Annotated in this window: 45 protein-coding genes (1 of these 45 running past the window's edge); 14 read left to right on the plus strand and 31 right to left on the minus strand. The window is 50.7% G+C overall.

The features are described from left to right. Positions 1 to 62: 62 nt before the first annotated feature. The 3 genes from KK083_RS24425 to KK083_RS24435 are packed head-to-tail and all read right to left on the minus strand — an operon-like array spanning position 63 to position 6850. A complete protein-coding gene (locus KK083_RS24425) occupies positions 63 to 1292 on the minus strand; it encodes a TolB-like translocation protein (protein ID WP_254168384.1) in 1230 nt (409 codons plus the stop codon). After that, the gene (locus KK083_RS24430) at positions 1286 to 2281 is read right to left on the minus strand and encodes a PorP/SprF family type IX secretion system membrane protein (RefSeq protein WP_254168386.1); all 996 of its coding nucleotides are present in this window, start codon (positions 2279 to 2281) and stop codon (positions 1286 to 1288) included. Before KK083_RS24430 ends, KK083_RS24425 begins: the two co-directional genes overlap by 7 nt. A 3-nt stretch (positions 2282 to 2284) precedes the next feature. Next, positions 2285 to 6850 carry a tandem-95 repeat protein gene (locus KK083_RS24435; protein ID WP_254168388.1) on the minus strand — a complete coding sequence of 1522 codons (4566 nt, stop codon included), beginning with the start codon at positions 6848 to 6850 and terminating at the stop codon, positions 2285 to 2287. 190 nt (positions 6851 to 7040) lie between these two features. Here KK083_RS24435 and KK083_RS24440 point away from each other — a divergent pair, with 190 nt between their 5' ends. Continuing rightward, positions 7041 to 8240 (plus strand): glycosyltransferase family 2 protein, encoded by a 1200-nt coding sequence (locus KK083_RS24440; protein WP_254168390.1) that lies wholly within the window; start codon positions 7041 to 7043, stop codon positions 8238 to 8240. A gap of 72 nt (positions 8241 to 8312) precedes the next feature. Continuing rightward, positions 8313 to 9020: a YebC/PmpR family DNA-binding transcriptional regulator gene (locus KK083_RS24445; RefSeq protein ID WP_254168392.1), complete on the plus strand. Its 708-nt coding sequence runs from the start codon at positions 8313 to 8315 to the stop codon at positions 9018 to 9020. 164 nt (positions 9021 to 9184) lie between these two features. Here KK083_RS24445 and KK083_RS24450 read toward each other — a convergent pair whose 3' ends face one another. Next, a complete protein-coding gene (locus KK083_RS24450) occupies positions 9185 to 10681 on the minus strand; it encodes a sensor histidine kinase (protein WP_254168393.1) in 1497 nt (498 codons plus the stop codon). A 470-nt stretch (positions 10682 to 11151) separates the two neighbouring features. Next, positions 11152 to 11817: a DUF4136 domain-containing protein gene (locus tag KK083_RS24455; RefSeq protein WP_254168395.1), complete on the minus strand. Its 666-nt coding sequence runs from the start codon at positions 11815 to 11817 to the stop codon at positions 11152 to 11154. A gap of 268 nt (positions 11818 to 12085) precedes the next feature. Here KK083_RS24455 and KK083_RS24460 point away from each other — a divergent pair, with 268 nt between their 5' ends. Then, a complete protein-coding gene (locus KK083_RS24460) occupies positions 12086 to 12769 on the plus strand; it encodes an MCP four helix bundle domain-containing protein (RefSeq protein ID WP_254168397.1) in 684 nt (227 codons plus the stop codon). Positions 12770 to 12916: 147 nt separating this feature from the next. Here the strand turns inward: KK083_RS24460 and KK083_RS24465 are convergent, their stop codons facing one another. Continuing rightward, complete coding sequence (locus KK083_RS24465; protein ID WP_254168399.1) at positions 12917 to 13693, minus strand: DUF72 domain-containing protein; 777 nt, start codon at positions 13691 to 13693, stop codon at positions 12917 to 12919. A 201-nt stretch (positions 13694 to 13894) separates the two neighbouring features. Here KK083_RS24465 and KK083_RS24470 point away from each other — a divergent pair, with 201 nt between their 5' ends. Both KK083_RS24470 and KK083_RS24475 read left to right on the plus strand, forming a co-directional pair. Then, positions 13895 to 14524 (plus strand): rhomboid family intramembrane serine protease, encoded by a 630-nt coding sequence (locus KK083_RS24470; RefSeq protein ID WP_254168400.1) that lies wholly within the window; start codon positions 13895 to 13897, stop codon positions 14522 to 14524. Between the two features lie 352 nt (positions 14525 to 14876). After that, positions 14877 to 15221, plus strand: coding sequence for a hypothetical protein (locus KK083_RS24475; RefSeq protein WP_254168401.1), 345 nt, complete (start codon positions 14877 to 14879; stop codon positions 15219 to 15221). Between the two features lie 293 nt (positions 15222 to 15514). On the opposite strand, the gene KK083_RS24480 is transcribed toward KK083_RS24475, so the two are convergent. After that, complete coding sequence (locus KK083_RS24480) at positions 15515 to 17806, minus strand: transglycosylase domain-containing protein (RefSeq protein ID WP_254168402.1); 2292 nt, start codon at positions 17804 to 17806, stop codon at positions 15515 to 15517. A 231-nt stretch (positions 17807 to 18037) separates the two neighbouring features. Here KK083_RS24480 and KK083_RS24485 point away from each other — a divergent pair, with 231 nt between their 5' ends. Further along, positions 18038 to 18772 carry an EcsC family protein gene (locus KK083_RS24485; RefSeq protein WP_254168403.1) on the plus strand — a complete coding sequence of 245 codons (735 nt, stop codon included), beginning with the start codon at positions 18038 to 18040 and terminating at the stop codon, positions 18770 to 18772. Between the two features lie 10 nt (positions 18773 to 18782). Here the strand turns inward: KK083_RS24485 and KK083_RS24490 are convergent, their stop codons facing one another. Continuing rightward, positions 18783 to 19202 (minus strand): PRC-barrel domain-containing protein, encoded by a 420-nt coding sequence (locus KK083_RS24490; protein ID WP_254168404.1) that lies wholly within the window; start codon positions 19200 to 19202, stop codon positions 18783 to 18785. Positions 19203 to 19397: 195 nt separating this feature from the next. Between KK083_RS24490 and KK083_RS24495 the strand changes: the two genes are divergently transcribed. After that, positions 19398 to 21134 (plus strand): ABC transporter ATP-binding protein, encoded by a 1737-nt coding sequence (locus KK083_RS24495; RefSeq protein WP_254168405.1) that lies wholly within the window; start codon positions 19398 to 19400, stop codon positions 21132 to 21134. 78 nt (positions 21135 to 21212) lie between these two features. Here KK083_RS24495 and KK083_RS24500 read toward each other — a convergent pair whose 3' ends face one another. Then, positions 21213 to 21965: an SRPBCC family protein gene (locus tag KK083_RS24500; protein WP_254168407.1), complete on the minus strand. Its 753-nt coding sequence runs from the start codon at positions 21963 to 21965 to the stop codon at positions 21213 to 21215. Positions 21966 to 22180: 215 nt separating this feature from the next. Then, a complete protein-coding gene (locus KK083_RS24505; protein WP_254168409.1) occupies positions 22181 to 22348 on the minus strand; it encodes a hypothetical protein in 168 nt (55 codons plus the stop codon). Between the two features lie 175 nt (positions 22349 to 22523). On the opposite strand from KK083_RS24505, the gene KK083_RS24510 reads away from it, so the two are divergent. Beyond that, positions 22524 to 23627, plus strand: a complete 1104-nt coding sequence (locus tag KK083_RS24510; RefSeq protein ID WP_254168411.1) for an AI-2E family transporter — start codon at positions 22524 to 22526, stop codon at positions 23625 to 23627. A 304-nt stretch (positions 23628 to 23931) separates the two neighbouring features. Here the strand turns inward: KK083_RS24510 and KK083_RS24515 are convergent, their stop codons facing one another. From KK083_RS24515 to KK083_RS24525, 3 genes are read right to left on the minus strand one after another with little or no spacing between them, the layout of a single operon-like run. Then, positions 23932 to 24924, minus strand: coding sequence for an MlaD family protein (locus tag KK083_RS24515; protein WP_254168412.1), 993 nt, complete (start codon positions 24922 to 24924; stop codon positions 23932 to 23934). A 17-nt stretch (positions 24925 to 24941) separates the two neighbouring features. Continuing rightward, complete coding sequence (locus KK083_RS24520; protein WP_254168486.1) at positions 24942 to 25724, minus strand: ABC transporter ATP-binding protein; 783 nt, start codon at positions 25722 to 25724, stop codon at positions 24942 to 24944. A gap of 2 nt (positions 25725 to 25726) precedes the next feature. Beyond that, positions 25727 to 26482 carry an MlaE family ABC transporter permease gene (locus KK083_RS24525; RefSeq protein WP_254168414.1) on the minus strand — a complete coding sequence of 252 codons (756 nt, stop codon included), beginning with the start codon at positions 26480 to 26482 and terminating at the stop codon, positions 25727 to 25729. Between the two features lie 323 nt (positions 26483 to 26805). Here KK083_RS24525 and KK083_RS24530 point away from each other — a divergent pair, with 323 nt between their 5' ends. The 5 genes from KK083_RS24530 to KK083_RS24550 all read left to right on the plus strand — a co-directional run bounded on the left by KK083_RS24530 (position 26806) and on the right by KK083_RS24550 (position 36572). Continuing rightward, positions 26806 to 31827: a translocation/assembly module TamB domain-containing protein gene (locus KK083_RS24530; protein WP_254168416.1), complete on the plus strand. Its 5022-nt coding sequence runs from the start codon at positions 26806 to 26808 to the stop codon at positions 31825 to 31827. Further along, positions 31808 to 34234, plus strand: coding sequence for a translocation and assembly module lipoprotein TamL (tamL, locus tag KK083_RS24535; RefSeq protein WP_254168418.1), 2427 nt, complete (start codon positions 31808 to 31810; stop codon positions 34232 to 34234). Before KK083_RS24530 ends, tamL begins: the two co-directional genes overlap by 20 nt. 110 nt (positions 34235 to 34344) lie before the next feature. Beyond that, positions 34345 to 34563: a YtxH domain-containing protein gene (locus KK083_RS24540; protein ID WP_262899602.1), complete on the plus strand. Its 219-nt coding sequence runs from the start codon at positions 34345 to 34347 to the stop codon at positions 34561 to 34563. 12 nt (positions 34564 to 34575) lie between these two features. Further along, the gene (locus KK083_RS24545; RefSeq protein ID WP_254168422.1) at positions 34576 to 34920 is read left to right on the plus strand and encodes a phage holin family protein; all 345 of its coding nucleotides are present in this window, start codon (positions 34576 to 34578) and stop codon (positions 34918 to 34920) included. Between the two features lie 410 nt (positions 34921 to 35330). Next, positions 35331 to 36572 (plus strand): serine hydrolase domain-containing protein, encoded by a 1242-nt coding sequence (locus KK083_RS24550; protein ID WP_438834730.1) that lies wholly within the window; start codon positions 35331 to 35333, stop codon positions 36570 to 36572. 149 nt (positions 36573 to 36721) lie between these two features. Here KK083_RS24550 and KK083_RS24555 read toward each other — a convergent pair whose 3' ends face one another. The 15 genes from KK083_RS24555 to KK083_RS24625 all read right to left on the minus strand — a co-directional run bounded on the left by KK083_RS24555 (position 36722) and on the right by KK083_RS24625 (position 54439). Beyond that, on the minus strand, positions 36722 to 37951 hold the full coding sequence (locus KK083_RS24555) for a DEAD/DEAH box helicase (protein WP_317195247.1): 1230 nt from the start codon (positions 37949 to 37951) through the stop codon (positions 36722 to 36724). A 265-nt stretch (positions 37952 to 38216) separates the two neighbouring features. After that, positions 38217 to 39578, minus strand: coding sequence for a 3-keto-disaccharide hydrolase (locus tag KK083_RS24560; protein WP_254168426.1), 1362 nt, complete (start codon positions 39576 to 39578; stop codon positions 38217 to 38219). A gap of 117 nt (positions 39579 to 39695) precedes the next feature. Beyond that, positions 39696 to 40742 (minus strand): Gfo/Idh/MocA family oxidoreductase, encoded by a 1047-nt coding sequence (locus KK083_RS24565; RefSeq protein ID WP_254168428.1) that lies wholly within the window; start codon positions 40740 to 40742, stop codon positions 39696 to 39698. A 361-nt stretch (positions 40743 to 41103) separates the two neighbouring features. Continuing rightward, positions 41104 to 42324: a tetratricopeptide repeat protein gene (locus tag KK083_RS24570; protein WP_254168430.1), complete on the minus strand. Its 1221-nt coding sequence runs from the start codon at positions 42322 to 42324 to the stop codon at positions 41104 to 41106. Between the two features lie 11 nt (positions 42325 to 42335). Continuing rightward, positions 42336 to 44846 (minus strand): DNA gyrase subunit A, encoded by a 2511-nt coding sequence (gene gyrA / locus KK083_RS24575; protein ID WP_254168433.1) that lies wholly within the window; start codon positions 44844 to 44846, stop codon positions 42336 to 42338. 148 nt (positions 44847 to 44994) lie between these two features. Further along, entirely contained in the window at positions 44995 to 46005 is a 1011-nt protein-coding gene (locus KK083_RS24580) for a hypothetical protein (RefSeq protein ID WP_254168435.1), read from the minus strand. Positions 46006 to 46140: 135 nt separating this feature from the next. Next, positions 46141 to 47574 carry a COG3014 family protein gene (locus tag KK083_RS24585; protein WP_254168437.1) on the minus strand — a complete coding sequence of 478 codons (1434 nt, stop codon included), beginning with the start codon at positions 47572 to 47574 and terminating at the stop codon, positions 46141 to 46143. A 13-nt stretch (positions 47575 to 47587) separates the two neighbouring features. Beyond that, positions 47588 to 48172, minus strand: a complete 585-nt coding sequence (locus KK083_RS24590; RefSeq protein WP_254168439.1) for a penicillin-binding protein activator LpoB — start codon at positions 48170 to 48172, stop codon at positions 47588 to 47590. Positions 48173 to 48357: 185 nt separating this feature from the next. Next, positions 48358 to 48525, minus strand: coding sequence for a type II toxin-antitoxin system RelE/ParE family toxin (locus KK083_RS24595; RefSeq protein WP_254168440.1), 168 nt, complete (start codon positions 48523 to 48525; stop codon positions 48358 to 48360). Next, positions 48522 to 48743, minus strand: coding sequence for a hypothetical protein (locus tag KK083_RS24600; protein WP_254168442.1), 222 nt, complete (start codon positions 48741 to 48743; stop codon positions 48522 to 48524). Before KK083_RS24600 ends, KK083_RS24595 begins: the two co-directional genes overlap by 4 nt. Positions 48744 to 48803: 60 nt before the next feature. Next, entirely contained in the window at positions 48804 to 49469 is a 666-nt protein-coding gene (gene rpe, locus KK083_RS24605) for a ribulose-phosphate 3-epimerase (RefSeq protein WP_254168444.1), read from the minus strand. Between the two features lie 151 nt (positions 49470 to 49620). Continuing rightward, positions 49621 to 51312, minus strand: coding sequence for a glycoside hydrolase family 28 protein (locus KK083_RS24610; RefSeq protein WP_254168446.1), 1692 nt, complete (start codon positions 51310 to 51312; stop codon positions 49621 to 49623). A 141-nt stretch (positions 51313 to 51453) separates the two neighbouring features. Beyond that, on the minus strand, positions 51454 to 51996 hold the full coding sequence (locus KK083_RS24615) for a ferritin (RefSeq protein ID WP_254168448.1): 543 nt from the start codon (positions 51994 to 51996) through the stop codon (positions 51454 to 51456). 110 nt (positions 51997 to 52106) lie between these two features. After that, the gene (locus KK083_RS24620) at positions 52107 to 52439 is read right to left on the minus strand and encodes a hypothetical protein (RefSeq protein ID WP_254168449.1); all 333 of its coding nucleotides are present in this window, start codon (positions 52437 to 52439) and stop codon (positions 52107 to 52109) included. Between the two features lie 377 nt (positions 52440 to 52816). Beyond that, positions 52817 to 54439 (minus strand): apolipoprotein A1/A4/E family protein, encoded by a 1623-nt coding sequence (locus KK083_RS24625; RefSeq protein WP_254168451.1) that lies wholly within the window; start codon positions 54437 to 54439, stop codon positions 52817 to 52819. A 211-nt stretch (positions 54440 to 54650) separates the two neighbouring features. Here KK083_RS24625 and KK083_RS24630 point away from each other — a divergent pair, with 211 nt between their 5' ends. Next, a complete protein-coding gene (locus KK083_RS24630; RefSeq protein WP_254168452.1) occupies positions 54651 to 55070 on the plus strand; it encodes a hypothetical protein in 420 nt (139 codons plus the stop codon). Between the two features lie 131 nt (positions 55071 to 55201). Here the strand turns inward: KK083_RS24630 and KK083_RS24635 are convergent, their stop codons facing one another. The 3 genes from KK083_RS24635 to KK083_RS24645 all read right to left on the minus strand — a co-directional run. Further along, the gene (locus KK083_RS24635) at positions 55202 to 55621 is read right to left on the minus strand and encodes a hypothetical protein (RefSeq protein WP_254168454.1); all 420 of its coding nucleotides are present in this window, start codon (positions 55619 to 55621) and stop codon (positions 55202 to 55204) included. Positions 55622 to 55681: 60 nt separating this feature from the next. Beyond that, positions 55682 to 56893 carry a hypothetical protein gene (locus tag KK083_RS24640; protein WP_254168456.1) on the minus strand — a complete coding sequence of 404 codons (1212 nt, stop codon included), beginning with the start codon at positions 56891 to 56893 and terminating at the stop codon, positions 55682 to 55684. 381 nt (positions 56894 to 57274) lie between these two features. Beyond that, positions 57275 to 57671, minus strand: partial view of a S8 family peptidase gene (locus tag KK083_RS24645; protein ID WP_254168457.1) — the 3' end only. Its footprint extends 1229 nt past the window's final position; 397 of the gene's 1626 nt are visible here — the last part of the coding sequence; the start codon falls outside the window, past its right edge — the gene reads right to left on this strand; it ends in the stop codon at positions 57275 to 57277.

A 57671-nucleotide genomic window follows, 5' to 3' on the forward strand; every position in this document is an offset into this window, starting at 1 on the left:
CCTTACTCCTTACTCCTTACTCCTTACTCCTTACTCCTTACTCCTTACTCCTTACTCCTTTTTCACTGATACAACCTCACCTCTATCACTCCCCGCTGTGTTTTTTCAATGTCGAACACCTGCTCCTCGTTCACCCGCGAAGGATCTATGCCCGACCGCCTCAGGTATTCATTGATGACCTTCAGGCGTTCCCTGCTCACCACGCTGTCTTCCTCCTCCTTTACCACAAGGTGGAATCTTAAATCCTTCTGCAGCATGAGCTTGTTCACGATGTAAAAGATCAGCTCCTTCTGGGCCGCGGTAAGCAGCGACGACTTGTGGGGGAATACGAAATCGGCATTGACATTTTTGCCAACGATGCTGTTCCACTCGTCTGCTGTGACGTAACGCTGCCCCTGTGCGAGAATGCTTTTACCCTGATGTACTTTGGCCTGATAGAGGTCTGCATACTGGCTCTCACGGTTGCTGGAAAAATAAGCGATGCTGTCGCCATAGATTGAGAAATAAGCGTCAAACTTTTTAGAATTCACGCTGCTTCCGAGGTTCACCGGCACCGACCAGGTTTCCCATGAGTCGTAGAGGCGTTCGCTGTAAAAAATATCCGCGTCGCCCATTCCCTTGTGACCGTTGCTGGCAAAGTATAAACGTTTTTTGTCTGCCGAAAGAAAGGGCGAGATCTCATAACCTGAGGTATTGACAGTAGCACCCAGGTTGCGCGGTTTACTCCATGCACCAGCAATATCTTTAACACTGAAATAGAGGTCTTCACTGCCCCGGCTGTCGGGTGCTTTCATGGAGAGAAAGATCACATCCAGGTCTGGTGAAACATAAAATCCTATAAAATCAAAATTATCGATGCCGGGAATGTAGATCAGCTGCGGACGGCTCCAGCTATTCCCCGTCCGTTTTGAGAAGTAGATACCGTTCATTTTGTGGAAGGGTGACGCATCCACAAAATACAGTGTGTTCCCATCCCTGCTCATGCCTATCGTCACATTGTTATTCCGGTTGTTGACAGACCCGAGGGCATTCGTCGCTTTTTTCCACGACCCGTTAACCCGCTCACTCACCCACACATCCTGCCCCGCGTATTCGCCACCTTCGTTGTTCTCGTACAACGCACGGCTGAAGTAAAGTTTTTTGCCATCGGGCGATAGCAGCGGCATGCCTTCTTCGGCCGAAGTGTTCACCGTGCCGGGCAGCCTGGTCACATCGTGGAACTCCAGGAGCTGAGCGAACACCAGTGACGAGCAGCAAAGCAAAAAACAACAGAGTACCGATGTCTTTACCATATATATTGCGTGAATTTTTTCAGGTTGTTCAGCCGCGCAGCCATCACTAGCTCGTGGCTTCCATCGTCGAACTTTCTGAAATCACCTACTGACATTTCAAAAGAATAGGTTGCCGTAAACGTATCGTTGATGTTGAAGCCCAGCATGACCACACCGCTCTTGATGTCGCGATACGTAAGGCCCAGGAGCACTTTGTTCTGGATGGATGCCTTTACACCATAGTCCACAACGAGGTCGTTGTTCATCTGCAGCAGCGCCAGGATGCTGGGTTTGAGCGTGATGTCTGCATTCACGGGAAACGCTATGCCTGCCTGCACCGACCCGCGGTAGAACGGATCTTCCATGGCCAGGTCGGAAGACTGAAGCGCGATGTTGACCAGTGGCAGATAGGAAACACCGATATAAAAATTCTCCAGGTACAACAATGCACCCGCGCGAATGTTGAGATCAGTTTGTGCGCTGGAGCTTCTCAGCAGGTAATTGTAATATTCATCCGGATCGCGTACATCCACGGAAGCAACATCCATCTTCCGGTTCTCCACCAGGGCCGAGAGTCCGAACGCAAGCCGCGACTTGCTGCTCAGCGGATAATTGAGCGAATAGCTCATGCCCGCCCCTATCGATTTCAGAATGCCCACTTTCGATTGGAACACATTCACACCGAGTCCCTGGATCATACGTTTCGACCGCGGGAGCTGCTCCGTACGCGTGGCTGCCAGACTGCTTAGGCGTTGTGAATTATACATAAGGTCCAGCGGATGTTTGATGCGTTTCTGGTACGAGAGGTTGATGAACTTGGGAGCGTATTTCCCAAAGCCCGACCATTGATGGCGGTAGCTCAGCTTCAGGTCGTCGTAGTTCTCCACGCCGGTAAAGGCAGGGTTGAACAATGACATGAACTGGAATGCCTGCGAGTTGTTGGGCACGTACTGCGCATAGAGCGTGGTGGACATGATGGCAAGCGCTATGCCTGATAAAAGTTTCTTCATAGTTCAGCGTAAAATCGTAACAATTCCTTTGTAGGTCTTTTTACTTCTCAGGTTCAGGTCAATGGAATAGAAATAAGTGTCAGCGGGCAACAGTTCTCCGTTGAGGGTGCCATCCCACGTACGGTTGAAACCCTCTGCGAAAAACACCTGTACCCCGCGCTTGTTGTACACTTTGATCACGGCTTTCGTCAGCTGTTCCAGGCCACCCGGGCGCGTGATCACCCAGGTATCGTTGGCATTGTCTCCGTTGGGTGTGAACCCTGAAGGGATCTCGAGCTCGATGAAAGTATACTGCATCCTGATGGTGCGTTCGCGGGTCTCGCCCCACACTTTTCCATCGTGCAGGGTGAAAAAGACCGTTTTCAATTCCAGCGTGGGGTCCAGTGTATTGAGGTGATTGTAACGGATGGAGCGTATAGCCTGCTCGTATTCCTCTATGGGTGCCAAACCGGTGAGCGAAAGTTTTCCGGCCTGGAAGTCATAAAAGCCTTTGATGTTCGGCGTATTTTCAAACAACAGCATATCGAGATCAGGGCGGTAGTTTTGCGTTCTGAAACCTATTTCGGCACGGGCAAGCGAATCGTCGTCCGGATCGTCGGCATCAAACAACGAGGTGATGAAGGCAGGCTCACCGTTCACTTCATATTGCAGGCTGTCGGTCTCCAGGGTGATGGACGGACCGTCATTTACCGGAAGCACATCGATGTTCACAGGCGCCGCGGCAGCGCTGAAGTGATAGGCATCGCCCGCCTTCCAATAAAACGCATCGAGGCCTGCGTAGTTAAGACCCGGCTCATAAACGAGCGAGCCCACCGATGCTGCCGCGATCGTGTCTCCCGCTTTCAATTCACGCCCTGCCAGGAGCAACCTGCCGAATCCGGGTTTCTGAGTCACCAGCATGGCTGAAAACGGATGATGGTCAATATCGGCGTAAAGGCTTGTGATCTGTTGCGACTGAAATGCATAGGCCTGATCTTCCTGAACGCTGACCGCCAGTGGTGCTGTCAGCGGCCTGTTATTCACGATCAATGAATATTGCTGTTCAACGGTAGCGCCTCCGTCTGTTACCACGATCTTCACGGGTGTTGTGCCCGCGGCGGAAGATGGTGGTATCCCGCTCAGCTTTGCCTTGCCGTTCCCTAAACCGGTGAGCGAGGCCCATGCCGGTTTTACGGGTGCGGAAAAAGGCAATGCATTACTTTCCACATCGCTGATCTCGGCAACGTATTCGTACAGTTCATTCACAGCGGCCACCGTCACTGGTGTTGAGGTGAATACAGGCGGATCGTTCACGGGTTGAATCGTGAAAGTGAACGTGCGCGATATCGTGTTAACGCTGGGCGCTACTGATGACCCGTTGTCAGTGACCTTTACGGTGATGCTGGCCGTGCCAAATGCATTGGGCTTTGATTTCACCTGCAATGTTCCGGTCCCACCCGGGCTTGTGTACAATACTTCGAGCACCTCGAACAGCTCGGGTTTATCCGTGAATACACCGATGGTGAGTGGCTGATTCTCGCCAGCCCCGGCCGTGATGCCGCGCAGGGAAATACTTTGCAGGGGAGCGTCTTCAGGAATGGTGTAGCTTGTGATGGCATCCAATGTGGGCGCGCTGTTGATCTCCACGATCTCTACCTGGAACGACGCTGAGTAGGAATTCTGGTTCGGGGCCACATTTGAGCCGTTGTCGATGGCAATGACTGTAATGGTCACCGTGCCCGAAGTGTTGGCCACAGGCTTGTACACCAGCGTGGCCGTGGTGGATCCGGGTGAATAGTTGATCACCGGATCGGGGATCACCGATGTGTTGCCTGACGTAGCGATGAACGTGAGCTGCTGATCATTTTCTCCCGGCCCTTTGGAAATTCCGGTGATCGCCACCGTGGCAGAAACGGTGTTCTCCGGAATGCGCTGGCCCGCGATGGCACTGAAACCCGGTGGGTCGTTGACCTGGTTCACCTGGATCTGCAGATTGAACGTAGGGCTGTTGTTGACTCCGTCATTCACCCTGACAGGCACCACGAGCTGCCCTGCAAAATTGAGCGCAGGTGTGATCGTTGTTCCAGATACAGTGAAGTTGGCACCGGAAGCTACCAGCAGCGTAAAACCCGAAGGGTAAGGGTTATCGGGGTCTGTAACAGTCAGGTGCTCCAGTCCCAGCGTGAATGCCTGCTCTTCATTGATGCTGAGCGCCGCCTGGCCTGTGATCACAGGAGGATCGTTCGTATCTCCTACCTGGATCTGAAAAACAAAAAGCGGGCTCGAGGTACTTCCATCGCTCACCGTTACACCTACGTTGAGGGTTCCGGTGTAATCCAGTGCGGGAGTCACCGTTGTGCCGGAAACTGTATAGTGGTCACCAGGCGAGACACTCAACGTAAAGCCTGAGGGATACGGGCTGTCATTATCCATCACAACGAGGTGGCTGAGCTGGATGGTGACCGGTACATCTTCCTGCGTGCTCAGGGGAAGCTGGCCCGTGATCACAGGGGTATCGTTCACCGGCGTGACGGCAATCTGCAGCTGGAAAACATTGCTGTTCAGGGCGCCATCGTTCACCTGAACGGGTACGGTTAATGTTCCTTGAAAATTCGGTAATGGTGTAATCGTCGTTCCCGACAAGGAGTAGTTAGCGCCGGGTGATACCAGCAACGTAAATCCGGCAGGCCACGCGTTGTCAGGATCGGTCACTACCAGGTGCTGAAGCTCGAGCAGCAGAGACTGATCTTCCATTGTGCTCAGTGGCTGCTGGCCAGTGATCTGCGGCGCATCGTTCACGGGCATCACCGATACCTGTACCGGAAAAGGTGCACTGTCACTCGCACCATCGTTCACCACCACACTGACGCTCAGTGTCCCGGTAAAGTTCTGAGCCGGTGTAATTGTGTTGCCCGAAACAGAATAACCGGTACCCGGCAAAACCGTGAGGCTAAATCCCGCGGGATAACTATTGTCTGTATCGGTTACAGTAAGGTTTGACAACAACATTGTAAACTGGTTATCTTCATTTACAGACAAAGCACTCTGCCCGGTGATCACGGGCGGATCATTCACGGGGCTCACCGTAACCTGTGCGTTAAAAACGGCGCTGCTGGCTGTGCCGTCGCTGACGGATACCCCTACCGATAGTGTTCCGCTGAATCCCGGAGCTGGCGTAATGGTAGTACCGGATACCGTGTAGCTCTGGCCCGGCAACACAGACAATGTGAAGCCCGCCGGGTAAGGGTTGTCAGCATCGGTTACTGTAAAATGAGACAGGTCGAGCTGAAGCGGCTGGTTCTCCGCTGTTGCCAGCTGCGCTTGTGCCGTGATCACCGGCACATCGTTGATAGCGTTGACAGAGACCTGAAGATTGAAGGGCGCACTGCTGCTGGTGCCATCGTTAACTGTGACCGGTACTGAAAGCGGACCGGAATAGTTGCCGGCAGGCGTGATCGTAGTGCCCGAAACCGTATAGTTCGGCCCGGCCCCCAGCGTAATGGTGAAACCGTCAGGATAAGTATTGTCGTTATCGGTAACCTGAAGGTTTGAAAATATAATGGTGAGACTGTTGTCTTCATCAACGCTCAACGGAGACTGGCCCGTGATCTGAGGTGGATCGTTTGTTCCTGACACGAGGATGCTGAGCGAAAAAGTATTGCTGGTTGCCTGTCCGTCGCTGACGGTCACTGGCACGGTAAGCGTACCGGTGAAATCAGCCGCGGGGGTTACGGTAGTTCCGGATACGGTATAACCTGACCCTGCAGTAAGTGTAAGTGAAAATCCGTTGGGGTATGTGTTGTCAGGGTCAGTCACCAGGAGGTGATTCGTCTGGATGGTGATGGGCTGATCCTCTCCTGTGGTGAGCGGGTTGGGTTGCTGACCGGTGATGACAGGTGCATCGTTAGATGGCGTCACGGCAATTTGTACGTTGAAGATGTTGCTGTTGTTCTCTCCGTCACTGACCGTCACTGGAACAGACAGCGTGCCTGAAAAATTGGCGCCCGGCGTCACCGTTGTGCCTGACACGGTATAATTGGAGCCTGCCTGCACCTGAAGTGTAAATCCATTGGGGTAATTACTATCGGAGTCAGTGACCACCAGGTTATTCAACGACAGGGTAATGGGCTGATCTTCATCGGTTGTCAGCGGATTGGGATTCTGCCCTGTGATCACAGGCGGGTCACTGGCAGCATCGGTGACCGTAATGGAGAGTGTGGCAGGTTTGGATGTTTCTCCTTTTTTATTGTTGACGGTATACTCGATCGATGAGACACCTGTAAAGTCCGGAGCAGGAACATAGGTTACATCGCCTGAATCGTTCACGGTGTAATCTCCTTTGGGCGTGTTGCGCGTTTTGTCTATCTCATGCGTTGGCGGATCCAGATCCACCGTGCTGGCGTCGATCTCGTCGTCATTTTTATTTTCTTCTTCATCGTTATCGTCATCATCACCTTCTCCTTTGCCATCGTTCGCAAGAACGTTGATGGTCACGGGCGTTCCCTTCATGGTGGTGGCGTGATCGTCGTGTGTGGAAGGTTTTTTAGCCCCGTCATCGCCCGTTCCCGGAACAGGTTGTTCATCGCTCATCGCTCCGCTGATGCGGGCGTGCGTAGCATAAATTCCCGCGTGGCATAAAATTGTTACTATACCTGATACAAGGCAAAAAAACACAAATCGCTTCAACTGCATATTATCGACCCAAGACAGATAAAAATCACTCACACAATAACCCTGATAGTCTGATGTTACATTTTTTCCACAGTTCAATTTCAATCTCATGACCTCACCCGCACTTTATCTTTTCTGGACCGGTTTAGCCACTATTGTTTACACTTACATTGGATATGGATTGGTGATCTTTATCCTGTCAAAACTGAAGGGCCGTCAGAAAGCGCCTGCTGCTCAGCACGAAAGTCAGTTGCCTGAAGTCACTATTCTGATTGCTGCTTATAATGAAGAACAATTTATCGAGGACAAGATCCGGAACACTTTAGCCTTACACTATCCAAAGGATAAGTTATCGGTGTTCATCGTTACAGATGGGTCTACCGATAGCTCCCCGGAGATCGTAAAAAAATTTCATGCCGTAAAGCTGTTTCACGAACCCCAACGCCGGGGAAAGATCCATGCTGTAAACAGGGTGATGAAAGCAGTGAAAACACCCTTTGTCATCTTCTGTGATGCCAACACACAGCTGAACAGTGACGCGGTGATGAACATTATGAGGCATTACCAGGACAGCACCGTGGGAGGTGTGGCTGGCGAAAAACGGATCTTTAAAAAGGATGAAGACAATGCCTCGGGCGCAGGCGAAGGCCTGTATTGGAAATACGAGTCGTTCCTGAAGAAAAAAGATTCCGAAGTGTATTCTGTTGTAGGTGCCGCGGGCGAATTGTTCTCCGTGCGCACCGCCTTGTACGAGGAGCCTGACGAAACCATGATCATCGAAGACTTTTACCTGTCGCTCAGCATTGCCGCGCGGGGATACCGTTTTGTCTATGAACCGGAAGCTTACGCCATTGAAACGGCTTCGGCTTCGGTAAAGGAAGAGTGGAAGCGTAAAGTGAGGATCTGCGCGGGAGGTTTTCAGGCCATGGGCAGGCTGAAGACCTTGCTGAACCCTTTCCGGCATGGGATGCTGAGCTTTCAGTACATTTCACACCGTGTGCTGCGCTGGACGCTGGCCCCGCTGTTTCTTCCCCTTGTTTTTCTGAGCAGTTTCTGGCTTGCGCTGGAGGGTTCCTGGTTCTATATGGCTGCATTGGCCGCCCAGCTGGGATTTTACGGGCTCGCCGCGCTGGGATATGCGTTCAGAGATAAGGATGTGTCCATCAAGGGATTTTTTGTGCCCTACTATTTTATGGTGATGAACCTTTCGGTGTATGCAGGCTTTGTTCGGTACCTGAAAGGGCAGCAAACCGTTGTCTGGGAGAAGGCCCAACGCGCCTCCATGAGCCCGCAATCGGTCAAATCCTGAAAAATCTTTCTTCCGGCCAGTTTTTGAGGTTTGGGGTAACTCATTTATTTTGCGGCCCTTAACCATCAGCCCATGGGACGCATATTTGAAAAACGGAAACACAAGATGTTCGCACGCTTTGACCGCATGGCCAAGGCATTTACCCGCATTGGCAAGGACATCGCCATCGCAGTAAAGCAGGGAGGCCCCCTTCCCGAGAACAATCCCAAGTTGCGGATGGCCATCCAGAACGCCAAAGGCGCCAACATGCCCAAAGACCGGGTAGAGGCTGCCATCAAGCGGGCATCATCCAAGGAAGAGAAAGATTTTCAGGAAGTTACATACGAGGGTTACGCCTCCCACGGCGTGCCCATTATTGTAGAGTGTGCCACCGATAACCCAACCCGCACGGTTGCCAATATCCGTCTCCATTTCTCCAAGAACGGTGGCAGCATGGGCAACTCAGGCTCCGTAGCCTTTATGTTTGAGCGCCGCGGTGTTTTCAAATTCGATCCCGCCAAGCTGAACCTCGACGAGTTCGAGCTGGACCTTATCGATGCTGGTGCCGAAGACATTGAAAAGAGCGATGAAGAGATCGTGGTGTATACCAAGTTCACCGAATTTGGCCACATGCAGAAATTCCTGGAATCGAAGAACCTGGAAGCCAAGAGCTCCGAGCTTCAGTACATTCCCACCACCACCAAAGAGCTCAGTGAAGCCGAACAGGATGAAGTGCTAAAGCTCGTGGAAGTGCTGGAAGGCGATGATGACGTGCAGAACGTTTATCATAACCTTGCTTAAATAGAAGGTATTAGGCAAAGGACCGTAGGCAATGGTCCATAGTCGATAGTCCATGGTCCGTAGACACGTCGTGTAAACTTGATAGCGTAGGCTCCGACCGTGAATGTTCAGTCGTACCTGCCATGGACCATCGACCATGGACCATCGACCATGGACTATGGACCTTACGGTCTCAAATTCGGTACCTCGATCGTAAACGAAGTCCCCTCTCCCAGCTTCGAGCTTACCCTGATCGTGCCCTTCAATTTCTCAACGGCGCTTTTTACAATGTAGAGTCCGAGTCCTGATCCTTTGCTGTCGGCGTTGGCGCGGAAGAACATCTTGAACACCTTGTCCACATATTCGTCGGCAATACCTACACCGTTGTCACTGAAAGAGATCACTACCCTTTCGGCATCTCCCGTGATATCAACTTTCAGGTATGAATCCTCTTTCCAGTGATCGCGGTAGCGCACCGCATTGGAGATGATGTTGTTAAAAATGATCAGCAGCCTGCTGTAGTCGGAATAGAATGGCACGTCTACGTTGATGCACCGGATGCTTCTCACGTCCGCGGCCCCTTCCATGTATTTCAGCGAGTCGATGGATTCCTGCAGCAACAAATTGAAGTCGATCTCCTTCGGCATCACATCCATGCGTGAGTTGCGGGAGTAGTTGATGATATCGGAGATGAAGTGATCGAGCTTCTCCACGCTGGTGTTGATCAGCTTCAGGTAATGCTCCACGTTCTTCTGGTCCGGATCGAGCCTGATCATGTTGAGCAAACCTTTCACCGACATCAGTGGCGCGCGCAGGTCGTGCGAGGCACTGTACACAAAACGATCGAGCTCCGCGTTGATCTTGATCAGCTCCTCGTTTTGCCTTTTCAGGAGGTCTTCGGCCCGGGTCTGGTTGGTGATGTCACGCGAGTACACCGTAAGTCCCGATACTTTTCCGTTTTCCACGATGGGATAAGTTTTGATTTCAAATGTTCTCCAGTCCTTATCGACAAGATAGGTGTCAAAGTACTTTCCGGTTCTTCCTTTCAATGCGCTCTCGTACCGTGCCCGCCACATCTCACGCAGCTCGGGCATGTGCTCCGGCAACAGCTCCAGGATGTTCTTTCCTTTCGAAAGTTTTACACCGTAAGCGAGCTTGTATTTTTTAAAGAAGTCCTTGTTAAAATCAATGAGCTCGTAGTTGGTGTTCACCAGCCAGAGACTGTCTTCGATGGTGTTGAGGATGGAGCGCAGGTTGGCTTCGTTCTCCAGGAGCTTGCGCTGGTAAGCCTTGCGCACCGTGATGTCTCTGCTGAACACGGAAATGATCTGCGTGCCATCGGGACGTGTTGCAGATTTGAAGTGGATCTCCCAGTAGTATTTTCTGCCGTCGAGCTCAAAAACGTCTTCCACTTTGATCGGTGTACCGCTGAACGCCGTCATGCAGCGCTCTTTCCATTCGTGGGTGAGGTTAGCGTTCACTGCCTCCATCGATTCGAGGATCGAGGAACCCCGTTTCAGCTCGATGCCATAGGTTTCCAGAAAGATCCAGTAAAAACCCGGGTTGAGTGTGATCACCCTGAACTCATCATCGAGTAAAAGAACATTCGAATCTGCGTCCTCAATAATGGAGGTAAACAGGTCTTGCCACACACCTGCGTCCGCCTTTTCCAGCATCGTCATAAAGCCAACTTACTATATTAGATTATCAACTAAGATCGCTCTCTTGAATTCATGGGATCGCTAAACGAACCCAGGCAATCTCAGTGTCTCCTGGACTCACAAGCCTAACAGCAGCATTTAACAAATGTAGCTTCTGCCCTTGTACGTAAACAGCCGGCTAAAAGATCGGCTTTGTTGTAACTTTTTTTGTACTGTCTATTCAGTTCACGGTTTTCAGGGATGCCAATACGGGAATTCCCGTAGAAGCAGGCTCGGGCATTATTGCAAAACGCGAAGACCGCAAAGGATACGCAGAGAACGCTGAGGATACGGTAAAATCTCTGCGGCCCTCCGCGTTTCTCAGCGGTCTCTGCGTTTAAAAAATTCTTCGCGCGCTTTGCGTCTTCTTCGTGGTCTTTGCGTGAACCTGTATTAAACAGAAAAAGCCTGTCACCAGGCTCTTTCCGTAAACTAACTAACTCACTACTTTACTAACCAATTACTTTTTCATCCGGTATGATCTTAAGCGGTTCGTCTGTTGGCACCGGATATTTCTTCATGATAGCCTTTACACCTTTTGCGATCTGCTTCTGCAGGGCACCAACATTGTCTACGTTTCCTTTTACAGTGCCACGCCACACCAGCTCGTTCGTTTGCTTATCAGTGATGTCGATGATCAATGTACCTTCGGTGTACATGCGCTCACGCGGAGGAGTTCCCCATCCCCCGTAAGGGAAGCCCCAGCCGAAAGCATAGTAAGGATAAAACCGCATCGGGTAGAAAGGATATCCGTATCCATAATATCCACCACCCGTCCTCTCCTGTTTCTGTTCAGTGTACGTGTGGTAGCTTACCAGGAAGTCCGGATCCTTTTTATCCATTATGATACCGCGTTTCGAAAACTCTTTCTCAACAGTAGCCTTGATGTTTTTGGTGATCAGTCCACTGTTATAAACCGGGTTCGTCACCTCCACCTCAGATTTACCCCAGGCAAAGGTGCGATAGCGATTAAAATCGGCGGTGCGATCCATATCTGTAACCGCGCAGCTGCCCGCTATCATCAGCAGCAATGCCGCCATCATATATAATTTAAGTTTTTTCATGGCTTTTAAATTGTTCACATCGATATAACGCTGTGGCTGTTGGCCTTTGTTCATGGTGAGAAAAAAATTTTTACAGAACTGAGAATGAAAATCAATTACCATTACCGGCCAGCACGGAACTTTCGGTGCATGAAAACTGTTCACAAAGTTATTCCCCCAACCTTTTCTTCCCCCGAGGTCCTAATTCCAGTCGATTGCACAACCCTTCAAGGGTTTTACCGATAGCATGCTCATTTTAATAAAAGTTACCCCGTGAAAAGTCCTTGAAGGGGTTTATGGCCCCATCGGCTTTAAAACGTATATTGTCATAAACTCCACTACTATGAAATGGACGTTCATTATCCGCGAAAAACTGAAGGTGGCCTTTTTACTGGCCGGCATCATGCTGCTGATAGGCCTCACCAACGTAATGGAAAGAAGGAATATGAAAAACCTCGATCAGTCATTCTCTTCCATCTATTATGACAGACTCATTCCCGCTACCGATATCTTTTATCTCACCAGCAACCTGTACAAAAGAAGGATGCTCATGGAGCACTTCCTCTTCACAGGACAAGCCGCCTCAGTAGGCGATCTCAGGAAGAACCTGGGCAGCCACAGCGACTCGATCATGCACCTGATCGCCAAATTCGAGAAGACCTTGCTCATCAAGGAAGAGTCTGTATACCTGGCCGAGTTCAAACGAAGGGTACAACATTATAACAACGTGGAAAGCCGTATCCTCCGTGAATGGACCCAACAATCACCGCAGCATGCGCAGGAACTTTATGAACGCGAAGGCAGAAATGATCTGCTCAGCACCATCCACTACCTTGAAGAGCTCACACGCATCCAGTCATCCGTAGGCCTTGACCTCATCCAAAACTCAAAAGGTATTGCCTCCAGCAGCGATATGCTCATGACCCTGCAGATCACGGTAGCGCTTGTTATCGGCCTGCTCATTCACGCGCTTGTTGCGGCCTCTAGAATTACCAGGCAGAATAATGAGAATTTCAATTTGAATTGAGAGAAAAAGGAGCAAGGAGTAAGTAGCAAGGAGTAAGGAGGGCTACGAAAGAACGACCCGGTAAAATTTACCTGCCCCCCTCGCATCGGGGTGGTAGAAGTGGTCAATGGTCAATAACACAGCCTTCGAACAGCGACTCCTTACTCCTTAATTCTTACTCCTTACTCCTTCTTTCAACCTTACTCCTTTCGCAAGTCGCTGCAGCGACTTCGCATTCCTCACCGCAGCTACTTCGATATCGTTGTTAAAGTAGCAGTAGACATCAGTCACATTCCTGAAACGTTTAAGCTCGTCTGCAGTCTGTTGAAGCTGCCGGTTGCTGTAGGATGACAGGTAAAGTTGCGGCACACCATGAAAACGGTAATATACTGCTGAAGCTGTTTTGATGACCGGGTCCGGCAGGTCGGGATAGCTGATACCACAAAACGTGATGTTGTGCGCTTTCAGGGTCTTGTAGACATCGTCGCGCCACCAGCTGGGATGCCGGAACTCGAGCACATTGGTGTAGGCGGTGTCCAGTGTTTCCAGTATGCGGGAGAGGTTCTCTTCACTGTACTCGATGCGCGGGTGGAGCTGAAACAGGATGCTGCCCAGCTTCTCCTCCAGGCCGTTGCTGACGGTGTTATAAAAATCGCGGGTTTCGCGTGTTGCGTTGTTGAACTTCTTATAATGGGTAATGAGCCTGGGCGCTTTCACGGTGAACCTGAAGTCGCCGGGACTTCTTTTGAACCACCCCTGCAGGTCTGTCAGCTTGGGAAAACGGTAAAAAGTAACGTTCAGCTCTACCGTATTAAAATACTGGCAATAGTACTCAAACCAGTTTCGCTGCGGCAGCTTCTCAGGGTAAAAAGCGCCCCGCCAACCCTTGTAGTAAAACCCCGAACAGCCGATCCACCATTTCTTCATCGGTGTCTCTCCGAGCATAATTATGCCAAGGACTAGAAGCCAGGAGCCAGGAGTCAGAAGCCAGAAGGCCTCCGATCCGGGATGGGGACTGTGATTAAGGGATGCCTGGCACCTGTTTGAGATGGATTCGATAGCTTCGAAGCACGTCATTATAACCTAACACCCGCCGCTCCTGGCTCCTGACTTCTGACTTCTTTTTTCACTATCTTTCCAACTCATATGATCACCTACATCCTCATCGGCATTACCGTTGCTGTTAGCTTTCTGGCCTGGGAAAAGAAAATCCTGTTCTCGAAATTCATGATGAATCCTTACCGCATTCACCGGAACCATGAATATTACCGGTTTATCACGTCAGGGTTCATTCACAAGGATCATATGCACCTGTTGTTTAACATGTTCTCGTTTTACTTTTTTGGCCTGGCAGTGGAACGTGTTTTCGGGTATGTTTTTGGCGATGCCGGGGCGATCTATTACATCGTTTTGTACCTGCTCGCCATCGTCATCTCCGACCTTCCCTCCTACCAGAAGTTTAAGAACTATGCGGGATACAATTCACTGGGCGCCTCGGGTGGCGTTTCGGCGGTGATCTTTGCTTTTATCATTTTTCAACCGCTTGCGCCCATCTGCCTTTTCGCGGCATTGTGCCTGCCCGGATTTATCATGGGAACACTTTACGTTGTCTTCTCCTATTACCAGGGCAGGAAATCAAACGATAACATCAATCACGATGCACACCTCTACGGTGCTTTGTTCGGGTTGGTGTTCTGCATGGTGCTGTATCCGGCATCGATCTCCGAGTTTTTCGCCCAGATCAGGCAGTGGGATTTTCTTGAAAAATTTTTCTAGTTTTTTTTCAAACAGATTTCGCTTAAGGAAAGCCTTCTTTTCAGAAGATTAAAGTTGAAAGGTGTTGCTTTGCCGAAAATAATTCGGACATGAATCGTTTGCAACGCTTTTTGCTTCCAATTCGGGTAGGTCCTGTGATTGGTTCGTACCACTTATCTTTGTACAAAAAACGAAACTTCCGCACAACCGTTTCGTTGTACATACGGTAGTGAAGCACTTTTTAAACTGATCATCGCAGCTTCCCCGGGTTTCACCGGTTCTTGACAAGCAGAATAGTATTTGGCGATGCACCTGAAATACAGAATAACAAGCTTCACACCACGATTTTGAACTAATAGCATTTGAAAATAAGATGGGTTGGGTAACAATTTATATCACAGGAAAGACGGATTTCCGGGAGGATGTCGGCAAGCGGTTGGAGGATTCCGACCTGAAGCTGATGCCCGGATACAATGGAGGTTCTGGCGATCAGGAGCTCTTCAGCGATCTCTACTGGGTTGACGAAAAAGTGAAACTGCGCGAGCTGAAAGAAGCGATCGGCAGTAAGCTGATCTGGAAACACCGGTTGCAGTTCTATCCTTCGCTGGAAGCTTTCATCGAATCACAGAACGCCAAAAAGAACTCTACAGAGTTTACAAAAGAAGAAAGAGCACTGCTCGAAGAAATAGTGGCCTCGGCATACCGGGCAGCCTCGTAAGATTTGGTTTTGAGATGTTTGTTGGAAGAGTCTCTGGTAACGCGGGGACTCTTTTTTTATTTGATAAGCTAGTAGCATTCCCCTGAGAACTAACGGGAACACTACTAGCCATGGAGCACATCCGCCTCAAACAGACGAGCTTAATTTTTTGTTAGTCCACAGTCGACAGACCACAGTTCACGGTAGAGTCTCCCAAGTTTCCCCTTTACACCCCGATTATAGGATCTGTTTCAGGGTTATGACTCAGAAACAACACTACCTGCCGTGGACCGTAGACTGTGGCCGTGGACTCTTCATCCCCTCTTAAACTTTGTAACCTTCACACTCTTCTTTTTGTTCTTCCGGAAGATCCTTTCAAAAAAGTTTTTATTCGATTTTGAAGGCTTGCAATCCATCCTGTCAAGCAGCTGTGACGACAGGGGTGCAAACCTCGCCTGCATCACGGGACTCAGGGTTTTGTCCTGGTTGGCGCGTTGCAAAAGACCCGCCACAATGGGCAGCGCCGTTGCAGCCCCCTGCCCCAGCGTTGTGCTCCTGAAATGCAGGCGCGGATCGTCTGCCCCCACCCAGGTGCCAATGACAAGCCTCGGCATCACGGCCATAAACCATCCATCCACGTTCGATTGCGTTGTACCGGTCTTGCCAGCCACATCGTTGGTGATGCCATATTTATTACGCAACGCAGCGCCTGTTCCCTCAGACACCACACTCTGAAGCATGTGAAGCATCATCTGTGTGGTTTCCCTGGAAAGTACCCGGGAGCCTTTTCTTCTTTCTGTTGCGGATTCCAGCACGTTGCCCTGCTGATCGGTGATCGTCTCCAGATAATATGGTTCAAGGTACACCCCCTGGTTCGCCAGCACACTGTAGGCGGTCACCATTTCCATCACCGAGATAGAAGGTGTTCCCAGGGCCAGCGACGGTACGGCCGGTAGATTACTTTTGATGCCCATGTTCCTGATCATGGTGATGGCGTTATCGATGCCCGTCTTCTCGAGGATCTTCACAGAGACCGTATTCACCGATCCTGACAATCCTCCTTCCATGGAGTATTTGCGTTCATAGGTCTCCTCTTCGGTGTTCTCGGGAGTCCAGCCCTCCATGTTGGTATAGGAAGTTTTTCTGGCCGAGATGTAGTCGCACGGGGACACACCACGTTCCAGCGCTGCCGCGTAAAGCAGTGGTTTCAGCGTGGAGCCTACCTGCCGCTTCGTGGTTTCACGCACATGGTCATACTGAAAAAAACGGTGATCGATGCCACCCACCCATACTTTTACGCTGCCGTGCTGCGGGTCCATGGCCATCACGCCGGCCTGCAGAAACTGGATGTAGTGTTTCAGCGAGTCGTATACGCTCATCTTTACCTCCCGGTCGCCCTTCCAGGTGAAAACCTTTGTCTTCACCGGCGCCTTCAGCCTGGCCATGATCTCTTTTTCTGTCAGCCCTTCCTTTTTCAACGTCTGGTATTGTGGCAACAGGCGGAGCTTATCACGGGCGATGGTTGCAAGCCTCGACGTGTTGAGTTGCTTCTCGAACCGTTCCTGGAGGGTCTTCATCTGCGCTTTCATCGCTTCTTCCGCATAACGCTGTAACCTCGAATCAATGGTGGTGTAGATCTTGAGCCCGTCAGTATACAGGTTATAGGGACTGCCATCCGGTTTCCTGTGTTCCTTACACCATTCCAGCAGCTCGCGCTGGATGTAGGCGCGGAAATAAGGCGCCAGTCCGGCGTTGTGTGTGGTGGCGTTGTAGTGAAGAGCCAGCGGTTTTGCCTGGTATGTTTTGCTTTCCCACGGTTTGATATAACCGTACTTTTCCATCTGGGCGATCACAACATTCCTTCGCTGCAGGGAGCGCTCGGGAAATAACCTCGGGTTATACGAGTGTGTCGCTTTCAACATACCTACGAGCACGGCAGACTGATCAACAGTAAGCTCTTTCACGGCAGTGGAAAAAAATCGGTCGGCTGCAGTTTTGATCCCGTAGGTATTGTCAGCAAAAGGAATGGTGTTGAGATAAAGCAGTATGATCTCGTCTTTTGAATACACCTTTTCCAGCCTGCGGGCGATGATGAACTCCCGGATCTTGTTCACTGGCATCGAAAGCGCGCCATGCGATTTACGGGGAAACAGGTTTTTAGCGAGCTGCTGCGTGAGGGTGCTGCCCCCACCCGAGCCTTCATCCTGCAGCAGGATAGTCTTGATCAATACACGAAAAAGACTTTTCAGGTCTACACCATTGTGCTCATAAAATCTGGAATCTTCTGTTGCGATGAGTGCTTGTTTCAAATTATTAGGAAGCTCCGGAAGTGTGACCGGAGACCGCTCCTGAAGATAATAGCGTCCAAGCAGCACACTGTCGGCGCTGTAAACTTCACTGGCCAGCGGGTGTTGAATATTATCGAGATCTTCTTTATCGGGAATGGCTCCAAATGCGCCTGCCCACACCAGCAGCACAAGCAACAGTACCACGCCGGCAACTCCTGCAACAAGCAGGAGGATGAGCTTGAAGATCCTGCGGAAAATACCTGGACGGTGACCCAACGCGCGCAACCTGTTCAACAAAGACCGTAAAAGATCAGGCATATTTTTCTTTAATATCTGCAATAACGTAAAATGCTGTTCCTCGATATAGGCTTCCGGATAAAACGGCGAAATGTTCGAAGAAAGTCCATAGTCCAGGGTCGATGGTCCACAGCCGCGCAGTGCTGATCTGTCACGTTACGAAGCACTGCCAGACCTTCGCCAATCTGCCATGGACTATGGACTATGACCTATCGACTGCATTTATTAAATTCAAATTAGACCTGGCAACGGATGACTGCATACGAAGTAATGGCCCAGCATGAACTCCATCAATGGAAACTGCGCATGCAGCGGAAGGCTTCTTTTACGGGACAGCTTGCTAAAAAGTTGCAGGTGAGAATCAACCGCGTCATCCCTGAAAAGGTCCATATCGCCATCACTACCGCCATCAAACACATGATTCGTGCGGTATGCTTTGGCGCAGAATACACTACACCGTGGCCCATGGGAAGCGGATCTCTTGAAGCCCGCGAAACACGGATCCGTGAACGGATCAAATTCTACAGGAACACGGCTGCGGCAGAAGGTGCCCTCACTGGGGCCGGAGGAATTCTGCTGGGGCTTGCCGATTTTCCCTTGTGGCTCACGTTGAAAATGAAGATGCTTTTTGAGATCGCCGCATTGTACGGATACGACGTGACCCGGTACAAAGAAAGGATCTTTCTGCTCCACATCTTTGAGCTCACGTTCTCGAGCCAGGTTCATCGCAATAAAGTTTATGCTATCATCGAGGATTGGCAAACGTACGAGCGGCAGCTTCCGGAAGATATCAACGAATTCGACTGGCGAAGCTTTCAGCAGGAGTACCGCGACTACATAGACATTGCCAAACTTCTTCAGCTCGTTCCGGGTATCGGCGCGGCGGTGGGTGCCATCGTCAACCACCGCCTCACCGAAAAGCTTGGCAACACCGCCATGAATGCTTACCGCCTGCGGGGGGAAAGTGTCCTACGCCTTAAGGTGTAGGACACCTGAGCTACGGCATAGTTGAATAACCCCAATACGAATCTACATCGCCATAATAAGTATGGTCATTCGTATCGGGCCAGTGATTCTTATCGAACCCCGGAGACATGCGCAAGTAATCCTTATCACGATTGAGGATAAATACATGACGTCCAGGCGAAACCCTCAGTTCCTCGAAGGGGATCGCGAACAGCTTTCCGCCTATCCCGAGAAACGATCCGAACTCCAGCACGGCATATTCAACCCGTCCTGTATGGATGTTGATCATCAGGTTATCAATTGAACCGAGATCGTCGCCCTGCGCATTCTCAACCTTATCTCCGATAATGGAGGTAGCGGTCAATCGCTCCAACGGCCGGTTTGCATCGGGACCTTCCTGGTTGGTTCCGGTACGGTTATCGGTCTCATAACTTTTTTCGAACGTTCTCATAACTCCTCCTGATTTTAAGGTTAAACTCAAACAACATCTTCCGAAAAAAACAGCGCCACGTTTCATCACTGTCGGCTATTTTTAACAACGGCCGGTTCAGAAGTGAAAACTTTTCTACAGATTTACAATAAACCGGCGGGCAGCGCGTCCCATCACTGATGACGGCTCCCATTTCCACCTTCTGATGATCATAACATGAAAAAGTCACGCGTAACCATAGGCCACGTTTTCAGAACCATTGTTTGGCCCAGGCGAAATATTGTTTTTATAGGACTCATCCTGATCGTTATCAGCAGGCTTGCAGGTCTCGTGTTGCCCGGCGCCACCAAGTACCTGATGGACGACGTGATCGCAAAAGGTGATCTCAGGATGCTGAAGCTTTTGTTAATTGCTGTTATCGGATCTATTATCGTTCAGGCAGTTACGTCATTTCTATTAACCAAGATCTTAAGTGTCGAAGCGCAGCATCTTATCTCCGTGCTCCGCGCCCAGGTTCAGAAACAGCTTCTGCGACTTCCCATCCGTTTCTTCGATAACACCAAGTCGGGTGCGCTCGTGTCGCGGGTGATGACCGATGTTGAAGGGGTGCGGAACCTGGTAGGCACAGGCCTCGTGCAGCTTGTGGGTGGTTTGCTGAGCGCGGTGATCTGCCTGGTGCTGCTGATCCGCATCAGTCCGATGATGACCCTGTACGTGCTGGTGCCCGTGCTGATCTTCGGGCTCATTTCGCTAAAAGCATTTTCGTATATCCGCCCCATCTTCCGCGAACGTGGCAAGATCAATGCAGAGGTGACCGGAAGGCTTACCGAAACGCTCAACGGCATCCGTGTGATCAAAGGTTTCAACGCCGAGGCGCAGGAGATCAAAACCTTCGAACGTGGCGTGGAGAAACTGTTCCTGAACGTTAAAAAGAGTCTCACCTCCACAAGCCTGGTGACCAGCTCGGCCACATTACTGCTCGGCCTGGCCAGTACGGGCATCATGGGCATTGGCAGCTACATGATCATTGAAGGCGACCTCACTTTCGGCGACTTCCTCTCTTTTACCTTGTACCTCGGCTTTATGATCGCCCCTATCGTGCAGATGAGCAACATCGGAAGCCAGCTCACGGAAGCTTTCGCAGGACTTGATCGCACGGAAGAGATCATGAACATGGCGCCGGAAGATGACGGCATCCAGCGCACCATCGCTATCGGTAAGATCCGTGGCGACATCTCTTTCAACCGTGTATCTTTTGCTTACGAAGAAGGGAAGAACGTGCTGAACGACATCAGCTTCCATGCGCCGGCCGGAACTGTTACTGCGCTTGTCGGCACGTCGGGCTCCGGCAAAACAACCATCGCCGGACTCGCCGCCTCTTTCCTGAATCCGAACCTGGGAACCATTACCGTTGACGGCACCGACCTCTCACAGGTGAAGCTTGAGAGTTATCGAAGCCAGCTCGGGGGTGTGCTGCAGGATGATTTCCTGTTTGAAGGCACCATCCGGGAGAACATCCTGTTTCCGCGGCCCGATGCTTCAGAAGAACGATTGCTTGCTGCTGTGCGCGCCGCCCACGTAAATGAGTTCACCGATCGTTTCGAGCTGGGGCTGGATACCGTGATCGGTGAACGGGGCGTAAAACTTTCCGGAGGTCAGCGCCAACGGGTAGCGATCGCCAGGGCTATACTGGCTGATCCGCGGGTGCTCATCCTCGACGAAGCTACTTCCAACCTCGATACCGAAAGCGAATCATTCATCCAGGAAAGTCTCAAACGACTCATGGAAGGGCGAACCACATTTGTGATCGCGCACCGTCTCAGCACCATCCGTCAGGCCGACCAGATCCTCGTGATAGAACAAGGAAAGATCGCCGAATCAGGCAAACACGATGAGCTGATCAATAAGAAAGGAAGATATTTTGAGTTGTATACTTACCAGGCAAGGATTTAAATCAGTTGACAGTTGACAACAAAACAGTTGACAAAAGGGCGAGTATTGTCAATTGCCTCTTGTCAACTGTCAATTTTTTCAAACGGCCTGTGGCGTTCTGCTCTCCCTCACCGCGGCAGCTTCTCCTGTTTCAAGCAATTGTTTAAAGCTGCGGATGTCATCGCGCATCATTCTTTCAATGGCAGGGTTGAACAATTTTCCAGCCATGCTTCCGAGGTCGCCGGCTGGCAAACGATAGGAGATGCAAACCGCGAGCTCGGTTCCTTTCCCGGCCACGTCCCTGAATCTTACTTCGCCTGCGTTGTCAACGGTAGAGCCCGGTAGCGAGGTCCACGAGATCAGCTCACCGCTGATGTCGCTGGTGATCTCTGCCTGCCACGAAACTTTTGCTCCAACACCGGGGACCTTGGCAGTCCAGGTGGAGCGTTTGTCGTCAAGCTCTTCCACTTTTTCAAGGTGCTGCATGAACTTCGGAAGGTTCTCCAGTTTGCGCCAGAAGGCATAAACATCTGACCGCGGCTTGTTGATGGTGAAGGTGGTTCTGATCTCCATGGCAGGAGACTGCCTCTGTACATCCGCTGTGTTGCGGCCGATCATGTTGCTTAAATAACAATATCCGGAAATACCCCTGACCATCAGGTATCCTCCACTCAATAACATGCCGATGCCTGTGGCGCTGTTCAAATTACGCAGGCCCCAAACGGCCAGGGCCGCTCCGCCAAATGCGGAAACAATACGCTCTGAAGTTCCGATATTGATCGTACTGGATCCGGTAGCCGGTGGCAATGCGCTTACTGCTGCATCATCCATGGGTGTGTTTTCTGTTTCCATATTTTAACGGTTTGATTGTTTGCTTACCCGAGGGGTTCATAACAATAACGTTCCTGATGCTGCCGGCTGTCTACGGATATTCTGTACGGAGTGGATGACTTATGGTATAAGGTAATTTTTCCGGTTGACGAAATTCATCTCTGTGTGTATTCTCTTTCCCCGCCATCTGAATATGGGTAGCTTCGTACCCAGCAACGAACTGCTGCTTCAGCCGGTCATTTACGGTTGCTGAGCTTCACAACCAACACGATGATAATGATCACCACCGCCACGGTGACAAATATGCCAGTATAAATACCCGCGCTGAAAATATCGCCGATCGCTTCACAACTTGTGAGCACAACCATCATCACGAACAAAACCGGTAGCCTGTAATATTTCATAAAATCTTTGTCTTTAACCTATGCTGCTCTACTCCTTGATTTTCTCAAATAACACCGTACCATGTCTCGTTGACCTCCCCTTCCCCTCCTGACTCCTTACTCCTGGCTTCTGGCTCCTTTTCAGTCTCCGGCATAGCATTTTAGCCGCAGTATCGAGCGGCTGCTTCTTAAATACATGAATATCAACGGCGAATCACCGGCATACTTGCGCATCAGTCTGAACCTGATCACCATCACTTTGCTTGCAACAGCGCTTTACCTTGGAAAGAGCATCCTGATCCCGCTCTTTTTTTCCATGCTGTTAGCCATCCTCCTCCATCCTGTTGTGAGTTTCCTGGTCCGCAGGAGGTTAGACCGCGTTGCCTCCATCCTCATCAGCATTATCCTTGCCTTGTGCGTGATCGGCGTGGTAGTGTATTTTCTTTCCAGCCAGGTAAGTCACTTCCTCGATGACATACCTACGCTGAAAGACAGGTTGAAAGACCTGGCCACCACTGTGAAGCACTGGGTCTATGACACCTTCAACATCGCCATTCGCGATCAGAACCAATACATCGATAAAACCGCCGAGCAGATGTCTGACGACACACCGACCCTCGTACAACGTACTGTGCTTACGCTGACGGAGATGGTCTCTTATGTGATCTTCCTTCCCGTCTATACATTCCTGATCCTCTATCATAAAGACATGTTCAAACGTTTCCTGATCGAAGTATTCCAGCGAAACGAAAAAGCCAGGGTGACGGAGATCCTGGACGAGTCACAATATATCTGCCAGCAGTATGTTACCGGTATGCTGATCGAGCTTGTGATCGTGTTCGCCCTGAACTCAGCGGGGTTCCTGATCCTCGGCATCAAGTACCCGATCTTCCTTGCCCTCATTTCCGCGCTGCTCAACATCGTTCCATACATCGGCATGCTCATCGCCAACCTCTTCTGTGTGCTGGTCACGCTGGTGTCTTCCGATCCGGGCTTCAACGTGCTCTGGGTGGTTGGGATCCTCAGTGCTGTACAGGTATTGGATAACAACATTCTGCTGCCTTACATTGTTGGAAGCAAGGTGAGGATCAACGCGCTGGCCATCATCCTTGGGGTGGTGGTTGGAGGCGCGCTCTGCGGAATACCCGGCATGTTCCTGTGCATCCCCGGCCTTGCCATCATGAAAGTTATTTTTGAAAGGATCGATTCCCTGAAGCCCTGGGCCGTGCTGCTGGGTGACGAGACCACCGCTGCACTGGAGCATAAGAATCCGATTAAAAGGATGCTGAGGAAGAAGTAGTCCATGGTCCACGGTCGACAGTCCACAGTCCACGGCAGTGTTCCATCTACGCGCGAAACCAGCCCCCTTATTCCGTCATGCTGAGCAAGGAATGTGGGGAGCATGCGGGGAGCGAAGCATCCCCTTCAAGCGAAGTGCGCAAGTTTAGACAGATGCAAGAACTAATTACGCAGTTAACATCACGGGTCCTTCTCTCGCACTTCCGATAGCCATCGGGACCACCCTCATCCATCGCTCAGAATACGGTTTCACCCAATACCGGTTTCAGCGCGGTACTGCTGTGGACCGTGGACCGTGGACTGAACTAGTATTGCTTCGAGGAAGCCGCCTCCTTCTTCGCGCGTTTTTCTTCTTTCTTGAAATATCCGCGGAATAAGAAGTTGTGCTGCATGGCCTTCATGTTCTCATCGAGCTTCTGGGAAGCTTGCTCCGTGTTCGAGATGGTGTTCTTCAGCTTGTTCGCCAGGGCTTCGTCTGTCAGGAGCGCGCCAATGGCGTTGTCGTTATCGTTCAGCTTGGTTGACAGGCGCTGCAGGTTACCGGAGACGGTGGCGGCGCTGGCGCTCATCTGTTCGACATTATTGATGGCATTCTTAAAAGTTTGCGAATACGCCGTGTCAGAGATCAGCACCGGCAGCAGGCCGTCACCGTGCCGGAGGTCATAAAAAAGTTTGTGAAGCTCTGCTGACGCGAGGGCCGTGTTGTTGCTGGTGGTGGTGAGGTATTTCACTGCCTGGCGAAGCTCCTGGGCCAGCGCACCGTCGTTGAGCAGCTCCCCTGCCACACCCTGTCCTTCATTGATGCGTTTGGCGATCATGCTGAGGTCTGCCGTGAGCGAACGGGTATTTTCTCCCACGTCTTTGGCGATGTTGATGAGCTCCTGCGTATCGGCGGGAGAAGATGTGCTGATAGTGTCATCCGGGTCGACCGGGCGTGACGACATGCCAGGACGCAGCACAACGATCTTATTGCCCACAAGGCCATCGGACCCGATAGACGCCGCGGCATCTTTGCGGATGAACTCGCTCTGTCTATCTTTCAGCGTCATCTTCACGATCACCCTGCCCTGCGAGGCGATGCGCACATCAGACACCGTTCCTACCTTTACGCCGGAGAGCCATACATTGTCACCTTCCTTCAGGCCTTCCACGTTCTTGAACTCAGCAAAGATGGTGAAGGTTCTGCTGAAAACATTGTTCTCGCTGCCGATCAGGAACACAGCTGCCAGAAATAGACCAAGTCCCACCAGCACAAAGGCCCCAAGCTTGATCTGTTGCGCTACTTCTTTTGTTTCCACGGTTATATAATTTTTATTCAATACTTAAAAAATGGTTCCAGGTCAGGATCAGTGGTCTCCGACAACGCTTCAAAAGTTCCTTCCATTTTGTTTTGTCCGTCAATCAGGGCGATGATCCGATCCGAAGTGTGTTTGGCACTGCTGATGTCGTGGGTGATAATGATAGACGATGTTTTGTATTTCTCCCGCACGGAAAGGATCAGGTCGTTGATCTCCATGGAAGTAATGGGATCGAGGCCAGATGTGGGCTCATCGTAGAGCATGATCTTCGGTTTCAGGATCAGGGTCCTGGCAATGCCTACCCTTTTCTTCATGCCACCAGACAATTCTGCCGGCATCTGGTTGATGGTGTGCGCGAGGCCAACATCCTCAAGCGCCGTGGTGACCAGTTCCTCCAGCTTGTGTTTGTCGAAGATCTTGAGGTTTCGCTTCAGCGGAAATTCCAGGTTCTCACGCACCGTCATCGAATCATACAGCGCGCTGCCCTGGAAAGAAAATCCAACCTGCAGGCGCAGCGCATTGAGCTCATCAGGGTTGAGTGAGAACACATTTTGGCCCAATACCTCTATGGTGCCGCTGTCGGGCCTGATCAAACCCACCATACACTTGATGAGCACAGACTTGCCCGTGCCTGATCTTCCCAGGATGACGAGGTTCTCACTTTCATACAGGTCAAGGTTCATACCTTTTAGCACTTCCCGGTCGCCAAAGGATTTTTTCAGGTTGCGCACAGTAGCTACCACATTCCGTTCTCCTTCGGCGTGATGGCTGGTGCTTGTATAAGTTTCAGGATAATGCATGCTCACCGGCGAAAGATGTTAGTAACTTGAAGGCCCAGCAGGTCGATGACGAAGATCAGGATCATGGAAATGACCACAGCCGAATTGGCTGCCTTGCCCACACCTGTAGTTCCTTTCTCGGAATGGTAGCCCGCATAACTTCCCACCAGCCCGATGGCAAATCCGAAGAAAGCAGATTTGATCAGCGAAGAGAACACGTCGAGATACGTGACATTGGTAGCTACCTCATTGAAATAAAGTGCGAAGCTCGAGCTGTTGATGAAGTTCACGGTCATAAAAGATCCGAGCAGCGCCACCACGTCAGCATACACCACCAAAAGCGGCAGCATCAGCGTTGTGGCTGTGATCCGGCTCACCACCAGGTACGAGAACGGACGGGTGCCCGATACTTCCATGGCATCGATCTGCTCGCTTACCTGCATGCTGCCAAGCTCAGCCCCTATGTTCGAGCCGAGCTTGCCGGCGCAGATCAGCCCGGTGATCAATGGCCCCAGCGACCTTACAACCGCCTGAGATACCAGCGACGGCAACCATGATTCCGCACCGAAAGAGGCCAGCGAAGGACGCGATTGCCTGGTGAACACGATGCCGGCAATGAACGCCGTAAAAGTGATCAGGAAAAGCGACCGGTTGCCCACCGCAAAACACTGCCGGATTATTTCCCTCACCTCGTAAGGGGGCATAAAAAAATGTTTGATCACCTGCACCACAAACCGATGAATATCGGCAACGCGAAGCAAAAAGTTACGCAATCTCATCTTGAAAGACTTATCATCATCACATCCGCTTCAGATTCTATTAGTATGCCATTGCCGCCGCTGCACGAACTGGGTAAAAATGGACGGGAACAACAAAAAAAGATCTGGGTAAACCTAAGCACTTCAATTTCACTGTAGAATTTTGTACTCATAACTGTAAAATGGTAATCGGTAGATGGTAACCGGTAATCGGTGTTAGTGATAACCAACCAAGCCGATCACTGATTACCGATCACCGGTTACCGATTACCGGTCACTGATCACCGACTCAAGAGGGCACAAGATTTTGACTTCCGGCCACAAACAACACGGCAGGAGACCACATGCAGCATAGAGCGAAAAAGTTTTTGATCACCACACTCAAGGTCGTTGGGTGGGTAGTAGTTTCCATCGTTACGTTGTTGATGATCGTGATCGCGGTGGTGCAGATCCCCGCTGTTCAGCATAAGATCACACAAAAAGCAATTTCATTTCTGCAGGAAAAGATCGGCACCCCTGTAGCGCTCGAAAGTCTGTATATCTCGTTTCCCAAGAACATCGTATTAAAGGGCCTCTATCTCGAAGACCAGGCAAAAGATACACTGCTTTACGCCGGCAAGCTCTCGGTTGACACGGACCTGTGGGCCCTTACCCGCAACGAGATCCAACTCAATAATATAAACCTTGAAAACACAACGGCCTATGTCAAGCGTAACGCCGGTGACAGTGCATTCAACTACTCTTATATAATGGAGGCTTTCGCCGGCGATTCCACGGCCGTACCCGATACCCTCGAGCAGAAAGGCTGGGATTTTTCGCTTGAAAAGATCACACTTGAAAAGATCAACGCGCATTATCACGACCAGCTTGCCGGCAACATTGCGGATGTAAGGCTCGGCGAATTTGAGCTGGAGATGGATAAATTCGACCTCAAGAATTATGTATTCGGTATTGAATCTGTAACGCTGGCTGATACGCGCGCCGACTTTACCCAAACCAAACTTAGCGAAGCAGCAGCAACGGAATCTGCACCAGATTCGGCGGCCACCCTCGATCTGAGTTTTGGCGAGGTCTCCTTAAAGAACATCGTCGCCAATTATACACAACAGCAAACGGGACAGGTGATCAGGCTCGACCTGGGGGAAACGAACCTCGAAGCTGATAAGATCGACCTCAAAAACCAGGTCATTGCGCTGGATGAATTTTCCCTGCACCGTACTTTTATTGCCTACCAGCAGTTGTCGGGCAAGCACGCCATCAACGGGCAGGCTGGTTCTTCGGCTGTTAGCCCGATGCAGGCATCCGCAGCCGGTAAACCCGCTCCGGCGGAGAAGAAACGCGGCTGGAAGCTCAGCCTTGCCAACCTCGATCTTTCTGACAACAGCATCCAGTTCTATGATTTTCGTAAGCCGCATAACCGCGGCAGCGTAGACTTCGATCACCTGTGGATCACGGACCTGGGAATAAAAGCACAAGACCTGGCGCTCGACGGTGAGGACATCAGGATGAAGCTTGAAAATTTTTCGTTTCGCGAGAAAAGTGGATTCGCGCTCCGGTCACTCGAGGCCGACCTGAAGATCTCGACCGATAGCGCTTCGATCAAAAACTTTGTGCTGCTCACGGACAACAGCAAACTTCAGCTGGACGCGAATGCCGGCTTCGAATCTTTTGAGCAGCTGGCAGAAACCTATCCGGAGGCGACACTTCGTTCAGAGATAAAATCGTCGTTTATCGGGTTACAGGATATCCTTTATTTCAATCCCGCCTTGCTGGACAGCCTTCCGCTCGAGCTCCATCCGCAGGCAAGGATCAACGTTGATGCGATCATGAACGGAACCGTCAATAACCTCTCCATCCATCACCTGGTTGTGAAGGCGTTCTCCGATACCTACCTGAAGCTCAAAGGCCATGTTGTAGGCCTGCCCGATGCCGAAAAAATGAGCATGAACCTGGAGCTCGACAAGTTCTTTACCACACGCAACGATGTGCTGTCGATCCTGCCTGACACGCTCCTGCCCGACTCCATTGCACCGCCGGAGTGGCTGAACGTAAACGGCGTTTTTAAAGGCAATGCAAAAAAGGCGGTATTCAACAGCCAACTGACTACAACTATTGGGTCCGTTGACCTGAAAGGAGACATGAACCTCGATTCGGCATCGGCTACCCGTGGCTTCAAGGCGGCGGCATCCATCAACGATTTTAACCTGGGCGCTTTGCTGATGCAACCTCAGACCATTGGCAAGCTCAACCTGCAGGCTTCCATCAACAGCCAGGGTCTCACCAAAGAAGAAATGACCAGCGCCATGGAGGCCACGGTAAAAAGTTTTGAGTATCAGGGATACCGTTATGAGAACTTCAAGCTGAAAGGTAAAGTGCACAACGATGTGCTGGAGGCGCATGCGGCCCTGCAAGATAAGAACCTCGCCTTTGCCATTGACGGTGACTATAACTTTCAGGAAGAGGTGCCCAAATACAACTTTACGTTCGACCTGAAGGACGCAGACTTCAAAGCGCTTGGCCTGGCGGAGCGCCCCCTGAAAGCGCGGGGCACATTGGATGTGAACATGGCCACGGCGGATTTCAAAATACTCAACGGCTCGCTCGGCATCCGCAAGGTGGCGATCTTCAATGGCGACGCACTCTATGCCGTTGACTCCCTGCTCTTCGCTTCCATTGACCAGGAGGGCCGTTCGGAAATAAAGATCGACTCAGACATCCTGCAGGGAAGCTTCGCCGGCTCTATCAACATTTTTGAGCTTCCCGCCGTGCTCAGGGAATATTTCAACACCTACTATTCCCTGCACGATTCCGTAGAACAGAGCTATGAAGCGCCACAACATTTCAACTTCGCGCTCAAGCTGCGCAAAACGGAGCTGATCACGGACATCCTGCTGCCGGAGCTTACCTCTTTTGACCCCGGTGAGATCAAGGGTGAGTTCGACAGCAAAGACAAACGCCTGGAGCTGAAATTCGATATCACCAAGCTGCAGTACGGCAACATCGGTGTGAGCTCATTCCTGTTCAGCACCAATTCAGACTCCTCCATGCTCAATTACAATGTCTTCGTAGACAAGATCCGCTTTGATTCACTCCAGATAGACGGGCTGGAATTCAACGGCAGTGTGGCCCATGATTCCATCCGAACAAACGTGATCGTGCTCGACTCCCTCGAGCAGCACAAATACGTTATCGGCGGCACATTCTTCAGCCGAGATAAGGAATTCGAGCTGCAACTCTCTCCCCGCGAAATGGTGCTCAACTACGAACCCTGGGATGTGCCCCGCAATAACTACATCCGGTTTGGAGGAGAAAAGCTTGTGGCCAGCAACGTAACGCTCAGCAAAGGAAAAGAAAAAATAATCCTGGAGTCAAAACCTGATCCTGGCACACCACTCTTTGTAGGGTTCAGGGAGCTGAGCCTTAAAAACCTGATGAGCATGGCGGCACAGGACGAACCCGTATCGGGCATCCTGCATGGAGATATCAACCTGTTTCCTGAAAAAGATAACTTCCGGTTTACCTCCGATATCCGGATCAGCGCCCTCACGATAGCCGATATTCCGTGGGGCAACCTGGCCCTTAAGGTTGAGCAAAATGTCACCAACAGATTCGATGTAGACTTCAGCCTTATGGGCGATAATAACGATGTAAAAGCCAACGGCTACTATACTGCCGGCGAGACCGCTGCCATGGACCTCACCGCTTCCATCACCCGTTTCAACCTGGCAGCCATCCAGCCACTGACCGTTGGCCAGGTTCAAAACCTGAAAGGCATCCTTACGGGAGAGATGCGTGTGAAAGGTTCCCCTGAGAAGCCTGACATCGATGGCAGTATCAGGATCAGGGACACACAATTCCTCTCCACTTATCTCAACAGCCAGTTCAACATCAAAGACGAATCCATAACCTTTAATAACCGCGGCATCTCGTTCGATAAATTCCAGCTGGTGGATGAGCGCAATAACACCGCCACCGTCAACGGTATGATCCTGACCAGTGACTACCGTGACTTCCGGTTCAGGTTAGACCTTACCGCCCGTAACTTCAGGTTGCTGAACACTGTGGCAAAGGACAACGAACTCTTCTACGGCAGAATCGACATCGATGCCAACGCACGGATCAGGGGCACAACGGTGAACCCATCCGTAGACATGGAAATGAGCCTTAACGAGGGCGATCACCTGACGTATATTGTGCCTCAATCGGAAGCTGCCGTGCTCGAGCAACAGGGCATCGTGAAATTCGTAGACAAGACCTTCAAGGCCGATCCGTTCATGAAAGAAGTGCAGCGCGAGCTGGCTGACACCATTAAAAGCACCTTCACGGGCATCGACCTCACCGCCAAAGTAGAGCTGAGTGACAAGGAAACGTTTACCGTGATCATCGATCCTACCACCAACGATCAGCTGACGGTAAAAGGCAACACCACGCTCACACTGCAGATGGACCGCTCCGGTGATATGCAGCTCTCAGGGCGTTATGAGATCTCGGAAGGAACGTACAATCTCTCCTTTTACAAATTCGTAAAGCGCGAGTTCCAGATCGAAAAGGGCAGCACCATGACCTGGTCGGGCGATCCGCTGAATGCCGCCATGGACATACACGCCATCTTCAAGGTGGAGACCTCTCCCATCGATCTGCTCGCCAACCAGCTTCAGGGCACAGACCCAAAGGAATCTAACCAATACAAACGCAGGCTTCCGTTCCTGGTATACCTCAACATCGGCGGCCAGCTGCTGAAGCCCGACATTACTTTCAGGCTCGACATGCCGATGGAAGAACGCAACGCCCTGGGAGGAAACGTTTATGCCAGGCTGCTTGACATCAACACGCGGGAATCCGATCTCAACAAACAGGTATTTGCGCTGCTGATCCTGAAAAGATTTATTGCCGACAATCCGTTCGAAAGCCAGAGCGGTGGCAGTCTGGCAGGAACAGCGCGGTCAAGCGTGAGCAAGATCCTCACCGAGCAGCTCAACCGGTTATCGGAGAATGTCAAAGGTGTGGAGCTGAGCTTCGACGTAAAATCATACGAGGACTACTCAACAGGTCAGGCACAGGGTCAAACAGAGCTGCAGCTGGGCCTCTCCAAAACATTGCTGAACGACAGGCTTGTGGTAAAGGTATCCGGCAACATCGATGTTGAAGGACAAAACACCAACCGTGATGCCACAGACTACATCGGAGACCTGGCGCTGGAATACATGCTCACCGACGATGGGCGGTTCCGGATCACGGGATTCCGCAACAGCAACTATGATATGATCGACGGCGAGCTGATCGAGACGGGCGCAGGCCTGATCTACATCAAAGACTACAACACCCTGAGCGAACTTTTCAAGGCCAATGCAAAAACGAAAAACTAATCCGGTATACCCTCTCTTCTCTGCCTTTCAATACAGGCCGTTGCGTTACTTTCTTTTTGCGCTGCTGATGACGGGCTGCACGGCAATGAAGTATGTGCCGGAAAATGAAGTGTTGTACACGGGCTACGAAATAAAGATCAAATCCAAGAAACGGATCAAGTCCAAAAGCCGCATCAACGAGCTGATGGATCAGAACGTATCGCCCAAGCCCAACAGCTCCATCTTCGGCATGCGGCCCGGACTCTGGTTCTACTACAAGGCAGGCCCTACCACACGAAAAAAAGGATTCAGGAGCTTCGTGAAGAACAAGCTTGGTCAGGTACCTATTTACATGCGCGATGTTGATGCCGAAAAAACCGCCACCTTGCTGAAAGGTCATCTCGTGAACAACGGCTTTTTCCAGGCAGAAGTAAAATCGGAAGTGAAGGTCAACGGGAAAAAGGGTAAGGTGATCTATACGGCGTTTCTGCACCGCCCCTACCGGCTGAGAAATATCGACTACCCGAAGAACAATACACTGTTCGCCAACATTGACTCCATCAAACAGAACTCATACCTGAAACAACGCCAGCGTTACAACCTGGAGCGGCTGCAGGCAGAACAAACCAGGATAGAGCAGGAGCTTGAAAATTACGGCTATTTCTTTTTTGACGACCGGCACCTGTTGTTCGAGGCCGACAGCACCGTGGGCGACAAGAAAGTGGATTTATTACTCACCTTGGAAAACGGCGTTCCTAAAAAGGCCAAGCGCATTTACAGGCTGGGAGAAATTTCCGTATTTCCTGATTACACCATCTCGCGCGATTCACTCATCCGCGCAACGGATACACTGAAGGTCCTGGGATATAACTACATCGACCGGCAGAAGAATTACAGGCCGGAGATCATCACCAAGGTCATTAACCTGAAAAAGGGAAACATCTACCGCCGTGAAGACCGCGAGTTCACATTAAGCCACCTGATGAGCCTTGGGTCGTTCAAATTCGTGGATATCAAGTTCATCGAATCACGTCAGGACTCAGCTCTGCTTAACGCGAATATTTATCTCACACCTTACCTGAAAAAATCCATCCGCGCCGATCTTCAGGCCACCTCCAAATCCAACAACTTTGTAGGTCCTGGCCTCACGCTGAAGTTCACAAACCGGAATTTTTTGCGTGGCTCCGAGCGATCCGATATCACGTTAACCAGCGGATACGAAGTGCAGATCAGCCGCAAAACGCCGCAGCCGCTCAATGCCCTCGAGCTTGGCGTGGAATCGGGGCTTTCAGTGCCCAGGTTCATCTCTCCTTTCGACATTTATTACCCTACACGGAAATACCTTCCCAGCACCGATATCAAGCTCGGCTTCCGCCTGCAGCAACGGATCGGCTATTTCCGGCTCAATTCCTTCAATCTGGCCTATGGCTACACCTGGCGCGAGAATACCATGAAAACGCACGAGCTGTATCCCATCGACATCAGCTATATGAAGCTTGGGCATACGTCGCCGAAATTTGATACGCTTATCAACAAGAATCCCTTCCTCGCCCGTTCCCTCGAAAACCAGTTCATCATGGGGGCCCGTTATACCTACACGCTGAATACACAAATGAATCAGGAGCGCACTGAAAAATTCCGCGAGCAACGGTTCGAAAGATCTAACTTTTATTTTAGCGCCAAAGTAGAGTCGGCCGGCAACCTGGTGCAGCTGCTGCGGGGAGGTGAGTTTGACAATGACCTTGACAACGAAAGGCTGAACATTTTTGGATCGGCCTATGCACAGTTCGTTCGTGGAGAAGCAGATTTTCGCTACTACTGGAAGCTGGACAAAAGCAACATGATCGCCTCACGCATCATTGCAGGAACCGGCTATGCCTTTGGCAACTCCATCACCATGCCCTACATCCGTCAATTCTCCACGGGTGGCTCCAACAGTGTCCGGGCATTTCCGGCAAGGTCGATCGGCCCCGGCACGTACTACGTGAAGAACGATAATTCGAATGAGAACAAGATCCTGTTCATCGATCAGCGTGGCGACATCAAGCTCGAAGGAAGCACCGAATTTCGGTTCGATATTGTGAAGATGCTCAAGGGCGCCATATTTGTGGACGCCGGCAACATCTGGTTGTGGCGTGAGAACAACGCATTGGCTGGAACACCGGAACAGCCGACTGTTGATCCTGCCCCAAATCCACATGGAAGGTTCGACCGCGATACTTTTCTGAACGAGCTGGCTGTGGGCACCGGCTTCGGCACCCGCTTCGACTTCAACTTCTTTGTGCTGCGCCTCGATCTCGCCTTCCCCATCCGCAAGCCCTGGCTTCCCGACGGCCAGCGCTGGGTGTTTGATGAGATCGCTTTTGGAAGCAGCCGGTGGCGCGCTGAAAACCTGATCCTGAACATTGCTATCGGCTATCCCTTCTGATGTACACACTGAAAAAACATTCGTGGAATATTTTCCCTTCAACAGTTTCCGGAATGCAGGTATATGAATGGTACAAGTGATGTGCGTATCGTGGACAATAAAGTAAACACATGAAATCAAGTTTTATATTTTTATTGGGTTTGGGGATGGGTACTGTCCTCGGAATTTTAGTAGCACCGGACGCGGGCAAAGTAACCCGGAGAAGGATCAGGGACGAAGCTGACAAGATCATCGATAAGGCGCTGGCAAAAAAACGTCTGAAAGAGACTGCAGTAGAGGCAGCACCCGAGGTGTTAGTGGTGACTGAAGAAGAACGTTATACGATTTAAACCGGCAATTTTATGAGCGAATTATTTTATCGGGCAGCAGGTGCTATTCTCGCTCCGTTCCGTTACGCAGAACGTGAAGTGCAGCACATGAAAGAGGTTGCCAAAGAAGATATCCAGGAATTTATTGCCAACTTGATCAAGCTGAGCCTGATCTCGGTTGCGTCATTATTATTCCTGCTTTTCATCAGCATCACTGTGGCAGCGGCCATCAACGACTCGGCTAACAGCAGCTATCTCGGCTGGGCGATCGTTGCAGGTTTTTACCTCCTCATTGGTATAGGGCTCTATATCTGGAGGGAGACCACACGTGATAAGAAAAAACCGGTGGCAAATACGAGGAGGCCGGCAGGAGTTTGAGAAAAGAAGCCAGGAGCCAGGAGTAAGAAGCCAGGAGGCGAAGACTATTTCTCGCCTCTGTCACACCGTATTCACTTACTAACCAGTAGTGCAGGTGCACTGACTAAAAAAAGTGAATGGCATTAGTATTTAGCCCTGAAGGGCGCGCAATATTGGATAGCGCCGGGTAAAGCCTGGCGCTATCGCATTCGGGATTTAACGTGCCACAAGCAATCCATATCTTCACATTTTTTGGCACGTAACAGAAAACGTCCGGTCCGTGATAGAAAGTCGCAGACGCGTCATCCAACACATCACTCCATTTTATTCAACAAAAAAGCCATTGAACAGAATTGTTCGCCGCTGGCCATGTCGGCTATGAGCTACTCCTGAAACTTTGTTATCTTAAAACGCAAATTTTAAGAACCCCTATGCGCATGAGACCTTCCCCTGTCTTTTGGTTATTGTTATGCTTTGTATCCAACAGCCTATTATACGCACAAAAAAAACAACCTCAGGTATATTATCCCGACAAGAACCTGTGGGAAAAGCGCACACCCGAGAGCATGGGTATGAATGCAGCGCTGCTGAAGGAAGCCATTGACTTTGCCATTCAGAGCGAAACAAATGCTCCGCGCGACCTCAAGGAAGCCCATTACCTGAGCGCTTTCGGCAGGGAGCCTTTCGGATTTCCCGTCGGCCCCATGAAAGAACGCGGCGCACCGAGCGGCCTCATCATCAAAAATGGTTATATCGTTGCCGAATGGGGTACACCACAACGCGTAGACCTGACCTTCAGCGTGGCCAAAAGTTTTGTCTCCACCGTGGTGGGCCTGGCTGTGCAGAACGGACTTATCGCCAGCGTAAACGACAAGGTGCATCCTTATATGGCGCCCGTCATTCCATACACCCCTGCCCGGCTCGGCGAGAATAAGGCCGACCTGCTCAGGCAGGAAGAGGTCATCGAGCTCTTCAACACCGAGCACAATCAGAAGATCACGTGGGACCACCTGCTGCGCCAGACCAGCGACTGGGAAGGAACCTTATGGGGAAAACCCGACTGGGCCGATCGTCCGCAAGGCTCCTCCGCAGAGTGGCTCACACGTCCGCGAAATGAGCCCGGCACCGTGTATAAATACAACGACACGCGCGTGAATGTGCTGGCCCTGGCGGCGCTGAACATCTGGCGCAGGCCGCTGCCCATGGTCTTAAAAGAAAAGATCTTGGACCCGATCGGCGCCTCCGATACATGGCGATGGACAGGTTATGAGAATTCATGGATCGTGCTGGACGGTGTGCTGGTGCAGTCGGTGAGTGGCGGATCGCACTGGGGTGGCGGAATGTTCATCAACGCTTACGACCAGGCGCGCTTCGGTTACCTCACGCTTCGAAGGGGACGTTGGAAAGACAAACAGCTCATCGACGAAAGCTGGATCCGCATGGCGCTCACACCCACAACCGCTGAGAAGACCTATGGCTTCATGAACTATTTCCTCAACACCGATAAAACGTTATATCCGAGCGCACCCGCCACGGCCTTCGCGCACATCGGTGCCGGCACAAACATGGTCTACGTAGATCCCGAGAACGACATCGTGATCGTTGCCCGCTGGATCGACAACAAAGCGTTGGATGGGTTGATCGGGAGGGTGTTGAAGAGTATGGAACGCTAGGTTATTGTTGCCAGTTGCCGGTTACCAGTTGCCGGGTCTGAGCAGTGTAATGTCAAAGTTCAGTGCGTTGATCTCAAACTGATCGAAGCCTGGTATGTGAAATCGGGGAGGTACGAAACCGGCTACCTGGCAACTGGCAACCGGTAACCTTACTGTCTCTTTTTCCCATTTACGCCTCCCCTCCGGTTACGGTTGCGACCGTTGGAGAACCTGCGTTTCGGTTTGGAACCTGTGGCGGAAATGGCCGGCCCTTCTCCCAGGTCAGCGGGCAGCGGAAGTTTGGCGATCTCTTTGCCGATCAGTTTTTCGACACGCAAAAATTTGTGATGATCCTTTTCGTTGACGAATGTGATGGCAACACCAGTGCGTTCTGCGCGGGCCGTTCTGCCGATGCGGTGCACATAGTCTTCTGCGTCGTGTGGCGTATCATAGTTGATGACAAGACCAATGCCTTCCACATCGATACCACGTGAAAGAATGTCTGTACCGATGAGGATCTGCAGTTGTCTGTTCTTGAAGCGGTTCAGGATCTGCTCCCGTTCCGCCTGCTCCAGGTCTGAGTGAAAGGATTGCGCTGAAAGGCCGGCCCTGGCAAGCTCGGAGCCCAGCCGCTTCACATTCTCTTTCGAGTTTGAGAAGATGATCACGCTCTTGTAATCGTCCTGGTTGAGCAGTCGTTTCAACAAAACATTTTTCTGGTGATCGTACAGCAGGTAGGCCTGCTGCAGAATACCTTCTGCAGGTTTTGAGATAGCGATGTTCACCTCCTTAGGCTGAACCAGTATCTGGTTTGCCAGTGTGCGGATGCGCGGCGGCATGGTGGCGGAGAACAACAGGGTCTGCCGCTTGGTGGGCAGGTATTTGATGATCTTGACGATGTCGTCGAAGAATCCCATGTCGAGCATCCGGTCTGCTTCGTCGAGCACCAGGTGCTGCAGGTGATTGAAATCAATGGTGCCGGAAGCAAGCAGTGCTATCAGGCGGCCCGGAGTGGCAATAATGATGTCTGCGCCCTGTTCCAGTGCCTTGCGCTGCTGATCCCAGGTGGCGCCGTCGTTACCGCCATATACCGGAATGGAGCTGACGCCGAGAAAATATCCGAATCCTTCAACCTGCTGGTCGATCTGCAGGGCAAGCTCTCGCGTGGGCGCGATCACAAGCGTGTTCAAATGACGTTTCTCAGAGTGTACGATCTTGTTGAGGATGGGCAGAATGTAGGCTGCTGTTTTACCGGTTCCTGTCTGCGCACAGGCGATCAGGTCATGGCCGGAAAGGATTACTGGTATCGTATTCTCCTGCACAGGCGTCGGCTTGGTATAACCCATGGAATCCAGTCCATCCAGAAGGCGTTCGTCGAATTTAAAATCTTGAAAAGTCAATGTTGTAAGTGAATTGTTGAAAAATATTGGCAGCGGGGCGTTTCCGAATTACGTTTCCCAAGGTAAAAAAGCGGAAGATAGTCAAAAAATCAACGCTGATTATGGGATTTTTAGGATTAATCTGATTATTGATTTGCAGGATTAACAAAGATCCAACCTCGATTGTTCCGATTTCAACCACGATTACTGGATTAACAGGATTCAAGCTCCTGAATTAGTCCTGTAAATCCTTCAATCCAGGTCCTGGTCTAATCCTGTAAATCCTTTAATTCTGGTCTAATCCTGGTTTAATCTTGATGCTTCGGAACGATACCTGATCGCCATGATCTTGCAGGAGGATGTGGCCCTTTTCAGCCATGCCGAAGTTCTGCCACTGCTGGTATTTGCTGCGGGCTACCAGGGCCTGGTAAACCGGTGATCCTCGCTGGTATTCCACCACCTTGTAGCCGTTCAGCCAATGCTCTACGCGGTTATCAGGATACACTACGATACGGCCGCTGTTCCATTCTCCAATAGGACGTTGCCCGCGTTTAATCTTCAATGACGGGATGAGGTCATATAGCGATGCGATAGTCCGGTTGACTACAACACCCTGTTTGGCATCAGGATGTTTTTCATCATCCAGCACCTGGTATTCAAGCCCGATGGCCGAGCCGCTGTTACCTTCCTTCTCTGTAACAAAGTATTTAACACCGCTGTTGGCTCCTTCGGTAAGCCTGAACTCGAACTGCAGATCGAAAGCGCCGAACGTTTCTTTCGTGATGATGTCGCCACCATTCTGTGATTCAGCACCGCTTGATTTGAGCACGCTCAGCACACCATCTTCGATCTTCCATCCCTGTGCGGGGAACTGCTCCTTGTAGGCGCCCCTCCACCCTTCCGTTGTTTTGCCATCCCACAAGAGCTTCACGCCGTTCTGTTTCTCCTGCGCTGAAAGGGTATTGGGAACGAGGTTCACCACAAAGAGTTTGTCCCAGACATACGGCTTCAGGTCCTTGGTCTGGATGCGGATGTTCCGCCACCGCACCTGCTGGCCTGCCTCCTCGGGTTTGCTGATGGCGTGAACCTGCAGAGCAATAAAACCTTTCGAGGTCATGTTGTCTACCAAATGTGCCGTCGGAATACGGTTCACCCAAATGCGGATCACGTCGCCGATGCACTCGATCCGGCACGAGTTCCATTCACCTTTCCGGTAAGCTTTCTTTCCTTCGGGATTGTATTCCAACGGATAGAGCCAGTCGCGGCGCGCTTCGTCATAGATGCCACCTGTCCATGCGCGCGCCGATGGATCGATCTCCATCTGGTAGCCATGCACCCTGCCGTTCTTGAATTCCGGTTTGCTTTCGCTCCTGAACTGAATGCCCGAATTCATCTCCGCATCGAGCCTGAACTCAAGCTCCAGGATAAAGTCTTCGTAAATGGATTCAGTGGTTAAAAAAGAGTTGGGCTCATTGTAAACTGTTGTGCCCACGATCTCACCATTCTTTACCTCATACTTTGCGTTACCATTCAGCTGCTTCCAGCCCTTCAGATCTTTACCATTGAACAGCTCTGTCCAGTTACCACGCACCTGAGCTCCTGTGGTGATACTTACTAGACATAGAAAGAATAAACTCAGATATTTCATATTTAAAGATAGTTAAAAGGAGTAAGAAGTAAGGAGTAAGTAGAAAGGAGGCTGCGCTCATTCTTACTCCTTACTACTTACTCCTTACTTCTTTTCTTCTAAAACGTGTACCAAAGACTAAGCGATCTTAACAGCACGCATCGTCTTGCTACTCTCACCACAAGCTTCGATCAAGCGAATCCCATCCCGCGATTCTTCGGGTTTCACAGCAAGAGGTTTGCCATGGCAGATCGCTTCATACAAATTATCGTAGAAGCTCAGGTAATTGCCGGGGATTGTCTCGATGAGGCCGTTATAGTTCAGGCCGTTGACGGTGGTATTAAGTTTGCCCCACCATTCTTTGCTCTCGCTTCCCCATCCCGGCGTGCCCGGAATTTTTTTGTCTTTCAGCGCCTGCTCCTGCGGATCGAGCCCGTATTTGATGAACGAACCCTCCGTGCCATGCGCGATATACCGGGGGCCCGGCTCGCGTACGAGATAACTCGACTTGACGATCACATGAAAATCTTTGTAGGTAAGACGGATGTCATAAAAATCATCCACCTTTCCTCCCGGCCGCTGCGCACCCAGGCGCGCATCAACAGACAAGGGCATGCCGAACAACACCAGCGCCTGATCGAGCATGTGCGACCCGAGGTTGTAAAGAATGCCCGTACCTTCCTTGGCTTCCTCCTTCCAGGTATTGGCTTCGATATAATTTCTAAAGCGATCATAGTGAAGCTCGAACTCCACCAGCTTTCCCACCAGCTTTTGTTCGATCACCTTCCTCACCGTCATAAAATCTCCATCCCAGCGGCGGTTCTGGAAAACGGTGAGTATTCGCTTTTGCTTGGCGGCCAGCGCGATGAGCTCATCGGCCTGCTGTGCCGTGACGGTAAATGGTTTTTCTACGATCACATGCTTGCCTGCGTTCAGGGCATCTTTCGTATAGCTGTAGTGCGATTCGTTGGGTGTGTTCACGATCACCAGCTCAACAGCGCTGTCTTTCAGGATCTCTTCGGGCGTGTTGACGAGCCTGTGAGCATGCTTCGCCGGCTTTCGCAGGTCGCGCTGCATCACGGATGAGATCTGAAAGCCCGGGTGCGCATCGAGCAGCGGGCCGTGAAAGACCTCGCCCGACATGCCATAAGAAAATAAAGCGGTGTTGATGATGCGGGATGACATGACTGTACTTGATTGATTTGTGTATAAGTTAACGTATCTGCCACTAATTAAAGGTCCACGGTCCACAGTCGACAGTCCACTTTCCACAGCCCCCACCCCATGAAACCGGTATCCTGAGCGATGCATGTGAGGCGGTAATGTGCGAGCGAATGATCCCCTATTCTTTACTGCGTACTTACTACGAAAGCTTGTCTTACAAAGTGCACTTCCGCCATATGGGGATCCTTCACTCCCGCCAGCCAACGCACTTCCATCGTTCAGGATGACGGGCCTAACCGTCTGCGGGTCCGTGGACTAGCCATAAAAAAGCCAGTCTGAATAATTCAAACTGGCTTTTATAAAAATGACTCAGGCCATGATGCTAGTTCTCGGAGTCAGCGCCGAGCTCCTTCAGGCGTTTGATCACGCGTTGCTCTTTAGCGTCATCACCGAGGTAATAATAAATGGTTCTCAGCCTGTCGAGCACATCCACATCTTTCGGGTTCAGCTGTTCAGCTTTTTCCCAGTAAGGAAGTGCGATCCTGTATTTCTCAACCAGCAGCTTGTCGAGCTCAGCTGATTTTTTCTTATCGGCAGCAGACATGCCCAGGCTTTTCAGCTGATCCCTGATCTTGTTGGCGTCGATCAGGTAGATCTGCGCCAGGTAATATTGGGGATCGAAATAGTTCGGGTCGATCTTCAGCGCATCCTGGAAGTTTTTCTTCGCTTCTTCCCAGTTCTCTATTTTGGAGTTGGTGTAGCCGAGATAGAAGTGCAGGATCTTGTTGTTCGGTTCTTTCTGCACTGCTGCTTCAAGGCTTCCTTTTGCTTCCTGGATCTTGTTCTGGTCGATCAGCAGACCGATCTCCAGCTTCGGAAAATCAGGGTTTGTAGGCAATGCCGCTTTACCTTTGCGCACCACTTCAAGGGCCTTGTCCTTGTTCTCCATAGGGCCGGCGTTGTAGATCTGGTAAAGGATCAGGTACGCATCTTTCGACTTGCCGCCCTTCTCGAGGTACTTGTTGATGTTCTCGATGGCCAGCTCGTTGTTCTCGTTCTGTTGTGCCACGAGGCCGGTAACATAATATGTCAGCGTATCGTTGCTGTAGGTCTTGATCTGGCTTTCGAAGATCTGCTTGGTCTTGCCCAGGCTCTTGAGACTGCCTTCGTTGTCAGCGTCGTCCTGGAACTGCTTGATACCTTTGTCAAGGTAGTAGTTGGCAAGCATTTCCAGCTGTTGCGACTTGGTCACGGGCATAATGCTTCCGGGATCCTGTGTGAAGTACTCGGAGCCTGACTTGCCAAGCTGATCGGCTTTTGCAAAAGACTCGAGCGCTACTTTCAACGGATCGGGATCAAGCGACTTGAAGGATTCGTTGGACGTTGTATCAATCGCCGCATAGATCAATCCGCGGTAATACCAGGTCTTTCCGTCATTCATGGTCTTCTCATAGGTAGTTGCCGCATCGATCATATCCTTCGCCTCATTCAGCTTGCCCTCCTTCATCAGATTCAATGCTTTATTGATATTTGGCTTAGGCTGTTTCTGCGCAAAAACAGCTACGCTGGCCAGCATCAACATCAGAAAAATTAGTCGTTTCATTTCTATGTTGTTTAATTGTTTGTAGTTGACTGGTTTAAGTTCTCTCCTTCTATTTTTTCTATTTTCTGTATTTTTTCCACAGAGGAGATCCGGTCATCGTCGTTGAGCTTGATGAGGCGTACACCCTGTGTTGCCCGGCCCATTACCCGCAGCTCTTTCACTTCAATGCGGATAGTGATGCCTGAGCGGTTGATGATCATGAGCTCATCGTCATCGCCCACTTCCTTGATGGCAACAAGTTTGCCAGTTTTATCCGTGATATTGATGGTTTTGACGCCCTTTCCGCCACGGTTGGTGATGCGGTAATCATCCATCGACGAACGTTTGCCGTAGCCGTTCTCCGATACCACCAGCAGGTTCGCATCCTCGCGGGTGATACATACCATGCCGATCACCTTATCGGCCTCCGAATCCAGCGTTACACCGCGAACACCAGCGGCAGTACGGCCCATCGGACGCACCTGCGATTCGTTAAAGTGAACCGCCTTACCCTCGCTTTTCGCGATCACAATATGGTTGTTGCCATTGGTAAGCGAAGCGTTGAGCAGCCGGTCGCCCTCATGAATGGTGATGGCGTTAATGCCGCCCTGGCGTGGACGCGAATAGGCTTCCAGTGATGTTTTTTTGATGATGCCCCCTTCGGTACAGAGGATCACAAAGTTGTTCGTGATGTAGTTCTCATCCTGCAGGTCTTTCACATTGATGATAGACCTCACGTTGTCGCCGGGTTCGATGTTGATGAGGTTCTGGATAGCCCTTCCCTTCGAGGTCTTGTTGCCTTCCGGGATCTCGTAGGCTTTCTTCCAGTATACTTTGCCCTGGTCGGTGAAGATCAGCAGGTAGTTATGTGCTTGCGCGATGAAGAGGTGCTCCGTGAAGTCGTCCTCTTTGGTGCTCACACCGCGTGAACCCACGCCTCCCCTTCCCTGGGTACGGTACTCAGACAACGAGGTACGCTTGATGTAACCCTGGTTGGAAATGGTGATGAGCATTTCCTCGTTCGGGATCAGCGCTTCCACCGTGATATCGTCGTCGTGCGGAACTACCTGCGTTCTGCGTTCGTCGCCGTAGCGCTCTCTCAGCTCCGTGAGCTCGTCCTTGATGATCTGCATCCTGATGTGTTCGTGCGCCAGGATCTCGTTCAGACGTTCGATGAGCTGTTTCACTTCTTTGTATTCCTCCTGGATCTTGTCACGCTCAAGTCCTGTGAGACGTTGCAGACGCATGTCGAGGATCGCCTTCGCCTGGATCTCGGAGAGACCGAAGCGTGTCATCAGGCCGTCTCTGGCAGTATCCGGATCTTTCGAATTGCGGATCAGCGAGATCACTTCATCGAGATTGTCGAGGGCGATCAGGTATCCTTCGAGGATGTGTGCCCGGCGCTCGGCTTCCGCCAGCTCAAACTTCGTTCTGCGTACCACCACTTCATGGCGATGCTCTACGAAATGTTTGATCAGGTCTTTGAGGTTCAGCGTCTGTGGCCGGCCTTTCACCAGCGCCACGTTGTTCACGCCGAACGTAGACTGAAGCTGCGTGTATTTGAAGAGGTTATTGAGTACGATGTTGGGTACAGCATCGCGCTTGAGGTCGTAAACCACCCGGTATCCCTCACGGTCTGACTCGTCGCGGATATCGGAAATGCCTTCGATCTTCTTTTCGTTGATGAGCGCTGCCGTCTTCTCGATCATCATGGCCTTGTTCACCATGTAGGGAACTTCCGTAACGATGATCTGATCTTTGCCGCTGGCGCTGGTAACGATCTCTGCCTTGGCACGGACCACAATTTTGCCCCTGCCGGTGAGGAACGCTTCCTGTACACCAGACACACCGTAGATGATGCCACCGGTCGGAAAATCGGGAGCGGTGATATACCGCATCAGCTCCTGAACAGTGATCTCGCGGTTGTCGATATAAGCGATAATGCCATCCACCACTTCACGCAGGTTGTGCGGCGCCATGTTCGTAGCCATGCCCACGGCAATACCGGAAGATCCGTTCAGCAGCAGGTTGGGGATTTTGGCGGGAAGTACAGACGGTTCAGTGAGCGAGTCGTCAAAGTTAGGCTGAAAATCGACCGTATCCTTGTTGATATCGGCCAGCATTTCTTCAGCAATCCTGCGCAGCCTGGCTTCGGTATAACGCATAGCGGCAGGAAAATCGCCGTCTATGGAACCGAAGTTTCCCTGGCCATCCACAAGCGTATAGCGCAACGACCAGTCCTGGGCCATACGCACCATGGTATCATATACCGAGGCGTCGCCATGGGGGTGATATTTACCAAGAACCTCACCGACGATCCTGGCTGATTTCTTATAAGGTTTGTTGTAGTTGACGCCCAGTTCCTGCATCCCGTAAAGGACCCTGCGATGAACTGGCTTCAGTCCATCCCGTACATCGGGAAGAGCCCTCGACACGATCACCGACATCGAATAATCGATGTAAGCTCCCCTCATCTCATCTTCAATATTGATCGGAATTATGCTTTGCCTTCCTGGGGGCAAACCACCACTTTCTTCTGCCATTTAAATTGCGTTTTTTAAGCTGGAATTACGTTTTTTTACAGCCGTGCAAGATAAGAAATAGTCTTCAAGTTTGAAGTTTAAAATTTAAAGTTTCAGGTTCTGGAACCGTGCCTCGCCCAACTTTAAATTTGAAACTTGAAACTTCCAACTAATAAGGGTTGAGCTTCTTCTTGTTCTTCCCCTTGTACTTGATCAGTGTGGGATAGTTCTCGCCGTAGTGGGGGTTCTGCTTTTTGTAGATGGGATGGCGGCGGCTGCGGTATTCGCGGTTGCCATGGGCATGGTTGATCTGGGCATGGCAATCTTTCAGGAAGCACCTTCTCAACTCGGGTAAACGATAGGTTGCGCCAATGCTGAGATAAGCGGCATTGAGCCTGTGGGTGATGCTCTGGCTGGTCTCGGGTATCGACAGCTTGTAGTTCTTGAACTCGAACGAGGGCCGCACAAATACCTTGAAGTACTCTGACATCTCACGCTCCAGGCTCACACCAAGGTTGAAGTACATTCCTTTTTTGATCAGGCTGTCGTCGAACTGGCTGCCGAGCTTGTATCCGCCCACGTTGGCATCCACTACCACCACGTATTCATAGTAACGATAGACCTTGGCCCCGAGCAGCAGGAAATACTTTTTCAGGAAGAAGTTGTTAGCCTGCGGCGAAAATGAGCTGATGCTGCCGCCGTAGCTGATGGGTTTGAACTTGCCCAGGTGTGTGAATTCGTAGGAGTATCCCCCGCCGATCCGGTAGCGGTCGATTTCCACATGCACCGTTGCCTTCAGGGGGATGCTGAAAGTTTTGCTTCGGAAGCCGATGGTTGCTGTATCTGAGTTCACGGAGAACGCGCCCGACGTTGTGGGGTATGTGGAAGGTGTTACTTTATTGAACCAGTCGCCATAACGTACGCCCGCGTTATCGTGGTCAAAGATCAGGGGCAGCGAGTCGGGCTGCTGAATGATGCCGAAGCTGTCGAGCTTGTGATTGACGAATACCTGGCCGTAACCAGTGCTAAGGCTCACGTGGAGCTTGCTGAGCAACAACCGCAGCACACCACTCTTCTGGCGCTCGATGTAAAAATGCTCAAGGGGTATGGTGGCAGCCTTTTCGGACTTGTATTGCGCCCAAAGCAGCGGCATACCCGCCAGGGTGAACACCAGGGTCAATATAGCAGTTAAGCGCTTCAGGACGATGGATTTAGGTCTTCCAAGTACAACCGTAAGCCACTAAAAATCTGGCTTTTAAGGGATAAAAATAAGGGAATTGTTATAAACATCCTATACGTTTCTTTCCGGGGCAGCTCAATACATGCGGTAAGGGGCCGATGAAGTTTCTAACGAAGAGAAGGTATGGAATAGTGTCTGGTGCTTTTTGGCCTGGTAGGTGAAATTGTACCGCGCCTCATCAGCGCCACCCTGAAGCCTGAAGGTCACCTGGTTACTGCCTTCGTTCAGGGGCACACGCGAATAAAAGATGCTGTGTGGCAAGGTCTGCCAGTTGCGTGTATCCGCCTTTTCGGTGATGGCATTGACGGCGCCGATCAGGGCCCCCAGGCGGTCATCTTCCTTCTTGAGGCTGTGCTCCGTTGCCTTCTTCAGCGCCGCCCGCAAGAGACCTTTGCTGAACTCCAGCATCATCCTTTGCTTCAGGCTGTAGAAGGCTATCTTGTTGATGTCTTCGGTCAGCTCCATCGCGTACGAAACACTGTCTTTATCCAATACTGCCGACTGAAAATACATGTCCCGTTCGATGTACCGGGGAAAGGCTACACGCAGCACCTCGATGCTTCGCAGGTCTGACTTCTCTTTTTTCTCGTCTACCTTGAATGGAAACGCGATGCCCAGGTTCTGGTTCGTAAAAACAACCATGTTGCTCTGGCTGTGATCCATGATGAAGTTGATGTTCCACTCACTTTTGACCGGGGCCAGTCCGTTGTGCCAGAAGAACACGAGCTCCGCATCAGGCTTCACGGGTTTGTAGCTCTCCATGCCGAACTTTGTTTTGAACTCGTCGAACTCGTCTCTGAAGCCCGTCCACCAGGCCGTGTTCAGCAGGTCTTTTTTCAACTGCTCCGGTACCTGGAGCCCGAACATTTCGGCGTAATCGGTCTCATAGATCTCTACGGCGTTGCGATAGGCGATGAATGCGTTATTGTAATCACCGGTAGACTGGTAAATGATGCCCATCAGCGTGTGTGCAAAAGCATCGCGCTGGTATTTTTTCTCGGCGCTGTACTTATCGCTGAGCTGGTTCAGCCTGATGTTGAGGCGGCGGCATTCCACCAGGGCCTGGTCGGGCTTATTCATCTTGAGGAAGTTGATGGCCTTGAAGTACAGCAGCATCAGGTGCTCGTGATCCTCTCCACGATACATCACCAGGTTGGGGTTGGTGAGGTATGAAGCTGCTTCGTTGATGTAGTTGATGCGGTAGTCTTCGCCGAAGAGAAAAGCTTTTTCGAAGTATTCATTGCTCTCTTCATATTTACCCAATACAGAAAGCAGAAGACCGTTATTCACAAAGTAGATGAACTGGCTTTTGCTCGTAGCGAGGTTGTCTTTCTCCTGGAGGGTCTGCAACGCTTTCTGAAGGTCGCCTTTTTCGAATTCGGCGTTAAAGTCCCAGTGTTGCTGATAGTAGGTAGCGCAGGAAATGGCAGAGATAAGGATAACGAATATCGAAAACCGAATACTGAATTTTGAAGTAATGGACCAGCCTTTTGTCTCCGGAAGATTCATCGGTCAGAAAGGATCAGTTCTTGACGTACTTCTTGATCTCGTTCTGGCCGTACCAGATGCGCTTGTTGGTCTCTATGTCGGTCAGGTACAGGGTTGTGATGTAGTTGACAACCCTCTTCTTGTTGTACACATCGGTTTCGGAGGTCATCTCGCCAAACAGCATCACGTCTGCGCCCAGCTCTTTGCCCCACTGCTTCACGGTGGAGGCATCGGCATAATCCTGCTGCTCTGCCCTTTCAACCCTGAGCTTGTCCCTGAACTCGCCTGACTCAACCAGGTCTGCAACGTTCGAATTGTGGATCACCACTTCGAATTTCTTCACGAAGTTATCGGCGTCGATGTGTTCAGCGGTTTTGTTCCTGATGGTGCCTACTACGATCACCGGTTTACGGTTCTTGGAAGAGGCGTAGGTCTTGAACGAAGGAGAATCAAAAAGATCATAGATCATCTGGTCTGCCACCTTCCGTGAATCGACATCATTCCAGCGTCCGCTGAGGTCGATCTCGGAAGAAGGGTCGATACGGGTGACCTTCCGCGTCTGGCATGAAGCAGAGACCAGGAAGAGCAGAAGTAGCAGGGAAGTGTAAACCTTAAGCATAGTATTGTCTTTCAGTCAAAAATCTTGCCGTTTTCTGCGGCATTTCAGATTTGAAGGTTCAAATTTTTAGTTTCTTCGGATCGCGACGGGCATCCTGGATCGTGATTATTTCTATCGCTTCGTCCACGATCTGGTAATAAAGAATCACCTGCCTGGTAACCACACATCTGCGAACAGATCGCTTTTTAGAAGAGACCCTCATACATTAAAGGTGTTTGGGAGAGCAGCTTGATTTTGCCTTGCAGGGTCTTTAAAAATTTTTCTCTCACACGCTTCGACCACTTGATCTCAAGATACTGAAGTATGTCATCCAGGTTTCCCTCCGCACGCTCGGAGATCCAGACCTTCCTCATTTAAGACGCGACGATAAAGCCTCGAAAAAATCCTTTTTCCTGCCAGCTTCCAGGTCAGAAATGCCCGCCTCGATATCCTGCTTTTGCTCTTCATTCAGCGCATCCCACCAGTCAGCTTCGGTCTCCTTTTTCAAAGCAGCTATTTTATTGATGAGGCTCTCATCTTCGATCCCCGTCAGCCACGCTATCAGCTCTATTTTTTTGATCGATAAGTCCATATTGCGGTGAACTGTATCCTGTAAATTTAATGCTTTATACGCAAAAAAGGTAGATAAGGTCTATCTCGCTATTTCGGATTGTTTCAGATTGCTGATCACCTCTTTCGGATCGTTGGCGCTGAACACGAAGTTGCCGGCTACCAGAATGCTGGCACCTGCTTCTAATAACGGTTTTGCGTTCTGCTGGTTTACGCCACCGTCGATCTCGATCAGGGTCTTGGCACCAGCGCGGGCGATCATCTCCTTGAGGGCAGCCACTTTTCGATAGGTATTCTCGATGAATTTCTGTCCACCGAAGCCAGGGTTTACAGACATCATGCAGACCACGTCGATATCGGTGATCACGTTCTCAAGCTCGGTAATGGAAGTATGGGGGTTGATGGCGACCCCGGCCTTGGCGCCTAACAACTTGATTTGCTGCAGGTTGCGATGAAGATGCGGGCAGGCTTCCACATGCACGGAGATCACCTCGGCACCGGCTTTCCGGAAGGCCTCCACATACCGCTCAGGCTGCACGATCATGAGGTGCACATCCAGGGGCTTTTTTGCATGGCGATGGATAGCCTCCGTTACAGGGATCCCGAAAGAGATGTTCGGCACAAATACCCCGTCCATGATGTCGACATGGATCCAGTCGGCTTCGCTCTCGTTGAGCATTTTTACTTCACGTTCCAGGTTGGCAAAGTCTGCCGCAAGAATGGATGGGGCGATGATGGGAAGATTCATTTTCTAAAATCGATCCCAAAAATAATGAATTATTGTTAACCCGTTACAGACATTCCGGGATCCTTCACACACACATCCACCACACAGTCACAGCTCAGGATACCGGTGCTGACCACACAGCTGTGGACTGTCGACTGTCGACCGTGGACTGTCACCCTCTCACCTTCGCAGCACTCTCCTTCGCACCATTGGTAGCGGCTAAAACCTTCGATGCTTTTCTCAGGTCGCCTCCGTCAATGATAATACCTTCGGAGTCTGTGCCTTCGAGCTGCAGGAAAACTTTGGCTGGCGTGAGCACCCGCGTGGCAGACAGCAGCACATCTTTCGATCGTGTGAAACGCATCACACTCTCCGCGTCAGGATTACCCTGTACATTCAGGGATGCGATCGAAGCGTCCTGCACATTATCAAACACCACCGCGGGACGCAGGTCGGGCTGCTCATATTCAAGACGTACATTCTGAAGGGTAAGTCCTTTCACATTGCGGGCATACAGGCCATAGGCAGGTGGTCCGAACGGCGCGGTACCCCACACGCCAAAGTATTCGCTGGTGATCTGCGGCACATCACGTTTGGCGGCCTGTGCTGCGGTTCCTCCACCGGCATAGGTCACGTGCACATCTGTAAAGCTGATGTTCTCGAGGTAAGCATCGCCCATGCCGTTGAGGGTGATGCAGGAGTTCACTTCGCCGTCGTAGACACTTACTTCGAACGGAATATCAGGGTGGTTGACGGGACGCGGTACTACCGTGGCGCGGATGCTATTGAAGACAATATTTCTTACAAACGACTGCCGCTCATTTTCTTCGCTCTGGCTGGTATTGCCTCCGTTGCCTTTTCTTCCAAACCCGATGCCGATAGGGCCCGTTACATTTCGCATCACTATGTTGGAGAAAGTAAGGTTCTCGATCTGTGCGCGGCCGGCGCTGATCTTGATGGGGCACCCATATGTCTCATAGATCAGGCAATTAGTTACGGCGATGTTCTGTGCTTCGCCACCGCCGAACCGGAAGATGGACCAGCGCGTGCTGAAGGTACAGTTGGTGATGGTAACAAATTGATTGCTTCCAAACAACGCGCAGGCATCATCCTGGCAGGCTACATCACAATTGGAGACGTGTACATGCTGGCTGCTGTTGAAGTGGAATCCATCGTTATTCTTGTTGATGCGGTTATAGATCCTCACGCCCTGGATGTTCACATACTTACATTGTAAAATGCGGAAACAGTGATAGGCGCTGCGGGTGAAGAATGTATCACGCACCACGAGGTTGTTGCATTTATAAAAGATGACGAGGTGAGGCCGGTCAACGTTACCGCCTACCTGTCCTCCGGGACCAGTGCCATCTCCTTTGCCGGTATAAAACGTGCCACCATTTCCATCGATGGTGCCGCGTCCTTCAATGGTAACATTGTCTGCGTTAGCTGCAAAGAGCATCACGATGTTTCCGTTCCCTGAAGGTACACCTTTGCCATCCTGGTAATCTTTCCGTTGCGTGCTGCCCAGCAAACGACCCTGCACGGCCAGATGAAGCGTGACATTGCTTTTCAGTTCGATCGTACCGACAATAAAATCGCCTGCAGGCACCAGCACTGTGCCTCCCTTATCGCGATGCGCTGCGTCGATGGCAGTCTGCACAGCCGCCGTATCGAGCGAAGTGCCATCGCCCTTGGCTCCGAAGTCGCGAATGTTATAGATCTTTGCGCCCAGGAGCTTGTCATCGTTTGCCGGTGTTGGTGTTGCGGCATTCGCTTCGGAGCCCAGGAGCGCTACCCCAACCGTGGTGGCAAGCGCAGGAGCGGAAACTTGTTCAAACCATTGGCGTCTGGAAAGCAGGTTCATGGGTGTGATGGTTTACGTATGACCTTAAGACGCAGGAACCGCGCGCCGCCCCTTACGGCTCCGAAAGCACTACGGCGCCGCACAGACATAAAAAAAGCCACCCCCGGAAAGGGATGGCCTCTGTCAGCTTATAGATCTTGTTTAAGGCATGGGCGCGGTGCCTTCGTGTTTCATTTTGAAAATTTCTTTGTCGATGCGGTACAAGCCGCCATCAGCAGTACCGATCAGGTCGAAGATCTCGATGCACCGGCGTGCCTGCTGCTCTTCTTCGAGCTGTTCGTCAAGATACCACTGCACGAATTTGGCAGTCTGATAATCCCTTACCTTGTGACAATGTTCCGTGATGCGGTTAAAGCTTTCGGTGATGGCGATCTCGGACTCGAGCGCCTTCACAAAAACATCCCGCAAGCCTTCGAAGTTTCTTTCAATATTGGTCACCTCTGGCGAAATAGCGAGGCCTCCATTGTCTGCAATGTAATTGAAGAGCTTCATCATGTGCTCACGCTCTTCATCCGATTGTCTTTTGTAGAAATATCCGCTGCCATTCAGGCCCTGGGCATAGCACCAGGCAGACATGGCGAGATAAACTGCTGAAGAATGGGCTTCCATTTCCATTTGCCTGTTCAGCATGTCAAGCACACTATCCTGGATAGAAGTTTTAAGGCGTATTACCGAAGTACTCATAAGTTCAAAGTTGAAATTCTTGTAAGCCTAAAAATTGTTATACCCAAAGTTAAGGATATGGCCCTTAAACAGGAAGAAAAGTACCGGCGTGACGCTAATTTGAAATCAGTCTAATGAAATGCGGGTTGTACGCGCTGCCTTACCAGCAGGTCTTCGAGCTTCAGCAGGAACATCTGCTGGCTATACACTTCGCGGAAGGTAATAAAATCGGCGAGGTCAAGGGTGATGGATTTGCCACAGCCGGTTAACGGAATACGAACCGTATCATAGCAGCTGTCGGTGCTCATCAGATACGCTTCTATATTTTTGCCGACCAGGAAACTGAAGGTTTGAATAAACTCGCATACATTCTGCTCATATACCTGATCGTTGAAGGAGAGTGTGAATTTTCCCCTTTTCCGGTTGAGTGCGATCGAGATATCCTTAACTAAGAGCTTTTCCAAGCGAGATCCGTATTTGATGGCGTAAAGGTCTTATTTAGATTAAATTTAAACAAGACTATTAGCACAAATAAATTACAAGGTCAGAATCTGGTGTGGACGGCACAGGAAGTTCACTGGAATTAATCACAAGTCATTGGTAAACAAATCATTAGGTTAAAATCGTCCTGATCGAGGTTTCCTGTTACGTGCCAAATGATGCGAAGATCGATCTGGATTACCTGTGGCACGTTAAAATCCCGGAACGCAATATCCCCGGGCTTCACCCGGGAGATATTGATCCGGGCTTAATGCACTTTCTGGATGCGGAATACCTAGCGCATTTTCTCAGGTGGTAATTTTCTTTGTGACGGTCGCCAGATGTAAATCCCGACTCCTGGCTACTTACTCCCGGCTCCTGGCTTCTTTTTTAATACATATTCAAATCCGATCCGGGAATTCAGACGATCGACGTAGGGTGATTTGTATTTCGGGTTGAAGATGTTGTATTGCAGCAGTACGGTGCCTTTCAGGTTCTTGTAGATCTTGTACTCCTTCTTCATGCCCGTGATCATACCCCAGACCCATTCGCGATGCCCTATGTCTGTGAAGGTGCCGAGTACGGAGGGTACAAAGGTGTTCATCGTTTCTGTCTCCAGGTGGGCTATGAAACCTTTGCCGATCCTGCAGTCGACGTAAGCGCGGGGACCATAAATACTGCCTTGCTTGCGATTCCACTCGTGTTTCCGGCGGTCGTAGGCAAAGCGATGGTTCCATCCCAGGCCACTGGTGAATCTTCCGCTGATGCGGTACCCGGCATAAGGGTTGACGTCGAAAAGGTTGTAATTTTTCTGCTGATACTGGAAGTACAGCCCTGGAACAAGTCGTTCAATGAAGGGTTTGCCTTTCATTGCATTCGGAGGCCGTTTCGGAAGGTCTTTCAGGCTTGAAACGGAAGAATACTTCTGCTTATACTTGGAGATCTTGTCCATGGCAGCTTTGAGCTGTTCCTGTTTGCCGGCAAAGTGGTCGATGGCTGCCTCTTTGGCCATCTCCACACCCTTCTCCTTGGCAGCATTGGGATCGCTGAGGTTGCCGACCTTGTCCTTATACCCGTCTACCACACCTGATTGCTTCTGCAATTCCTGAACACCTTCTATTTTGCCGGCCTGCTCTTCGATGGTTTGGGGTACCTGCTGCACATCGTTCAGGTTTCCTCCGGTGAGGTTTTTGAGATCGTCCTGGTATCCTTTGGCCTGGTCTGTGATCTGGCCAAGATCGCCTCCAGGGGTTTCTACCTTCGGCAGGTTTCCGAGGTCACTGATCTTGCCTATGTCACCCGCTTTGCCTGCGATATCGCCAATACCGTCGAACTTGCCTATCTCCCCCACTTTACCTGTGAGGTCTCCGATGCCCTCAAGCTTCGGCAATGAGTAACCTGGAATTTCCAGGCCAGGGATCTTACCGGTGCCACCGAGGCCGAAGCCATCTACGTTTTTAGTCAGGCTTTGAACGGGCTCCTTGTATTGAGGCGGAAGGTCCAGCGCGTTCAGCTTGCCCGTGGTCCTGGATTTGAGGTCGTCAAGCTTTCCTGTGAATTGAGAGGTTGTATTTTCACGAACCTTGTTGAGGCTGTCGAGCTTTGCGGTGTATTTTCCTGTGGGAAGGTTGAGCCGCTGCAGACTGTCGATGGTGCCGTTGACCTTGTTCTTTTGTGAGTCGATCTTACTGATGGCAGACTGGTATTCATTCCTGAGACTGTCTGCATTTTTGTTGAACGAGGTGCGGATAGAGTCTACTTGATGAAAGGAAGGCATCAGGCTATCGGGGAGCTGCGGAAGCTTCTGTTGGAGCGAGTCTGCGCTTACCTTGTCCGTGACCGAAGCCAGTTTCTGCTGCAGTGAGTCTACTTTCACCTTGTTTGTAGCCGAAGTCAGCTTTCGCTGCACTGAATCGGACTTCACCTGGGCAAAAGCCCCGGTAACGATGCAGGTTAATACAAGGATTAGAAAGGGATACTTCACGGCGTAAAGGTAGTGAATTTGGTGGAAGTTGGGAAGGAGACGAATTGGTGTGACAGCGGTTGTCAATTCTTACAGGAAGTCACCTCCTTCGCTATGGTTTGATCTTGTCTGGGGAGCGTTTTGGAGTTTTGTTTGTAAAAATCTGCTTAACTTGCGTTCAGATTACGACAAAAAACTTGCGGAAACTGCTTTAACCCTCAACACTTTTCCGATGAAAGAATTCTACAAAGACAACACCGCCAGGGTCTACTATGATCCTGCGCTCGATACGCTCTTCCTGGAATACCTCAGCAAAGTTCCCGGTGACGAAGCGTTCATCACCATCAATACTGCAGTACTGAAGGCTTTTGCTCAGCTGCAAACACAAAAGTTTGTTGCCGATATCCGGAAGATGGGCGTGATCAGCCTTCATTCACAGAAGTGGGTTGTTGCCAACCTTCTGCCGGGTATGGTGAAACACCTGAAAGGTAAAAGGCTTTTTCATGCACAGCTGCTCGATCCCAATGAAGTGTTTTCCAAAGTGTCGGCATCCGGTATTAAAAAGCAGTCGAAGGAAGTTGCGGAAGATTTTGATGTAATGCAGTTCTTTGATGCCGAGGAGATGAAGGCTTATCTCAGGGATCACAAATAGAAGCTAACCGAAGATGGTCCAAGTTTGAAAACTTGAGTTAAAAAACAGCACAAGTCTCCCGCATGCCAACACACGAGCCAAGACTTGCGCTAGTTTAAACAAGTATAAGAATTAAGTTAGCTGGATTACAATCAGAAGCGGTATCGCAGTGTTAGACCAGCCTGGCGCGGCGAGACGTTTGCTCCTACCGTAAGCGCATCGAACTTGCGCTGGTACCTCCCCTCGTTTACACCTCCTACAATCCACAATGGAACACCAACTCCGACACAAACAGTTCCACCCAAATAGGCGGCAAGTCCAGCACCGAAGTTTCCATCGGTAGTGGTTTGTGAATAAGGGCCGTTCTGTGTGGTCGTAACACTGGAGTTCAGCAGGGTTACAAATCCGACAATAGAAAGTGCAGTACCTGCAATGGTAAGCGTGGTGCCTGTGCGTTTCATCCGGTGGTACTTCTCAACTTTTGTAAGATACAAAGCTTTATCAGGATCGAGCTGTGCAAAGACCTGAGCGCTGACGAACAGCAGAAAGATCACGAAGAAGAAGTGTTTCATAGGGATTTTTATTTCAAATATAACCTATTAGCGCCAGATGCCGGGCATAACAAAAATCCATCACCTGCGCTTCAGCTTTTGTATCTCCTTTGATTGTTGCTCATTTTCCTTTTTCAACTCGATCACGTGCAACGTCAGCTCCTCCACTTTCTTCAATAGCAGCAGGTTCATCTCTTTCAGGTTAAGTCCGCTGGCTTCCATCTCCTTTGCAGAAGGGACTTCCGGCAGATGCTTGTTTTCGTTGATATAAGCTTCGAGCGCTTCGAGGGGAAGTAGATCGTAATCTTTTTCGAAGACATAGTCGGGCCCAGGTACATTCAAGTCCACAAGAACTTCTTTCGTGTGAATGATCCCGTTAACCGTAAGTGTCTTGTCCGGATTGGGGGTGCCAATACCCACATTACCCCCGGCACTCACGGTGAAATGAGGCACAAAGGTAGCACTACTGAACGTTTCAGATGAAGCTGTACCGATATGGAACTTCCTATCCGGACTGGCTTTGTATCCTATCGACATAAAGGCATTGGCCTGATTGTTATCAATCCAGCTGCCCATGATCAGGTCATTATGGTACAAGCCCGTAAAATTGACATTCGTGGTGGTTCCCGGGTTCAGCACAAGCGTCGGGCCTCCACCGAAGCCAAGATCGAGTTTAGCCCGTGGTTCGGATGCACCTATACCAACAAAACTGCCGGCGTTCTTTAACGTGAGCATTTCAGTGCCGGACCCGCCAAAGAACGCCAGCCTGTCGGTGGTCGCTGTTTTATTATATTCGATCTTAAAGCCATTGGCTGCTGTACCATTGCCGGCAAAAAACCACAACGTCGATTGGCCCGCAGTATTGACATTCGCTTTGCCAATAGCAAGGGTTGGATTATTCGGACTATTGGTATTGTAAACCTGAAGTAAATAATCAGGACTCTGTGTTCCGATGCCAACATTGCCATTGGTAGCTATACCTAATCTCACGAGGTTGCTGGTCCTCAAATTAAGCGGTGAGAAGCCACTGCCTCCGTCCGTATCACTTACCGAAATATAACCTGCCGTTCCATCGTGTCCCACGCCGATTACCCTGCTATTGCTGCTGGCCTCAGACATGAACCCCCAGGCAGAGACGGTCGGCGCCTTCACATGCAGTCTGGCGTCTACATACGTGGTGTTGCGTCCTATGGCAACGTTGCCGCCAGTGTAGTAAGCAGTCGTTCCATTCGTATTCCATTGCGCATGACAAAGAACTGTGGCACACAATAGCAGGATTGTTAAAAATTTCATTTTCATAGTAAGGTTTATTTTATTTTCAATTTCAGCGATATCAAATGGTTGCCTCCGAGGCTTCTTCACGGGGTGACAAATCAACGGCAATATTCTCTGTGGCTGTGACAACCGGTGACAATCATACCTTTACCGCCTGACTTTCAGAAAGCCAGTGATCGACATAACAAAAGATCCACAGCAGAAAGAAACGCAGGCGCTCGCAATGATTTGTATTGGGGGGCTCCCAAAAAGGAAATGCATAGAAGGAGCAGTTAGGTACTTGCTTTAAAAGTAAACCTATCTGTACACCTGCGCAAGCGTTGGCAGGTATGTTAAGAAAAAATTAATGCTAATGATTTTGCACACAGTCACACACATGTCACTTACAGGCATTTACATTTATACTTTCACCACCTTGAAAGTATAACGCTGCTCTCCTATCCATACCCGCAGAAAATAAATGCCAGCGGAAAGGTTGGATACGTTTGCCGGATAATCGGGCGCGAGCCAGGTGAACGTTGCCGTACCCTTCATCATCACCTGTCCTTGAGCGGACACCACTTCATAGACGCACGATGAGACTTCTTCGGGGTTGAGTGACCTGATCTTAAGGGTGTCTGCTGCGGGGTTTGGAAATACTTCCAGAACACTGTCATGTTGTGTGCGCCCTATATAATTCACTACAGCCTTGTAATTGGGAATACCGTATCCTGCCTGAAAGTCGGGGTTCGCTGCGCGGGTAGCGGACTTCTTCATCACGTCGATCAGCTCTTTGTTGGTGAAGTCGGGGAAACGT

Origin of the sequence: Chryseosolibacter histidinae, from assembly GCF_018598225.1 — a bacterium.
In the GTDB taxonomy this organism is placed as follows: Bacteria; Bacteroidota; Bacteroidia; order Cytophagales; family Cyclobacteriaceae; genus Chryseosolibacter; species Chryseosolibacter histidini.

Bases quoted from the DNA above. Each gene is read 5' to 3' on its own strand.
- KK083_RS24585 (WP_254168437.1), bottom strand. From the start codon at position 47,574: ATGAATCTTCCGGAGACAAAAGGCTGGTCCATTACTTCAAAATTCAGT.
- KK083_RS24530 (WP_254168416.1), top strand. From the start codon at position 26,806: ATGCAGCATAGAGCGAAAAAGTTTTTGATCACCACACTCAAGGTCGTT.
- tamL (WP_254168418.1), top strand. From the start codon at position 31,808: ATGCAAAAACGAAAAACTAATCCGGTATACCCTCTCTTCTCTGCCTTT.
- KK083_RS24505 (WP_254168409.1), bottom strand. From the start codon at position 22,348: ATGAAATATTACAGGCTACCGGTTTTGTTCGTGATGATGGTTGTGCTC.
- KK083_RS24465 (WP_254168399.1), bottom strand. From the start codon at position 13,693: ATGCTCGGAGAGACACCGATGAAGAAATGGTGGATCGGCTGTTCGGGG.
- KK083_RS24520 (WP_254168486.1), bottom strand. From the start codon at position 25,724: ATGCATTATCCTGAAACTTATACAAGCACCAGCCATCACGCCGAAGGA.
- KK083_RS24450 (WP_254168393.1), bottom strand. From the start codon at position 10,681: ATGACGATGCTGGAAAAGGCGGACGCAGGTGTGTGGCAAGACCTGTTT.
- KK083_RS24630 (WP_254168452.1), top strand. From the start codon at position 54,651: ATGAAAGAATTCTACAAAGACAACACCGCCAGGGTCTACTATGATCCT.
- KK083_RS24565 (WP_254168428.1), bottom strand. From the start codon at position 40,742: ATGTCATCCCGCATCATCAACACCGCTTTATTTTCTTATGGCATGTCG.
- KK083_RS24480 (WP_254168402.1), bottom strand. From the start codon at position 17,806: ATGCCTGATCTTTTACGGTCTTTGTTGAACAGGTTGCGCGCGTTGGGT.
- KK083_RS24550 (WP_438834730.1), top strand. From the start codon at position 35,331: ATGCGCATGAGACCTTCCCCTGTCTTTTGGTTATTGTTATGCTTTGTA.
- KK083_RS24540 (WP_262899602.1), top strand. From the start codon at position 34,345: ATGAAATCAAGTTTTATATTTTTATTGGGTTTGGGGATGGGTACTGTC.
- KK083_RS24435 (WP_254168388.1), bottom strand. From the start codon at position 6,850: ATGAGCGATGAACAACCTGTTCCGGGAACGGGCGATGACGGGGCTAAA.
- KK083_RS24470 (WP_254168400.1), top strand. From the start codon at position 13,895: ATGATCACCTACATCCTCATCGGCATTACCGTTGCTGTTAGCTTTCTG.
- KK083_RS24615 (WP_254168448.1), bottom strand. From the start codon at position 51,996: ATGAGTACTTCGGTAATACGCCTTAAAACTTCTATCCAGGATAGTGTG.
- KK083_RS24560 (WP_254168426.1), bottom strand. From the start codon at position 39,578: ATGAAATATCTGAGTTTATTCTTTCTATGTCTAGTAAGTATCACCACA.
- KK083_RS24610 (WP_254168446.1), bottom strand. From the start codon at position 51,312: ATGAACCTGCTTTCCAGACGCCAATGGTTTGAACAAGTTTCCGCTCCT.
- rpe (WP_254168444.1), bottom strand. From the start codon at position 49,469: ATGAATCTTCCCATCATCGCCCCATCCATTCTTGCGGCAGACTTTGCC.
- KK083_RS24590 (WP_254168439.1), bottom strand. From the start codon at position 48,172: ATGCTTAAGGTTTACACTTCCCTGCTACTTCTGCTCTTCCTGGTCTCT.
- KK083_RS24570 (WP_254168430.1), bottom strand. From the start codon at position 42,324: ATGAAACGACTAATTTTTCTGATGTTGATGCTGGCCAGCGTAGCTGTT.
- gyrA (WP_254168433.1), bottom strand. From the start codon at position 44,846: ATGGCAGAAGAAAGTGGTGGTTTGCCCCCAGGAAGGCAAAGCATAATT.
- KK083_RS24640 (WP_254168456.1), bottom strand. From the start codon at position 56,893: ATGAAATTTTTAACAATCCTGCTATTGTGTGCCACAGTTCTTTGTCAT.
- KK083_RS24600 (WP_254168442.1), bottom strand. From the start codon at position 48,743: ATGGACTTATCGATCAAAAAAATAGAGCTGATAGCGTGGCTGACGGGG.
- KK083_RS24455 (WP_254168395.1), bottom strand. From the start codon at position 11,817: ATGAACAAAGGCCAACAGCCACAGCGTTATATCGATGTGAACAATTTA.
- KK083_RS24425 (WP_254168384.1), bottom strand. From the start codon at position 1,292: ATGGTAAAGACATCGGTACTCTGTTGTTTTTTGCTTTGCTGCTCGTCA.
- KK083_RS24440 (WP_254168390.1), top strand. From the start codon at position 7,041: ATGACCTCACCCGCACTTTATCTTTTCTGGACCGGTTTAGCCACTATT.
- KK083_RS24525 (WP_254168414.1), bottom strand. From the start codon at position 26,482: ATGAGATTGCGTAACTTTTTGCTTCGCGTTGCCGATATTCATCGGTTT.
- KK083_RS24430 (WP_254168386.1), bottom strand. From the start codon at position 2,281: ATGAAGAAACTTTTATCAGGCATAGCGCTTGCCATCATGTCCACCACG.
- KK083_RS24495 (WP_254168405.1), top strand. From the start codon at position 19,398: ATGAAAAAGTCACGCGTAACCATAGGCCACGTTTTCAGAACCATTGTT.
- KK083_RS24635 (WP_254168454.1), bottom strand. From the start codon at position 55,621: ATGAAACACTTCTTCTTCGTGATCTTTCTGCTGTTCGTCAGCGCTCAG.
- KK083_RS24475 (WP_254168401.1), top strand. From the start codon at position 14,877: ATGGGTTGGGTAACAATTTATATCACAGGAAAGACGGATTTCCGGGAG.
- KK083_RS24445 (WP_254168392.1), top strand. From the start codon at position 8,313: ATGGGACGCATATTTGAAAAACGGAAACACAAGATGTTCGCACGCTTT.
- KK083_RS24490 (WP_254168404.1), bottom strand. From the start codon at position 19,202: ATGAGAACGTTCGAAAAAAGTTATGAGACCGATAACCGTACCGGAACC.
- KK083_RS24595 (WP_254168440.1), bottom strand. From the start codon at position 48,525: ATGAGGAAGGTCTGGATCTCCGAGCGTGCGGAGGGAAACCTGGATGAC.
- KK083_RS24460 (WP_254168397.1), top strand. From the start codon at position 12,086: ATGAAATGGACGTTCATTATCCGCGAAAAACTGAAGGTGGCCTTTTTA.
- KK083_RS24500 (WP_254168407.1), bottom strand. From the start codon at position 21,965: ATGGAAACAGAAAACACACCCATGGATGATGCAGCAGTAAGCGCATTG.
- KK083_RS24485 (WP_254168403.1), top strand. From the start codon at position 18,038: ATGACTGCATACGAAGTAATGGCCCAGCATGAACTCCATCAATGGAAA.
- KK083_RS24510 (WP_254168411.1), top strand. From the start codon at position 22,524: ATGAATATCAACGGCGAATCACCGGCATACTTGCGCATCAGTCTGAAC.
- KK083_RS24545 (WP_254168422.1), top strand. From the start codon at position 34,576: ATGAGCGAATTATTTTATCGGGCAGCAGGTGCTATTCTCGCTCCGTTC.